This is a genomic window from Massilia sp. CFBP9012 (assembly GCF_034045115.1).
Classification (GTDB): domain Bacteria; phylum Pseudomonadota; class Gammaproteobacteria; order Burkholderiales; family Burkholderiaceae_D; genus Telluria.
Map to the genome: position 1 here is coordinate 110,603 of NZ_JAXCWM010000013.1, position 57,671 is coordinate 168,273.

General features: G+C 66.3%; 44 protein-coding genes and 1 riboswitch (2 of these 45 running past the window's edge). Of the genes, 29 read left to right on the forward strand and 15 right to left on the reverse strand.

Annotation, left to right across the window (positions count from 1 at the left end; all coding sequences use genetic code 11):
• Positions 1-1,344, reverse strand: the 5' portion of a protein-coding gene (locus SOM61_RS20865; protein WP_320475851.1) for a PAS domain-containing hybrid sensor histidine kinase/response regulator. Its footprint begins 588 nt before the window's first position; the window shows 1,344 of its 1,932 coding nt (coding positions 1-1,344); it begins with the start codon at positions 1,342-1,344; its stop codon lies off the left edge, out of view.
• Between the two features lie 212 nt (positions 1,345-1,556).
• On the opposite strand from SOM61_RS20865, the gene SOM61_RS20870 reads away from it, so the two are divergent.
• The 10 genes from SOM61_RS20870 to SOM61_RS20915 all read left to right on the forward strand — a co-directional run bounded on the left by SOM61_RS20870 (position 1,557) and on the right by SOM61_RS20915 (position 18,447).
• On the forward strand, positions 1,557-3,062 hold the full coding sequence (locus tag SOM61_RS20870) for an NYN domain-containing protein (RefSeq protein WP_320475852.1): 1,506 nt from the start codon (positions 1,557-1,559) through the stop codon (positions 3,060-3,062).
• 99 nt (positions 3,063-3,161) lie between these two features.
• Positions 3,162-3,593, forward strand: coding sequence for a hypothetical protein (locus tag SOM61_RS20875; RefSeq protein WP_123071940.1), 432 nt, complete (start codon positions 3,162-3,164; stop codon positions 3,591-3,593).
• Positions 3,594-3,673: 80 nt separating this feature from the next.
• On the forward strand, positions 3,674-5,146 hold the full coding sequence (locus SOM61_RS20880; protein ID WP_320475853.1) for a sodium:solute symporter: 1,473 nt from the start codon (positions 3,674-3,676) through the stop codon (positions 5,144-5,146).
• Positions 5,147-5,180: 34 nt separating this feature from the next.
• Entirely contained in the window at positions 5,181-7,037 is a 1,857-nt protein-coding gene (gene sppA, locus SOM61_RS20885; protein ID WP_320475854.1) for a signal peptide peptidase SppA, read from the forward strand.
• A gap of 252 nt (positions 7,038-7,289) precedes the next feature.
• Positions 7,290-8,618 (forward strand): efflux RND transporter periplasmic adaptor subunit, encoded by a 1,329-nt coding sequence (locus SOM61_RS20890; RefSeq protein WP_320475855.1) that lies wholly within the window; start codon positions 7,290-7,292, stop codon positions 8,616-8,618.
• A 157-nt stretch (positions 8,619-8,775) separates the two neighbouring features.
• The gene (locus tag SOM61_RS20895) at positions 8,776-11,871 is read left to right on the forward strand and encodes an efflux RND transporter permease subunit (RefSeq protein WP_320475856.1); all 3,096 of its coding nucleotides are present in this window, start codon (positions 8,776-8,778) and stop codon (positions 11,869-11,871) included.
• Positions 11,868-15,134, forward strand: coding sequence for an efflux RND transporter permease subunit (locus SOM61_RS20900; RefSeq protein ID WP_320475857.1), 3,267 nt, complete (start codon positions 11,868-11,870; stop codon positions 15,132-15,134). The genes SOM61_RS20895 and SOM61_RS20900 overlap by 4 nt, the downstream gene beginning before the upstream one ends.
• Positions 15,131-16,576, forward strand: coding sequence for an efflux transporter outer membrane subunit (locus SOM61_RS20905; protein ID WP_320475858.1), 1,446 nt, complete (start codon positions 15,131-15,133; stop codon positions 16,574-16,576). The genes SOM61_RS20900 and SOM61_RS20905 overlap by 4 nt, the downstream gene beginning before the upstream one ends.
• Before the next feature lie 51 nt (positions 16,577-16,627).
• On the forward strand, positions 16,628-17,596 hold the full coding sequence (locus tag SOM61_RS20910) for an HDOD domain-containing protein (RefSeq protein ID WP_320475859.1): 969 nt from the start codon (positions 16,628-16,630) through the stop codon (positions 17,594-17,596).
• A 38-nt stretch (positions 17,597-17,634) separates the two neighbouring features.
• Positions 17,635-18,447, forward strand: a complete 813-nt coding sequence (locus SOM61_RS20915) for an EcsC family protein (protein WP_320475860.1) — start codon at positions 17,635-17,637, stop codon at positions 18,445-18,447.
• Here the strand turns inward: SOM61_RS20915 and SOM61_RS20920 are convergent.
• On the reverse strand, positions 18,440-19,741 hold the full coding sequence (locus SOM61_RS20920; protein WP_320475861.1) for a GGDEF domain-containing protein: 1,302 nt from the start codon (positions 19,739-19,741) through the stop codon (positions 18,440-18,442). The genes SOM61_RS20915 and SOM61_RS20920 overlap by 8 nt on opposite strands.
• A 158-nt stretch (positions 19,742-19,899) precedes the next feature.
• On the opposite strand from SOM61_RS20920, the gene SOM61_RS20925 reads away from it, so the two are divergent.
• From SOM61_RS20925 to SOM61_RS20935, 3 genes are all read left to right on the forward strand, one after another.
• Positions 19,900-22,038, forward strand: a complete 2,139-nt coding sequence (locus SOM61_RS20925) for a S46 family peptidase (RefSeq protein ID WP_320475862.1) — start codon at positions 19,900-19,902, stop codon at positions 22,036-22,038.
• A 127-nt stretch (positions 22,039-22,165) separates the two neighbouring features.
• Positions 22,166-22,759 (forward strand): nicotinamide riboside transporter PnuC, encoded by a 594-nt coding sequence (gene pnuC, locus SOM61_RS20930; RefSeq protein WP_320475863.1) that lies wholly within the window; start codon positions 22,166-22,168, stop codon positions 22,757-22,759.
• Positions 22,756-23,274, forward strand: a complete 519-nt coding sequence (locus tag SOM61_RS20935; RefSeq protein ID WP_320475864.1) for an ATP-binding protein — start codon at positions 22,756-22,758, stop codon at positions 23,272-23,274. The genes pnuC and SOM61_RS20935 overlap by 4 nt, the downstream gene beginning before the upstream one ends.
• Before the next feature lie 3 nt (positions 23,275-23,277).
• Here SOM61_RS20935 and SOM61_RS20940 read toward each other — a convergent pair whose 3' ends face one another.
• A complete protein-coding gene (locus tag SOM61_RS20940; protein WP_320475865.1) occupies positions 23,278-24,417 on the reverse strand; it encodes a hemin-degrading factor in 1,140 nt (379 codons plus the stop codon).
• Between the two features lie 234 nt (positions 24,418-24,651).
• Here SOM61_RS20940 and SOM61_RS20945 point away from each other — a divergent pair, with 234 nt between their 5' ends.
• Positions 24,652-25,620: an HDOD domain-containing protein gene (locus SOM61_RS20945; RefSeq protein ID WP_320475866.1), complete on the forward strand. Its 969-nt coding sequence runs from the start codon at positions 24,652-24,654 to the stop codon at positions 25,618-25,620.
• Positions 25,621-25,668: 48 nt separating this feature from the next.
• Here the strand turns inward: SOM61_RS20945 and SOM61_RS20950 are convergent, their stop codons facing one another.
• Entirely contained in the window at positions 25,669-27,795 is a 2,127-nt protein-coding gene (locus SOM61_RS20950) for a TonB-dependent siderophore receptor (RefSeq protein WP_320475867.1), read from the reverse strand.
• Between the two features lie 81 nt (positions 27,796-27,876).
• Positions 27,877-27,974: riboswitch (TPP riboswitch) on the reverse strand.
• 61 nt (positions 27,975-28,035) lie between these two features.
• Entirely contained in the window at positions 28,036-28,929 is an 894-nt protein-coding gene (locus SOM61_RS20955) for a DUF535 family protein (RefSeq protein WP_320475868.1), read from the reverse strand.
• Positions 28,930-29,221: 292 nt separating this feature from the next.
• Between SOM61_RS20955 and SOM61_RS20960 the strand changes: the two genes are divergently transcribed.
• Complete coding sequence (locus tag SOM61_RS20960; RefSeq protein WP_320475869.1) at positions 29,222-29,929, forward strand: glutathione S-transferase; 708 nt, start codon at positions 29,222-29,224, stop codon at positions 29,927-29,929.
• Here SOM61_RS20960 and dkgB read toward each other — a convergent pair whose 3' ends face one another.
• A complete protein-coding gene (gene dkgB, locus SOM61_RS20965; protein WP_320475870.1) occupies positions 29,930-30,730 on the reverse strand; it encodes a 2,5-didehydrogluconate reductase DkgB in 801 nt (266 codons plus the stop codon).
• 20 nt (positions 30,731-30,750) lie between these two features.
• The gene (locus tag SOM61_RS20970; protein ID WP_320475871.1) at positions 30,751-31,956 is read right to left on the reverse strand and encodes an MFS transporter; all 1,206 of its coding nucleotides are present in this window, start codon (positions 31,954-31,956) and stop codon (positions 30,751-30,753) included.
• 121 nt (positions 31,957-32,077) lie between these two features.
• On the opposite strand from SOM61_RS20970, the gene SOM61_RS20975 reads away from it, so the two are divergent.
• Complete coding sequence (locus tag SOM61_RS20975; protein WP_320475872.1) at positions 32,078-32,974, forward strand: LysR family transcriptional regulator; 897 nt, start codon at positions 32,078-32,080, stop codon at positions 32,972-32,974.
• Positions 32,975-32,990: 16 nt separating this feature from the next.
• Here the strand turns inward: SOM61_RS20975 and SOM61_RS20980 are convergent, their stop codons facing one another.
• Positions 32,991-35,486: a TonB-dependent receptor plug domain-containing protein gene (locus tag SOM61_RS20980; RefSeq protein ID WP_320475873.1), complete on the reverse strand. Its 2,496-nt coding sequence runs from the start codon at positions 35,484-35,486 to the stop codon at positions 32,991-32,993.
• A 299-nt stretch (positions 35,487-35,785) separates the two neighbouring features.
• Here SOM61_RS20980 and SOM61_RS20985 point away from each other — a divergent pair, with 299 nt between their 5' ends.
• Positions 35,786-36,376: a DUF3592 domain-containing protein gene (locus SOM61_RS20985; RefSeq protein ID WP_320475874.1), complete on the forward strand. Its 591-nt coding sequence runs from the start codon at positions 35,786-35,788 to the stop codon at positions 36,374-36,376.
• Complete coding sequence (locus SOM61_RS20990; RefSeq protein WP_320475875.1) at positions 36,373-37,263, forward strand: alpha/beta fold hydrolase; 891 nt, start codon at positions 36,373-36,375, stop codon at positions 37,261-37,263. Before SOM61_RS20985 ends, SOM61_RS20990 begins: the two co-directional genes overlap by 4 nt.
• 230 nt (positions 37,264-37,493) lie before the next feature.
• Here the strand turns inward: SOM61_RS20990 and SOM61_RS20995 are convergent, their stop codons facing one another.
• Both SOM61_RS20995 and SOM61_RS21000 read right to left on the reverse strand, forming a co-directional pair.
• Positions 37,494-38,876, reverse strand: a complete 1,383-nt coding sequence (locus tag SOM61_RS20995) for an ATP-binding protein (RefSeq protein ID WP_320475876.1) — start codon at positions 38,874-38,876, stop codon at positions 37,494-37,496.
• Positions 38,869-39,519 carry a response regulator transcription factor gene (locus SOM61_RS21000; protein ID WP_320475877.1) on the reverse strand — a complete coding sequence of 217 codons (651 nt, stop codon included), beginning with the start codon at positions 39,517-39,519 and terminating at the stop codon, positions 38,869-38,871. Before SOM61_RS21000 ends, SOM61_RS20995 begins: the two co-directional genes overlap by 8 nt.
• 159 nt (positions 39,520-39,678) lie before the next feature.
• Here SOM61_RS21000 and SOM61_RS21005 point away from each other — a divergent pair, with 159 nt between their 5' ends.
• The 5 genes from SOM61_RS21005 to SOM61_RS21025 all read left to right on the forward strand — a co-directional run bounded on the left by SOM61_RS21005 (position 39,679) and on the right by SOM61_RS21025 (position 47,888).
• The gene (locus SOM61_RS21005) at positions 39,679-42,549 is read left to right on the forward strand and encodes a TonB-dependent receptor (protein WP_320475878.1); all 2,871 of its coding nucleotides are present in this window, start codon (positions 39,679-39,681) and stop codon (positions 42,547-42,549) included.
• A gap of 38 nt (positions 42,550-42,587) precedes the next feature.
• Positions 42,588-44,645 carry a glycoside hydrolase family 97 protein gene (locus tag SOM61_RS21010; RefSeq protein WP_320475879.1) on the forward strand — a complete coding sequence of 686 codons (2,058 nt, stop codon included), beginning with the start codon at positions 42,588-42,590 and terminating at the stop codon, positions 44,643-44,645.
• 188 nt (positions 44,646-44,833) lie between these two features.
• Positions 44,834-46,045 (forward strand): MFS transporter, encoded by a 1,212-nt coding sequence (locus tag SOM61_RS21015; RefSeq protein ID WP_414675050.1) that lies wholly within the window; start codon positions 44,834-44,836, stop codon positions 46,043-46,045.
• A 30-nt stretch (positions 46,046-46,075) separates the two neighbouring features.
• Positions 46,076-46,912 carry a PhzF family phenazine biosynthesis protein gene (locus SOM61_RS21020; protein ID WP_320475880.1) on the forward strand — a complete coding sequence of 279 codons (837 nt, stop codon included), beginning with the start codon at positions 46,076-46,078 and terminating at the stop codon, positions 46,910-46,912.
• Positions 46,913-47,102: 190 nt separating this feature from the next.
• Positions 47,103-47,888: a hypothetical protein gene (locus SOM61_RS21025; protein ID WP_320475881.1), complete on the forward strand. Its 786-nt coding sequence runs from the start codon at positions 47,103-47,105 to the stop codon at positions 47,886-47,888.
• Between the two features lie 25 nt (positions 47,889-47,913).
• Here SOM61_RS21025 and SOM61_RS21030 read toward each other — a convergent pair whose 3' ends face one another.
• Positions 47,914-48,309 (reverse strand): DUF1622 domain-containing protein, encoded by a 396-nt coding sequence (locus tag SOM61_RS21030; protein ID WP_320475882.1) that lies wholly within the window; start codon positions 48,307-48,309, stop codon positions 47,914-47,916.
• A gap of 319 nt (positions 48,310-48,628) precedes the next feature.
• On the opposite strand from SOM61_RS21030, the gene SOM61_RS21035 reads away from it, so the two are divergent.
• Positions 48,629-49,396, forward strand: coding sequence for a MipA/OmpV family protein (locus tag SOM61_RS21035; RefSeq protein ID WP_320475883.1), 768 nt, complete (start codon positions 48,629-48,631; stop codon positions 49,394-49,396).
• Between the two features lie 48 nt (positions 49,397-49,444).
• Here SOM61_RS21035 and SOM61_RS21040 read toward each other — a convergent pair whose 3' ends face one another.
• From SOM61_RS21040 to SOM61_RS21050, 3 genes are read right to left on the reverse strand one after another with little or no spacing between them, the layout of a single operon-like run.
• Positions 49,445-50,254, reverse strand: coding sequence for a transporter (locus SOM61_RS21040; RefSeq protein WP_320475884.1), 810 nt, complete (start codon positions 50,252-50,254; stop codon positions 49,445-49,447).
• Positions 50,255-50,258: 4 nt separating this feature from the next.
• A complete protein-coding gene (locus SOM61_RS21045; RefSeq protein ID WP_320475885.1) occupies positions 50,259-50,738 on the reverse strand; it encodes a hypothetical protein in 480 nt (159 codons plus the stop codon).
• 14 nt (positions 50,739-50,752) lie between these two features.
• Positions 50,753-51,586: a DUF2092 domain-containing protein gene (locus SOM61_RS21050; protein ID WP_320475886.1), complete on the reverse strand. Its 834-nt coding sequence runs from the start codon at positions 51,584-51,586 to the stop codon at positions 50,753-50,755.
• Positions 51,587-51,842: 256 nt separating this feature from the next.
• On the opposite strand from SOM61_RS21050, the gene SOM61_RS21055 reads away from it, so the two are divergent.
• On the forward strand, positions 51,843-54,782 hold the full coding sequence (locus SOM61_RS21055) for a putative bifunctional diguanylate cyclase/phosphodiesterase (protein WP_320475887.1): 2,940 nt from the start codon (positions 51,843-51,845) through the stop codon (positions 54,780-54,782).
• A 2-nt stretch (positions 54,783-54,784) separates the two neighbouring features.
• Here SOM61_RS21055 and SOM61_RS21060 read toward each other — a convergent pair whose 3' ends face one another.
• Positions 54,785-55,165 (reverse strand): DUF4124 domain-containing protein, encoded by a 381-nt coding sequence (locus SOM61_RS21060; RefSeq protein WP_320475888.1) that lies wholly within the window; start codon positions 55,163-55,165, stop codon positions 54,785-54,787.
• Positions 55,166-55,300: 135 nt separating this feature from the next.
• On the opposite strand from SOM61_RS21060, the gene SOM61_RS21065 reads away from it, so the two are divergent.
• The 4 genes from SOM61_RS21065 to SOM61_RS21080 form a co-directional block, all read left to right on the forward strand.
• Positions 55,301-55,942, forward strand: a complete 642-nt coding sequence (locus SOM61_RS21065; RefSeq protein ID WP_320475889.1) for a helix-turn-helix transcriptional regulator — start codon at positions 55,301-55,303, stop codon at positions 55,940-55,942.
• Between the two features lie 46 nt (positions 55,943-55,988).
• Positions 55,989-56,981 carry a 2-hydroxyacid dehydrogenase gene (locus SOM61_RS21070; protein ID WP_320475890.1) on the forward strand — a complete coding sequence of 331 codons (993 nt, stop codon included), beginning with the start codon at positions 55,989-55,991 and terminating at the stop codon, positions 56,979-56,981.
• Between the two features lie 96 nt (positions 56,982-57,077).
• Positions 57,078-57,587 carry a hypothetical protein gene (locus SOM61_RS21075; protein ID WP_320475891.1) on the forward strand — a complete coding sequence of 170 codons (510 nt, stop codon included), beginning with the start codon at positions 57,078-57,080 and terminating at the stop codon, positions 57,585-57,587.
• Positions 57,588-57,619: 32 nt separating this feature from the next.
• Positions 57,620-57,671 carry the beginning of a hypothetical protein gene (locus SOM61_RS21080; protein WP_320475892.1) on the forward strand. It continues 542 nt past the right edge of the window, so only the first 52 of its 594 coding nucleotides appear in the window; it begins with the start codon at positions 57,620-57,622; its stop codon lies off the right edge, out of view.

Sequence of the window (57,671 nt, forward strand, 5' to 3'; positions counted from 1 at the left end):
GGCGAACAGCTCGAAGGCGCGCGCCGCCAGTTCGGGCGCCATGCCGATGCCGTTGTCGAGCACATCGATGCACAGGCGCCGGTCGGCATCGACGACTGATTCGACCTCGAGGCGCCCGTCTTCCGGCGTGTACTTGGCGGCGTTGTTGAGCAGGTTGGCGACCACCTGCACCAGGCGCTTGCGGTCGCCCGCGACCAGCGTGCCCGCTGGCGGCAGGTGCAGCGCCAGGTGGTGACGGCGCGCCTGGATCAGCGGCATGACCTGTTCCACCGCCTCGTGCAGCACGGCGCCGACGTCGAGCGCTTCGGTATCGAGTTCGACCAGGCCGCGCGTGACGCGCGAGACGTCCAGCAGATCGTCGATCAGCCCCGTCATGTGGCCCACCTGGCGCCCGATGATCTGGCTGGTGCGCTTGATGATCGTCTCGTCCAGCTTCATGCGCTGCAGCAGCTCGGCCGCGGCGCCGATCGGCGCCAGGGGATTCCTCAACTCGTGCGCCAGCATGGCCAGGAATTCATCCTTGCGGCGATCGGCCTCGCGCAGCTTTTCTTCCACCGCCTTGCGTTCGGTGATGTCGCTGGCGGCGCCGATCCATTCGTAGACTTCGCCGGCGGCGTCGAACATCGGCACCGCGCGCGACAGCGTCCAGCCGCTGCTGCCGTCGGCGCGCCGCACCCGGTGCTCGAGCTCGAATACCGAGCGCTCGCGGATGGCGCGCGCGATTTCCCGATGCAGGAGTTCCTGGTCCTCCGGCGGAATATAATCTTCCAGCCAGTAGGGGTTGGTGTCGGCCGTGTCCTTGATGAAGCCACGGCCCTCGAGGTAATGCAGCTTGGTCCAGTCGGGGTTCATGCGATAGATGACTTCGGCCGTCGCATTGGTCAGCGCGCGAAAGCGCTTCTCGCTTTCGCGCACGGCCGCCTCCGAGCGTACCTGGGCGGTGACGTCGCTGTTACTGTGCGAGATGCAGGCCAGCTCCCCGCCGGGGCCGAAGATCGGGGTGCTGGTCGAGGTCCAGAAGCGTTCCTCGAACACCGTCTGGCCATTGGGCAGCACCACCGGAATCGGATAGCGCACGGCGGGCAGGGTGTCGGGCAGGCCCGTCGCGCGCACCTTGTCGAGCGAGGCGCGCAGGTCCGCTTCGCCGGTATCGTCCGGATCGTCCGGATTGGCGGGGAAAGCCATGAACAGACTGATGCCCACCAGTTCCTCGCGGGTGCGCGATGAGGCCTTGAGGAAGGCATCGTTGACGGCAAGGATGATCGCGTCAGGCGTGGGCGACAGCAGGTAGTGCCCGAAGGGCGAGCTGTTGAAGGCCGACTCGAACAGGGTGGCTGGGAGCATCGTCAAAGTCCGGTTGCAGGAGCCGGAATTATAGGGCAGATGTAGGGGTGTTAAACGGACAATTGAAGCGGTCACAATTCCTGTGTGCACGATCGCTAATTTGAAAACAACTGAGCCGATCAGCCGCCGGCGCGAGCGGGACGGCGGAAAGCATCGGCGGTTGCGTATAATCGCCCTTAGCTTGTCCACTTATTACCAGAAAACAAAAACTCATGGCCTCATCTTCCGACAACATCAGCATGGCGGTGTTCTGCGACTTCGAAAACGTCGCACTGGGCGTGCGCGACGCCAACTACGAGAAATTCGACATCCGGCCGGTGCTGGAACGCCTGCTGCTCAAGGGCAGCATCGTGGTCAAGAAGTCGTACTGCGACTGGGACCGCTACAAGGCCTTCAAGGCGCCGATGCATGAGGCGAACTTCGAGCTGATCGAGATCCCGCATGTGCGCCAGTCAGGCAAGAATTCGGCCGACATCCGCCTGGTGGTCGATGCCCTCGACCTGTGCTACACCAAGTCGCACGTCAATACCTTCGTGATCATCAGCGGCGATTCCGACTTTTCGCCGCTGGTCTCCAAGCTGCGCGAGAACAACAAGCAGGTGATCGGCGTGGGCGTCAAGCAATCGACCTCCGACCTCCTGGTGGCCAACTGCGACGAATTCATCTTCTACGACGACCTGGTGCGCGAACAGCGCCGCACCGCGGCCAAGCGCGACGAGCGCAAGGCCCAGCCGCAGTCGCGCCGCTCGAATGCGAACGCGGGCGACGACAAGCGCAAGGAAGAACTCGAGGCACGCAAACTGCAGGCACTCGACATGGTGGTCGAGACCTTCGACGCACTGGTGTCCGAGCGCGGCGATACCGGCAAGATCTGGGCCTCGCTGCTGAAAGATACGCTCAAGCGCCGCCGTCCGGATTTCTCCGAAACCTATTATGGCTTCCGCACGTTCGGCAACCTGCTCGAAGAAGCCCAGACCCGCGGCCTGTTCGAGTTCGGCCGTGACGAGAAGTCGGGCACCTTTGTGTACCGCAGCGCCAATGCGCCGGCCACGCTGGCCGGCGTCGAGTCCGTGAGCCAGGATGGCACCCAGGCCTCCGAGGCTGTGGTCCAGGACATGCTCGATGCCGCCGCGCCGGTCGAAGGCGCGCCGGACGAGCAGGCCAAACCCGACACCCGCCGTGGGCGTGGCCGCGGTGGCCGCAAGGGTGGTGCTCGTGGCGAGACGGCGCAGATTCCAGCCCTGCTGGAACCTGTCGTCACCGACACCGAATCGCAGGTCGACGAGGTAGTCGAACAGCAGGTCGAACAGCAGGTCGAACAGCGGGCCGAGCTTGAGGCCATCGAGCAGCCGGCATCGCAGCCGACGCTGTTCGCGGTCGAGGCGGACGCCACGCAAGTGGAGGCACAGGCCGAGACGCCGGCACCGAAAGAGCGCCGCCGCGCCCCACGCAAACCATCGGCCAAGAAGCTCGCCGAGCAGGCGGCGCTGGAAGCCGCCGCCGCTGCCGAGCAGGCAGCAGCGCCGGCCGTGGTCGAGACGCCCGATGAGCCGCAGCTTCACGATGACGAAGAGTCGGACGAGGCGATCGATGCTGCTGCCGCGGCCAAGCTGGCGCGTTACAATCCCGCTCGTCCAGCCGCCAAGGCGCCGGCGCGCAAGGCTGCACCACGCAGCCGCCGCCCAGCCAAGCCGAAGGCAGGTAGCGAGAAGGGCTGAGTCGCAGCGCGTGCGCCTGCCCGCGACAGGCGATGCAATAATGGCATCGCCTGTCCGATCCCGTGCAGGCACCGTCCGGTTGCGACCAAGGAGCCCGCCATGCGCGCCATTATCAGCCTGTTGCTGTTGTCCCTCCTGGGCGCCGTCATGCCGGCGCTGGCGCAGAATGCCCCGGCGTCCGATCACCCGATCCTGGGGATCTGGCGCCTCGAGGTGCCAGATACCAACTGCTCGGAGACCTACCGCTTCCGCGCCGACGGCACCACGCTGGTTACCAGCGCCGCCGAGATTTCCGAGAGCGTCTACACGATCCCCAACGAGCCCGATCCCGAGGGTTTCTACCGCCTGACCGACCGCATCACCAAGGACAACGGCAAGCCCGACTGCTCCGGCAACGTCATGAAGCCGGGCGCCAATGTCACCCATTTCGTGCGCTTCCATCCGTCCGGCAAGCTGTTCCTGCTGTGCGCCGAAGCCTCGATCGAGGCCTGCATCGGCCCCTTCACGCGGGTGCGCGGCGAAGAAATCTGAAGGCAAACCGGGGCGCAGGCCCTTGGGCCAGCGTGGCGTAAGGTGTATATTGCTGAGCGAAACATCAACCTCGGCACCCCATGTCCCCGCTACTTCTCTTCTGCATCCTCATCGCGTATTTCGCACTGCTGCTCGGCGTCGCCTGGGCCACCTCGAAAGGCGCCAACAACGACAGCTTCTTCATCGGTAACAAGAGCAGCAACTGGATGCTGGTCGCCTTCGGCATGGTCGGCACCACCCTGTCCGGCGTGACCTTCGTGAGCGTGCCGGGCGCGGTCGGCGTCGATGGCTTCGGCTATGCCCAGATCGTGATCGGCTACGTGATCGGCTATATCGCCGTGACCTATGTGCTGCTGCCGCTGTACTACCGCCTGCAGCTGACCTCGATCTACCACTATCTCGACGTGCGCTTAGGGCCACGCGCCTACCAGAGCGGCGCGGGCTTTTTCATTATTTCGCGCCTGCTCGGCGCCACCGCGCGCCTCTACCTGGTGGTGAACATCCTGCAAGCCATCATCCTCGACAGCCTGGGCGTGCCGTTCTGGCTCAGCACCCTGGTCGTGCTGGGCATGATCCTGCTCTATACCTACCAGGGCGGCGTCAAGACCATCGTCTGGACCGACACCCTGCAGACCAGCTGCATGCTGTTCGGCCTGTTCGCCTGCGTCTGGATTTTGCTGGGCGAGTTGAACATGTCGATCCCGGAAAGCCTGAACCAGATGCAGGCGCAGGGCCTGGCCACCATCTTCACGATTGATGTCGACAGCCCCAATTTCTGGCTCAAGCAGATCATCGCCGGCGCCCTGATCACGATCACCATGACCGGCATGGACCAGGAAATGATGCAGAAGACTATCTCGGTCAAGACCCTGAAGGATTCGCAAAAGAATATGCTGACCCTGACCGCGGTGCTGGTCGTGGTGCTGCTGTCCTTCGTGTTCCTGGGCGGCCTGCTGTACCTGTATGCGCCGACGGTCGGCGTGACCGCCACCGGCGACAAGATCTTCCCGGCGGTGGTGATGGGCCATCTGCCGGCGGCCTTGCAGATCATCTTCCTGATCGCGCTGATCTCGGCCCTGTTCCCCAGCGCCGACGGGGCGATTACGGCGCTGACCTCGTCGACCTGCATCGACCTGCTCGGCATCAAGCGCCGCACCGACCTGACCCAGGCCCAGGCCGAAAGCCTGCGCCGCCGCGTGCACCTGGGTTTCGCCTTCCTGTTCCTGCTGCTGGTGCTGGGCTTCAAGGCGGCCGACAACCCGAGCATGATCGGCGTGATCCTCAAGCTGGCGGCGTATACCTACGGGCCCTTGCTCGGCCTGTTCGCCTTCGGCATGCTGACCGCGCGCACGCCGACCGACAGGCTTGTCCCGCTGGTGACGATCGGCGCACCTGTCCTGTGCGCGATCCTTGAGTACAATCAGGCTTACCTGCTCGGCGCTTACCGCCTCGGGCTGGAATTACTGTTGATTAACGGCATATTGGTGTTTGCCGGCTTGTATGCGATCTCGCGTCGCGTCCCTGGCGTTGCCGGGGCCGGCCGGGTCGCCTGACCGCTACGTTTCATTGACCTTGACTGGAGTTTCGATGGCCTTCAAGCCCCTCTATGCCTTGCGGCGCGGCTTCGTGTTCCTCTGGACCGCGCTCGACGTGACCCGCCGCACCTTCTTCAACCTGCTGTTCCTGCTGATCCTCATCCTGATCATCGCGATGTTCTTCGGCGGCGGCGTCAAGCCGCTGTCTGAAAAGACCGCGCTGGTGGTCGAGGTCAAGGGCGACCTGGTCGAGCAGTACGAGACCACCTTGCGCGACACGGTGCTCGACAACGTGGGCGGCGACAGCAAGCGCACCGTGCGCCTGCGCGACGTGATCCAGGTGATGGACAATGCCGCGCGCGATCCCAACATCACCAGCGTGGTGCTGCTGCTGGATGAGATGAACGGCGGCGGCATGGCCATGCTGCGCGAGTTCGGCGCCGCGGTGGACCGCGTCAAGAAGGCCGGCAAGACCGTCGTGGCCTGGAGCGGCCAATACGACCAGAAGCGCTACCTGGTCGCCTCGCACGCCAACGAGGTCTACGTCCATCCGATGGGCATGGTCCTCATCGAAGGCTTCGGCGGACGCCGCAACTACTACCGCGACGCGCTCGACAAGGTCGGCGTGACGGTCAACCTGGTCAAGGTCGGCACCTACAAGAGCGCGGCCGAGCCGTATATCGCCAACGGCCCGTCGGACGCCGCGCGCGAGGCCGACGCCTTCCTGTACAACGCGATGTGGTCCGGCTACACCGGCCTGGTCGAGAAAAACCGCAAGCTGCCCGACGGGGCGCTGGCCAGCATGATCGACACGCTGCCCGAGCGCATGGAAGCGGCCGGCGGCAGCGCCGCCAAGGTCGCGCTGCAGGCCAAGCTGGTCGACGGCCTCAAGACCCGCGACGAGTTGCGCGTGCTGATGGCCAAGCGCGGCGTCTACGAAGAAGACATCAAGTCGTTCCGCCAGATCAGCTTCTATGACTACCTGTCGCGTCATCCGCAGAAAGCCTTTGGCGACGCGGTCGGCGTGATCGTCGCCTCCGGCACCATCACCGACGGCGCGGGCGGTCCCGGCGTGATCGGCGGCCGCTCCACGGCCAACCTGATCCGCCAGGCGCGCGAAGACGATTCCATCAAGGCACTGGTGCTGCGCGTCGATTCGCCCGGCGGCAGCGCCTATGGTTCCGAATTGATCCGGCGCGAGCTGGAACTGACGCGCGCCGCCGGCAAGCCGGTGGTGGTGTCGATGGGCAGCGTGGCGGCGTCGGGCGGCTACTGGATCTCGATGGCGTCCGACGAAGTCATCGCCGACCCGGCCACCATCACCGGTTCGATCGGCGTGTTCGCGCTGCTGCCGACCGCCGACAAGGTGGCCGACAAGCTTGGCGTGCGTACCGAGGGCGTGACCACCACCTGGCTGGCCGATGCCTACAATCCGCTGCGTCCGCTCGACCCGCGCTTCCAGAAGCTGGTCCAGCAAAGCATCAACAATGTGTATGCCGACTTCACCAGCAAGGCTGCGGCGGCGCGCAAGACCACCCAGGCGAAGATCGACGAAGTGGGGCAGGGCCGCGTCTGGACCGGCGCCCAGGCCAAGGAACGCGGCCTGGTCGACCGCCTGGGCAGCTATAACGACGCGCTGGCCTCGGCCGCCGGCCGCGCCAAGCTGGCCAAGGATTACCGCGTGGTCTATGTCGAGCGTCCGGTCACGCGCGTGGAGCGCTTCCTGCAGATGGCCGGCGCCTCGGCGGCGCAGGCGATGACGATCCAGGTCAAGCTGGGCCTGGTCGAGCAGGCGATTCCGGCCGGCCCGGTCGGCCAGGTGGCGCATGACATGGCCTTCCTGTCCGAGCTGACGCAAGAGCGCAAGCCGTTCGCGGCGGTGGCCCATTGCTTCTGCGGTAACTGGTGATTGCTTATGTAAGCAGTTTGTAACTGATTAATACAGAGTATCGACGGGCGCGAGCGGCAGTTCGCGCCCGTTTTTCGTTTACGTCGCCTAAATAGGGGTGAACTGTGTAAATCGGCGTTAAGGCGGCGGCGAAAGCGTCGATTCCATGGTTGAGCAATGTACGTTACGAAACATTATGAGTGAAACGACCATGCTAAAGTCATTGTGACCCGTATTGTGCAAGTAACAAAATTATATAGAACAAGGACAAGCATGGACCAGCATCTCCCGCCTCATCCAACCACCGACCGTCCCGCCCGCACCCGGCGCGCCCGCCTCATCGGCGGCGTGATCGCCGTGCTGTCGATGGTGGCGCTGGGAGGCCTTGCCTGGTGGCTCACCCACCAGCCGGCGGGCGGCCCCGGTGGCGCGGGTGGACCGGGGATGGCGGCCGGTGGCCCAGGTGGGCCGGGCGGCGCGCGCGGTCCCGGTGGACGAGGCCCTGCAACCACGGTCGGCGTCGCGCGCGCCGAGCAGGCCGACATCCCGGTGACGCTGGAGGCGCTCGGCACCGTGGTCGCCGCGGCCACCGTCACCGTGCGTCCGCAAGTGTCGGGCGTGGTCCAGAAGATCCATTTCACCGAGGGCCAGCTGGTCAAGCCGGGCCAGGTGCTGGCGACGATCGACCCGCGCCCATTCGAGATGGCCCTGCTGCAGGCGCGCGGCCAGCGCCAGCGCGACGAGGCCCAGCTCGAAAGCGCGCGCCTGATCCTGTCGCGCTACCGCACCCTGCTCGAGCAGGATTCGATCGCGCGCCAGGAAGTCGATACCCAGGCCGCGCTGGTCAAGCAGCTCGAAGGCACCGGCATGACGAACAGGGCGGCCGAAGGCACGGCCCAGCTGAACCTGGATTACGCGACGGTGCGTGCGCCGATCGGCGGCCGGGTGGGCCTGCGCACGGTGGACGTGGGCAACCTGGTGGGCAGCGGCGACGCGGCCGGCATCGCCGTCATCACCCAGCTGTCGCCGATCGACGTCGAATTCGCCGTGCCGCAAGACCACCTGCCGGCGCTGCAGGGGCGTATCGCGCAAGAGACCAAGCTGCCGGCCACCGCGCTCGACCGCACCCGCACCGAGGCGCTGGCCAGCGGCAGCTTCATCGCGCTCGACAACCAGGTCGACACCCAGACCGGCACCGTGCGCGCCAAGGCCCGCTTCGCCAATACCGACAACAAGCTGTTCCCCAGCCAGTTCGTCAACCTGCGCCTGACCGTCAATACCTTGAAGGACGCAGTGGTGGTGCCGGTGACGGCGCTGCGCCACGGCGCCAACGGCGACTTCGTCTACGTGCTCGATCCCGAGGCGCGCACCGTGGCGCTGCGCACCGTCAAGCGCGGCCAGGCGACCGTCGACAAGGTGCAGATCGCCAGCGGCCTGAAGGTGGGCGAGCAGGTGATCACCGAAGGCGCCGACCGCCTGCGCGATGGCGCCAGCGTGGTGTTGCCGGGTGAACGTCCGGCCGGTGCGCGTGGTCAGGGACAGGGCGCGCGCCAGAGCCAGGGCCAGGGCGGTGGTCGTCCGACCCAGGGAGCGCAGCAATGATGTTGACGTACCGCGAGCATACGGCCCGCGCCATCAGCCCGTCGTTCCCGCGCAGGCGGGAACCTAAGTTAGCCCGCATAGCCGTAACGCACGCAGCACTTGGGTTCCCGCCTGCGCGGGAACGACGGGGTGGCTGTGCGGACGACGGAGGCAAGGCATGAGTCCCTCCACCCCCTTCATCAACCGCCCGGTCGCCACCGCCCTGCTGATGCTGGCGATCGTGCTCTCGGGCCTGGTCGGCTACCGCTTCCTGCCGCTGTCGGCGCTGCCGCAGGTCGACTTCCCGACCATCCAGGTGCAGACCCTGTACCCGGGCGCCAGTCCCGAAGTCATGGCGCGAACCGTCACCGCGCCGCTGGAGCGCCAGTTCGGCCAGATGGCCGGCCTGACCCGCATGAGTTCCACCAGCGCCGCCGGGGTTTCGATCGTCACCCTGCAGTTCGCGCTGGGCGAGACGCTCGACGTGGCCGAGCAGGAAGTGCAGGCCGCGATCAATGCCGGCGGCTCGCTGCTGCCGACCGACTTGCCGGCGCCGCCGGTCTACGCCAAGGTCAACCCGGCCGATGCGCCGGTTCTGACCCTGGCCATCACCTCGGACACGTTGCCGCTGACCGAGGTGCAGAACCTGGTCAACACGCGCCTGGCGCTCAAGATCAGCCAGGTTTCGGGCGTGGGCCAGGTCTCGCTGTCGGGCGGCCAGCGGCCCGCAGTGCGGATCCAGGCCGATACCGAGGCGCTGGCGTCGTATGGCCTGGGCCTCGATACACTGCGTACCGCGATCACCTCCGCCAACGCCAATAGCGCCAAGGGCAGCTTCGACGGCCCGACCCGCTCGTATGCGATCAACGCCAACGACCAGCTGGTCACCGTCCCCGATTACGAAAACCTGATCGTCGCCTACCGCAACGGCGCCCCCGTCAAGCTGCGCGAAGTGGCCAAGGTGGTCGACAGCGCCGAGAACGTGCGCCTGGGCGCATGGGCCAATATGAAGCCGGCGATCATCCTCAACGTCCAGCGCCAGCCCGGCGCCAATGTGATCGCCACCGTGGACGCGATCAAGGCGCGCCTGCCCGAGCTGCAGGCCGGCCTGCCGACCGCCTTGCGCATGGACGTGCTGAGCGACCGCACCACCGGCATCCGGTCCTCGGTCAAGCACGTGCAGATCGAGCTGCTGCTGGCCGTGGTGCTGGTGGTGCTGGTGATCTTCGCCTTCCTGCACAGCCTGCGCGCGACCATCATCGCCAGCCTGGCGGTGCCGATCTCGCTGATCGGCAGCTTCGGCGTGATGTACCTGCTCGGCTACAGCCTCAATAACCTCTCGCTGATGGCGCTGACGATCGCCACCGGCTTCGTGGTCGACGATGCGATCGTCATGATCGAGAACATCGCCCGCTATATCGAGAAGGGCGAAAAGCCGATGGCGGCCGCGATCAAGGGGGCGACCCAGATCGGCTTCACCATCATCTCGTTGACCGTGTCCCTGATCGCGGTGCTGATCCCGCTGCTGTTCATGGGCGACGTGGTCGGCCGCCTGTTCCGCGAGTTCGCGGTGACGCTGGCGATCACGATCCTGATCTCGGGTGTGGTCTCGCTCACCCTGGTGCCGATGATGTCGGCGCGCTGGCTGCGCAGCCACGAGCAGGAAAAGCCGAGCAAGTTCGCCATCAAATTCCAGGCCTTCTTTGACCGCGTGATCGAGCGCTACGACGTGATGCTCGGCTGGGTCTTGCAACGCCAGGGCCTGACCCTGCTGGTGGCCCTGGGCACCCTGGTGCTGACGGCGCTGCTGTGGATGGTCATCCCGAAAGGCCTGTTCCCGACCCAGGACACCGGCCAGCTGCAGGCGCGGGTGCAGGCACGGCAATCGATCTCGTACGCCGACATGGCCAAGCTGCAGCAGGAAGCGGCGCGCCAGATCATGGCCGATCCCGAGGTCGCCTCGGTGGCGTCCTATGTCGGCGTCGACGCCGCCAACAACACCATGCTGCATACCGGGACCATGCTGATCAACCTGAAGGCCGACCGCGGCAACCAGCTTGAGACCATGCAGCGCCTGCGCCAGCGCGTGGCCAATGTGCCGGGCCTGCAGCTGTTCCTGCAGCCGACGCAGGATCTCACCATCGACGCCGAGAGCGGTCCGACCCAGTACCGGCTGTCGCTCGAAGGCTCCGATGAAGAAACGGTCAACGAGTGGGCGCGTCGGCTGACGCAAAAGATCGGCAGCCTGCCCGAGCTGCGCACGGCGATCACCGATGCCGGCGCCACCGGCGCCGCCGCCTTCATCGACATCGACCGCGACACCGCGTCGCGCCTGTCGATCACGGCCGCCTCGATCGACGACGCGCTGTACAGCGCCTTCGGCCAGCGCATCGTGTCCACCATCTTCACCGAGACCAACCAGTACCGCGTGATCCTGGAAGCGCAGCAGGACGAGGCGATGTCGATCGCCGCCCTCGGCCGCCTGCAGCTGCGCACCGGTTCCGGCCAGCCGACGCCCTTGTCGGCGATCGCCACCATCAGCGAGCGCCAGGCGCCGCTGCAGGTGATCCATGTGGCCCAGTACCCGGCGGCGACGGTCGGCTTCGACACCGCTTCCGGCGCTTCGCTGGGCCAGGCGGTGAGCGCGATCCGCGCCGCCGCCGAGGAGATCGGCATGCCGGCCTCGGTCAGCATGACCTTCCTCGGCGCGTCCGGCGCCTACGAGGCCTCGCTGTCGAACCAGCTGTGGCTGATCCTGGCCGCCGTCGTCTGCGTCTACATTGTGCTGGGCGTGCTCTACGAGAGCTACATCCATCCGCTGACGATCCTGTCGACCCTGCCGTCGGCCGGCGTCGGCGCACTGCTGGCGCTGTGGGTCAGCGGGCAGGGGCTGGGCGTGATCGGCATCATCGGCATCATCCTCCTGATCGGCATCGTCAAGAAGAACGCGATCATGATGATCGACTTCGCGATCGAGGCCGAGCGCGAGGAAGGTAAATCTCCGCTGGTGGCAATCAGGCAGGCCGCGCTCCTGCGCTTCCGTCCGATCCTGATGACGACCCTGGCGGCGCTGTTCGCGGCCGTGCCGCTGATGCTGGGCACCGGCGAAGGCGCCGAGCTGCGCCGGCCGCTGGGCCTGGCCATCTTCGGCGGCTTGATCCTGAGCCAGCTGCTGACGCTCTTCACCACCCCGGTGATCTACCTGGCCTTCGACCGCACCGCGCGGCGCTGGACCGGCAAGGCACCGCACAAGACCGAAGGGGCGGGCGCATGAATCTGTCGCGCCCCTTCGTCGAGCGTCCGATCGCGACGGTCCTCTTGACCCTGGGCCTGGCGCTGGCCGGCATCGGCGCCTATTTCGTGCTGCCGGTGGCGCCGCTGCCCCAGGTCGACTATCCGACCGTGTCGGTCTCGGCCTCGCTGCCGGGCGCCAGTCCGGAGACGATGGCGTCGAGCGTGGCCACGCCGCTCGAGCGGCGCTTGGGCGTGATCGCCGGCGTCAACGAGATGACCTCGAGCAGCAGCACCGGCTCGACCCGCATCAACCTGCAGTTCGAGCTGAATCGCCAGATCGACGCCGCCGCACGCGAAGTGCAGGCGGCGATCAGCGCCTCGCGCGCCGACCTGCCGGCAACCCTGCGCAGCAACCCGACCTACAGGAAAGCCAACCCTTCGGACGCGCCGGTGATCATTCTCGCGCTGACTTCGAAGACCAAATCCCCGGCCCAGATCTATGAATCGGTGTCGAACCTGGTCCAGCAGCGGCTGGCCCAGGTGAAAGGCGTGGGCGAAGTGGAAATCGGCGGCGGCTCGCTGCCGGCAGTGCGGGTCGAGCTGGTGCCGTATGCGATGAACCGCTATGGTGTTTCGAGCGAGGACGTGCGCGCCGCGATCCAGGCCAGTAATCCGAACCGCCCCAAGGGCGAGATCGAGGGCAGTGGCAACCGGCTGCAGATCTATTCGCAGCCGGCCGGCGGCGACGGCCGCAGCGCCAGCGACTATCGTGGCCTGATCGTCGCCTGGCGCGACCGCGCCGCCGTGCGCCTGTCGGACGTGGCCACGGTGTTCGACGGCCCCGAGAACGTCTACACCCTGGGCCTGTTCAACGGCCAGCCGGCGGTGATCGTGCTCGTCACGCGCCAGCCCGAGGCCAATGTGATCGAGACCGTGGACGGCATCCGCGACCTGCTGCCGTCCCTGCAGGCCCAACTGCCGGGCGACATCAGCCTGGCGGTGGCCTCGGACCGCACCAACTCGATCCGCGCCTCGCTGCACGAAATCGAGTTCACCCTGGTGCTGTCGATCGTGCTGGTGGTGGGGGTGGTCAGTGTGTTCCTGCGGTCCTTGCGCGCCACGGTGGTGCCGGCGGTGGCGACCGTGGTGTCCCTGCTGGGCACCTTCGGTGTGATGTACGCACTCGGATTCTCGCTCAACAACCTGTCGCTGATGGCCTTGACGGTGGCCGCCGGCTTCGTCGTCGACGACGCCATCGTGGTGCTCGAAAATACCGCGCGGCATATCGAGAACGGCATGGACCGCATGCAGGCCGCGCTGCTGGGCGCGCGCGAGGTGGGCTTTACGGTGCTGTCGATCTCGCTGTCGCTGGTGGCGGTGTTCATTCCGCTGCTGTTCATGGGCGGGCAGGTGGGACGCCTGTTCCGCGAATTCGCGGTGACGCTCTCCGCCGCGGTGCTGATCTCGCTGGTGATTTCGCTGACCACGACGCCGATGATGTGCGCCTGGCTGCTGCGCAAGGAAGACCCGGACAAGAAGCCGGGCCGCCTGGCGCGCTGGTCCGAGAACAGCTTTGCGCGCGTGCTGCGCGTCTATGAACACGCGCTCGACTGGGCGCTGGACAGCAAGCTCTTGGTGATGATCATCCTGCTGTTCACGGTGGCGCTGAACGTCTACCTGTTCTCCAGCGTGCCGAAGGGTTTCTTCCCGCAGCAGGACTCGGGCCAGATGAATGGCGGCATCCGCGCCGACCAGAGCATCTCGTCACAGGCCATGCAGCAGAAGATCTACCAGCTGGTGGAGATCATCCGCAAGGATCCGGCGGTCGATACGGTCGTCGCCTTCACCGGCGGAGGGCGCGCCGGCGGCGGTTTCATGTTCGTCAACCTCAAACCCGTGGGCGAGCGCGACGTCGCGGCCCAGGCCGTGATCGCGCGCCTGCGCCCGCAGATGGCGAAGGTCACCGGCATCACGATCTTCCTCAATCCCGTGCAGGACTTGCGCATGGGCGGGCGCTCCAGCAACTCGACCTACCAGTACACGCTCAAGAGCGACAACGCCGAAGACCTCAAGGCATGGGCCACGCGCCTGGCCGAGTCCATGAAGGCGCAGCCGGCGCTGGTCGACGTCGACACCGACCAGGCCGAGAACGGCGTCGAGACCTATGTCACCATCGACAAGGAATCGGCGGCGCGCCTTGGCATCAGCACGCGCGACGTCACCAATGCGCTGTACAACGCCTTCGGCCAGCGCCAGGTGGCGAACATCTACGATGAGCTGAACCAGTACCACGTGGTGATGGGCGTGGCCCAGAAATACGCGCAGTCGCCCGAGGCGCTGAAGGACGTCTACGTGCCGGCGCGGCCGACCGGCGGCGCTTCCAGCGCGGCCTCCACCGGCACCGGCACGGCCGCCGCCACCGGCGCCGCCGGCGCCTCGACCTCGACGACCGCGAACCTGACCGCGGCGCGTGACCCATCCGGCGGGCAAGCCCTGGCCAGCGCCGCCGCCACCATGGTGCCGCTGTCGGCGATCGCGCGGTTTGCCGAAAGCGCCACGCCGACCTCGGTGAGTCACCAGGACGGGGAACTGGCGACCACGGTCTCGTACAACCTGAACCCGGGCTTTACCCTGGCCGATGGCCAGGCCGCGGTACGCCAGGCCGAGGCCGACATCGGCATGCCGAACAATGTGCGCGGCAGCTTCCAGGGCACGGCGGCGGCGGCCCAGGCGTCGAGCCAGGAGCAGCCGCTGCTGATCCTGGCCGCGATCGTCGTGATCTATATCGTGCTGGGCATCCTGTACGAAAGCCTGATCCACCCGGTGACCGTGCTGTCGACGCTGCCGTCGGCCGGCGTCGGCGCGGTGCTGGCGCTGCTGCTGTTCAAGATGGAGTTTACGATCATCGCCCTGATCGGGGTGTTCCTGCTCATTGGCATCGTCAAGAAGAACGCGATCTTGATCATCGACTTCGCGCTGGAAGCCGAGCGTGCGCGCGGCCTGTCCGCGATGGAGGCGGTGCGCGAGGCCTGCATGCTGCGCTTCCGCCCGATCCTGATGACGACCCTGGCCGCGGCCCTGGGCGCGTTGCCGCTGGCGATCGGCTTCGGCGAAGGCTCGGAGTTGCGCCGCCCGCTGGGCATCGCCATCATCGGTGGCCTGGTCGCGAGCCAGCTCCTGACCCTGCTCACCACGCCGGTGGTCTACGTCCTGCTCGACAAGCTGCGTACGCGCAAACCCGATGAACATAATCTGACCCGCCACCCTCATGACGAGGATGGTCCGTCCCTGGCCAAACCATGACCACTATGCGACAACAGCTTCCATTCCGTCTTTCCCTGCTCGCTCTTGCCCTGGCCCTGGCCGGCTGCGCCGTCGGCCCCGCCTATGAACGACCGGACCCGCTTGCCGCCGGTGCGGCGCTGCCGGGAAGTTACAAGGAGGCCGAGGGCTGGGTCCCGGCCGCGCCGGCCGACGCACTCGAGCGCGGCCCCTGGTGGATCCTGTTCGAAGACCCCGAGCTCGATCGCCTGGCCAGGCAGGTGGAGGCTGCGAACCAGAACGTGGCGGTGGCGGTCGCCAACTATGCCCAGGCACGCGCGCTGGTGGCCCAGCAGCGCGCTTCGCTGTTCCCGGTGGTGACGCTGGGCGCTGGCGCTGACCGCGCCGGCGGCGGAGACGATAGCGTCAACCGTGGCGCGAGCAACGCCTATCGCCTGCAGATCGGCGCCAGCTGGGAGCCTGACGTGTTCGGCCGCCTCAAGAACGCAGTGACCGGCGCCGAGGCCAGTGCCCAGGCCACCGCCGCCGACCTGGCCAACGCCGTCCTCGCGGCCCAGGGCGAGCTGGCGATCAACTACTTCTCGCTGCGCCAGACCGACGCCCAGCGCGAGATGCTGGCCTCGACCATCGAAGGTTACGAGCGCGTGCTGCAGATCACCTCGAACCGTTTCGAGGCCGGCATCGCGGCGCGCTCCGACGTGCTGCAGGCCCAGACCCAGCTCGCCAACGCGCGCAGCGAGGCGCTCGGCCTGCGCAACCAGCGCGCCCAGCTCGAGCACGCGATCGCCGTGCTGGTCGGCCAGACCCCCTCAAGCTTCGCCCTGCCGCCGGCGCCATGGCATGTGTCGGTGCCGGACGTGCCGGTCGGCGTGCCTTCGACCCTGCTGCAGCGCCGTCCCGACATCGCCGCCGCCGAACGCGACGTGGCGGCGGCCAATGCCGACATCGGCATCGCGCGCTCGGCCTACTTCCCCAATTTCGGGCTGTCCGCTTCTTACGGCAACAATACGAGCCGCGTGGGCGACCTGTTCTCGGCGTCCGCCGCAGCCTGGTCGTTCGGCCTGTCGGCGGCCCAGACCATCTTCAATGCCGGCGCCACCCGCGCCAGCGTCGAAGGCGCCGAGGCGCGCCACCAGGCGACCGTGGCGCGCTACCGCCAGGTGGCCCTGGACGCCTTCGCCACCGTCGAGAACGGCCTGTCCGCCACCCGCGTGCTGGAGCAGCAGCAGCAATTGCGGGCCGAGGCGGCCGAGGCGGCCGGGCTGGTCGAAGAGCAGATCCTGAACCGCTACAAGGCCGGGCAGGTGAGTTATACCGAGGTGGTGCAGGCCCAGGTGACGGCCTTGTCTGCACGCCGCTCGCTGGTGCAGGTGCAGGCCGACCGCCAGACGGCGGCGGTGTCGCTGATCCAGGCGCTGGGCGGCGGCTGGCAGGAACAAAGGCTGGCGGACGCGGTGCAGTAATCATGCGTCAGGCATTACAATGCTGCGATTATCGATAGTCAGGCACACGCCATGAAAAACTGGATTAATCGCATGTTGAGCAGCGCCGACAAGGCGCCTGACGCCGCCGCCGGCGCCACCCCACAGGCGGACGAGCTGGGAGACGACCACGGCGTCCAGGTCGATGCCGCCTATTACCGCTGGCTGACCGCATCCGGCGGCTACCAGGCGGGAGCGGACGTCGAGGAACACATCCTCGACCTCGTGCGCACGCTCGCGGCCGACCCGCAGGCCGCCAGCGGCCTGGTGCCGCGCATCCCCGAGCTGATCCCCAAGCTGCTGCGCGACCTGGCCGACGACGACGTCTCGACCGGCGACCTGGCGCGCCAGGTCGAGCAGGACCTGGTGCTGGTGGCAGAAGTGATCCGCGAGGCGAACAGCGCCTATTACCGGCCGCTGCAGGCGGTGAAGTCGCTCGATGGCGCCCTCATGATGATCGGCCAGAACGGCCTGCGCATGCTGCTGGCCCGGATCGCTTTCCGGCCCCTGATCAAAATGGCCGACCAGGGCTTCGCGCGCCAGGCGGCGCCGCTGGTCTGGAACCAGTCCGAGAAGTGCGCGCTGGCCTCGAGCCTGATGGCGCCGGGCCTGGGCGCCGGCGTGTTCGAAGCCTACCTGGCCGGCCTGATGCAGAACCTGGGGCTGGTGGTGGCCTTCCGCCTGGCGGAGCGGGCGGTCGAGAGTGGCAAGATTCCCGGATCCAGCGAGTTTGGCCGGCGCCTGTTCGACGTCAGCCGCGGCCTGTCGTCGACCATCGCCGCCCACTGGGAATTCCCGTCCGAGGTGGTGGAAGCCATCGCCGGCGTCGGCCAGCCGGATGCATCGCCGCTGGCGCAGACGCTCGAACGCGGCGACCGGATCGCCAAGCTGCGGCTGCTGCTCGACGCCCACGTGGTGCTGGAGGACGACGCGCTCGTGACCGAGGGCCTGGACAGTTTCGAGCGCCGCTGCCTGGGCAAGCTGACCGATTTGCCGGGCTAACGCTGCATTGCATCGCGTTTTTTCGAGAGGAAATCGCCATGAACATGAATGCCGAACACCTGGCCGAGCTGCACGAGGCCAAGCGCCTGCTGGAGAATCCCGGCCTGGCCGCGCGCATCAGCAATCTGGTCGGCTCGCCGATCGAAGCGGCCATCGAGCGCCTGCCGGCGCCGTGGCAAAAACGGGTAGGCGGAGCCACCGAGCATGCGCTGCAGTACGCGCTGACGGGGGCGCTGTCGACCATGCCGGACGGCGGCAAGGAGGCATCGTATCCGCGCCTGCACAAGTTCGCGGCGAGCCTGTCGGGCGGCGTGGGCGGCGTGTTCGGCCTGCCGGGACTGCTGGTCGACCTGCCGCTGTCCACCGTCATCATGCTGCGCTCGATCGCCGAGACCGCGCGTGCCAATGGCGAACGCCCGCAAGATGTCGAGACCCGGCTGGAATGCCTGCGCGTGCTGGCCATGGGCGGACCGAGCGGCGGTGACGATGCCGCCGACTCGGGCTATTTCGCGATGCGCATCGCGCTGGCGCGCGCGGTGAGCGAAGCCGCCCAGGCGCTGGCGGCCAAGTCGGTCAACGCCGCCACGACGCCGGCCTTGCTGCGCCTGATCGCCACGGTGGCGGCGCGCTTCCAGGTGCACGTGACGCAAAAGGCGGCCGCGATGCTGGTGCCGGCCCTGGGCGCCGTGGGCGGCGCGACCATCAACCTGCTGTTCGTCGACCACTTCCAGAACATGAGCCGCGGCCACTTCGCGGTGCGGCGGCTGGAGCGCCTGTATGGCGAGGGCATGGTGCGTCAGCAGTACGAGGCGATCGTGCTGGCCGACGAGCCGATGGGACTGCTCACGTAGGGCAGATGCGATTTCGCCCGCTTTCCTTGGCGGTATATAGCATCGCATCCGCCCGCAGGAACAGCGCGTTCTCGCTGGGGTGCTCAGGAAAGGCGGCCAGGCCGCCGCTGAACGAAAAACGTCGCGTCTCGCCCGGCGCGACCTGGAACTCGACCGCGCCGAAGGCCTGGCGCAGCGCATCGAGCCGGCGCCACGCCTCATCTGGCGTGCAATCCCAGAACACGAGCACGAATTCCTCGCCGCCGAAGCGCGCCAGCAGGTCGCGTTCGCCCATCTGCGGCGCCAGGCACAGGCACAGGCGCTTGATGACGATGTCGCCGAAGTGGTGGCCCCAGGTGTCGTTGATGGTCTTGAACTTGTCGATGTCGATCACTCCGAAGGCGAGCGGCTTGTCCTCGAGCGTGGCTTGCCGGATCAGGTCTTGCGCCTTGCGCTGCAGGCCCACCTTGTTCAGGAGGCCAGTGGCGCGGTCCTTGCCGATCAGGTCCTTGCTGACGCGGATCCGGGCCGCGCGGTTGGCCAGCTGGGCCTCGACCAGGCCGGCGGTGGCCTGCAGCACCGTGTCGAAGCCGTCGCCGAGCGCGCGCCGCGCCAGCGCCTCGTCGGGGCGGCGCTGCAGCAGCACGATCTCGCGCACCGGATCGGCCTCGATGTTCTTCTTCATGACCCGCGCCAGCGCGTCCAGGCGCCGGTACTCGTCGTCGGCAATTACGACCAGATCGGGTTGCAGCTCTTTGACGCGCAGGTGCAGGGTGGTCGCGTCGAGGTGGTGGACAACTTCGACCTGCTGCGCCAGCAGCGCCGCCGTATCGAGATCCCCGGGCGGGCCGAGGTGGACCACCGACACCAGGTCGCCGCGTTTGGTGCGCACGAACAGGTTGAACAGCTTGTCGACCAGGACGTCGTTGGCGATGGGCTTCTCGGCATAGGCCAGGCAGTTGCTGTCCACCAGGCGCTGCTGGAGCAGGAAGCGGCTGCCCTGGCGGCCCGACTGCAGATAGACATACGCGTGCTCGCGCGGCAGCCGTTCGAGCAGCTCGCCCAGCATCAGGGTCTTGCGGCTGTCGTGCAGGTCGGCCTGCATATTGTGCAGGGCGTCGAGGTCGATCACGAACAGGCTGGCGCCACGGTCGGCCGCGACGGCGGCGGTGAATTCGGCCACTTCGCTGAAAAAACCGATGTCAAAATCGTATTTGTGCGCGTGCAGCAGCAGTTCGGCGCGGTTGTCCTTGATGAAGAAGCTTTGGGAGAGAAAGAGGACCTGGTGACGGTACAAGGGGGCCTCGGTGCTCATGTCTGCCTGCCTTTTTCTGCATAATGTGACATCTTGCCACGCCAATATGACGCGATGTTGACGCCACCGGGACCGCCGTCAATACCTTACAAAACCACACGGGCATGACCCAACGGGGATATACTCGCGCATTGCTTTTTTCACCTCAGGGACTTGTCTTGTTCAAATCGATCGTCCTGCCCGTCGCCCTCCTTGGCGCGGCGAGCGCCGCCTTCGCCGACGAAGGCCAGTGGCAACCGCACCAGTTGCCACAACTGAAATCCGAACTGAAACGCATCGGCATTACCATGCCGGCCGAGAAGCTGGCCGACCTGGGCAAGCATCCGATGAGCGCGATCGTCTCGCTGGGCGGCTGCTCGGCGTCCTTCGTGTCGCCCGACGGCCTGGTGGTGACCAACCACCACTGCGCCTATGGCGCCATCCAGCGCAATGCCACGCCCGAGAAGAACTACATCGTCGACGGCTTCCTGGCCAAGACCCGCGCCGCCGAACTGCCGGGCGGCTCGAACACGCTGGTGTACGTGACCGAGAAGGTCGAGAACGTGACCGCGCGCGTGCTCGAAGGCTTGAAGCCAACCATGTCGGGCCGCGAGCGCCATGCGCTGGTCCAGTCGCGCATCAAGGCCCTGGTGGCCGAGTGCGAAACCGACAAGTCGACGCGCTGCTCGGTGCCGGCCTTCCACCGCGGCCTCGAGTATTACCGCATCAAGCAGCTGATGATCCGCGACGTGCGCCTGGTGTACGCGCCGTCCGACCGCATCGGCAACTATGGTGGCGACATCGACAACTACGAGTGGCCGCGCCACGTGGGCGACTACGCCTTCTACCGCGCCTATGTCGGCAAGGATGGCCGTCCGGCCGACCCGTCGCCCGACAACGTGCCGTACAAGTCGAAGGATTTCCTCGTCGTCTCGGCCGAGGGCCTGAAGAACGGCGATCCGATCCTGCTGGCCGGCTACCCGGGCCGCACCAGCCGCTACAAGCTGCCGAGCGAGATCCGCTTTGCGCGCGACGTCGACCTGCCGGCCAAGGCCGCGACCATCACCGCCGACCTGTCGGTGATCGCCGCCGCGACCCAGGGCAATCCGGCCTGGAACGTGGCCTATGCGAGCGTCGACAAGGGCCTGAACAACGTGCTCAAGAAAACCAAGGGCCTGCTGGACGGCTTCGCACGCAAGGACATCGCCGCCATCAAGGACGTGCAGGATGCCGAGTTCCGTGCCTGGCAGAAGTCGCACGCGGGCGCCAACCAGAACCTGCTGGCGGACCTCGACGGCGTGATCGCCCAGGACATGGCGCTGCAGCGCCAGGAAGCCGCCTGGCTAGAGGCCACCCACAGCGACCTGCTCAAGAGCGCGCGCACCCTGTACCGCCTGGCGCTGGAACGCCAGAAGCCGGACGCCGAGCGCGAAAGCGGCTACCAGGACCGTGACCTCGGCTTCATCAAGGCGCGCCTGGCCCGCCTCGAACAGTCGTTGGTGCCGGGCGTCGACCAGGCGCGCTATGCCGCCGCGCTGGCGCGCTACGCCAGCATCGACGCCAAGGTGCGCCCGCAGGGCGTGGACGCGCTGCTGCCGGCGCAGGATGCGCTGGCGGGCATGTACAAGGCCAGCACGCTGTCGGACACCGCCACGCGCCTGGCCTGGATGGGCAAGGACGTCGATGCTTTCCGCAAGTCGAACGATCCGTTCATCGCGCTCGCGGTGCGCCTGCACGACGCCGGCATGGCGCTGGAAGAGCGTCGCAACGAGATCGACGGCAACCTGGAACGCGTGATCCCGCAATACATGGCGGCCGTGATCGCGTGGAAGAAGTCGCAGGGCAAACCGGTCTACCCGGACGCCAACTCGACCTTGCGCGTGACCTACGGCACCGTGTCGCCGTTCTCGCCGCGCGACGGCCTGGTCAAGGGGCCGTTCACCACGGTCGAAGGCATCCTGGAGAAGGAAACCGGCAAGGATCCATTCATCGTGCCGGCCCCGCTCAAGCAGGCGATCCAGGGCAAGCGCTATGGCGTGTTCAAGGATGCGGCGCTGGGTACGGTGCCGGTCAACTTCCTGTCGAGCGCCGACACCACGGGCGGTAATTCGGGGTCGGCCGTGATGAACAAGCGTGGCGAATTGATCGGCCTGAACTTCGATTCGACTTATGAATCGATCACCAAGGACTGGTACTTCGACACCGCCATCACGCGCGCGATCCACGTCGACATCCGCTACATGCTGTGGGTGATGAAGGAAATCGACCATGCCGACAACCTGCTCAAGGAAATGACGATCAAGTATCCGAAGAAGTAATTTCGGCCACAATCATCTGCACGTCGTCCCCGCGGAGGCGGGGACCTAAGTTTTTCCAGCGCTGTGGAGATGCTGGCAACCTTGGGTCCCCGCCTCCGCGGGGACGACGGTTCATCTGCCAACAAGAATGAACGAACCCCTCATCCTCGCCGGCCTCACGACTTCGCCGCTGGAACTGATCTCCTTCCTGCTGGCCGTCACCACCGTCGTGCTCAACATCCGCCAGAAGCACTGGGCCTGGCTGTTCTCGATCGCCTCGTCCGCGACCTATGCGGTGGTGTTCTACGACGCGCGCCTGTACGGCGACATGGGGCTGCAGTTCGTGTTCATCGCGGCCTCGGTCTGGGGCTGGTACCAGTGGCTGCACGGCAGCGGCAGTGCGCCGCTGGTGCCCAGCTTCCTCAAGCCCAACGGGCGCGCCTGGTCGCTGGTCGCCTGGCTGGCGGGCTTCGTGCTGCTGTCGACCTTCCTCGACAACTTCACCGACACCGACGTGCCGCACGCGGATGGCTTCCTGACCGCCGGCAGCCTGGTCGGCCAGCTGCTGCTGGCGAAGAAGAAGGTCGAGAACTGGCATGTGTGGATCGCGGTCGATATCCTGTACGTCGGCCTCTATTTGTACAAGGGGCTGGTGCTGACCGCCGTGCTGTACGGCATATTCGTGCTGCTGGCGATCGCCGGCTTGCGCACCTGGCAGGCAGCGGCGCGCAAAGCGGCATGAGCGCGGTGCAGCGGATTGCCATCCTTGGCGCCGAGTCGTCCGGCAAGTCGACCTTGTCCGAAGCGCTGGCGCGCCATTACGGCACGCCGTGGGTGCCCGAATACCTGCGCGAATTCGTCGATACGCTGGGGAGGGTGCCGCACGAGGAAGACCAGTATTGCATCGCGCTGACCCAGCGCGCACGCGAGGATGCCGCGTCGGAGGAAGCCGCCAGCTTCCTGTTTTGCGACACCACGCCCCTGATGACGGCGCTGTACAGCCGCGTGTACTGGGGCAGGGTGGATGCGCAGCTGGCGCGGCTCGGCGCGCGCCACGACTACGCCTGGACCTTCGTCACCGCGCCCGACACCCCGTGGGAACCGGACGGCCTGCAGCGCGAATCGGAAGAGGTGCGCCAGATGGTGCACCGGATGCTGGTGGAGACGCTGGCCGCGCGCGGCATCGCCTACACCTTGCTGGCCGGCGACCTGCCGCACCGGATGCGGCAGGTCCAGGGGCTGCTTGGCCAGCGCTGAAAACTAAGCCTTCGGCAGTCCTGCCGCCAGGTCGGTCCACGACTGCGGCTGCGGCTTGCCGCGCTCGCGCACGCCGAAGAAAGTCACCACCAACTCGCCCTGATCGTCGAAGAACTCGACCGAGGTAACGCCGGCGCGGCGCACCACGTAGCCGCTGCGCAGTGCGCTGTCGCGCAGGTGCAGGTTGAAGTCCGGATCGAGCACATTGAACCAGCCGTCGGCCGCCATCACCTTGTTCACCTTGCCGCTGTAGATCTGGGTCAGCGCCCCATTGCCGAGGAAGGCCATGATCGCGACCCCGTCCTTGGCCGCGTCCTCGAGCAGCTTGCGCACCGCTTGCGGCGCGACTTTCTGCACCACGCCACCAGGGGCCAGGCGCAGAGCCTGTTCACGCGTCAGGCCGAATTCCGACACGATGCGGTTGAACTGGTGCACGTCGGTCATCTCTTGCCAGGCAGTCTGGAATTCCTTGACGTCGACCGCGCTGTCGGGCTTTGCGGCAGGCTTCGCTGCGGCGGCCGCCACGTCCAGTTGTGCGCCCTGGCTCGGATGGCGGAAGTCGGCCACCAGCTTGTCGAACACCGCAACCTTGGCGTCGTCGCGCAGGTAGAGCTTGTGCACGGCGTTGCCGCTGGCGTCGAAGAACTGCAGGCTGCGGTTGACGCCGCCGTCGCGGCCGGGCTGGGTCACGGCGAAGGCGTACTTCCATTTAGTGAACTGGAAGCGCAGGTCGATTGGGCCGCCCAGATAGCCGCCGGCGATGTTCAGGTTGCGCGCTTCGCGCTCGGCCTCGTCGGCGCTGCTTTTCTCGGCCTGCTTCGGAATGCGCATGGCCACGCCGGTGGTCTCGATCACGCCGTTCTCGTTGCGCGTGAGCGCCATCACCTTGCCCAGGTCGAGGGCGCGGCGCATGATCTCGCGCGGCGCGTGGTCGGTTTCCTTCAGGCGCACCACGGTGCTCTTGACACCGGTGGCGAGCAGTTCGGCTTCGGATGCCTTCAGCTGGCGCGCGGCGTCGCGCGTCTGCAGGCGCGGCTCCCTGGCCTTCAGTTCGGCCCACTGCTGCGCCAGTTGCGGGGCGGCCTGCGCGGGGATCAGGGCCAGGGCGATGGCTGCGGCCAGGAGGTGACGGGTGAGTTTCATGGATGGGTGCTCCTTGATTGTGTGCGAATGCGATCGAGAATAGTAAATGATAATCATTATCATTTGCAACATGTTCGTCCGACTTTTTGACAGGGACTTCTTGATCGGGCGCATAGGGCTCCGATGCGAATCGGTGTTGGATGTAGTTACAAACGATAAATCTTTACACCCTGATGACTATTTGTTTCCATAAGGCATTACAATCATCGGATTTCGAACGTACGGCGAGACGCTATGAAAAACTGGATAGGACGCTTTTTGGGCGGTTCAGATAAAGAGACAGAAGCCGCGGCCAGCGTCGGCACGACGGCGACGATCGAACACGACGAGGACATGGCGAACGACATCCACGCCACTTTCTACCGCTGGCTGACCGCCTCCAGCGGCTTCAACGCTCCACCCGGGCAGGAAGCCCAGATCCTGGCCGAAGTGCGTTCGCTGGCGGCCGACCCGGTCTGTGCGTCCGGCCTGGTGCCGCGCATTCCCGAACTGGTGTCGCAACTGCTTACCGCGCTGTCCGACGAGAACATCTCGACCGGCGCGCTGTCGGCCCAGGTCGGGCGCGACCTGGTGCTGGTGGCCGAAGTGATCCGCGAAGCCAACAGCGCCTATTACCGGCCGGTGACCCCGATCGAAACACTGGAAGGCGCGGTGACGATGCTCGGCCTGAACGGTTTGCGCATGCTGCTGGCGCGCATCGCGTTCCGGCCGCTGGTGCGGGTCAAGGTCCAGGGCGTGGCGCGCCAGGTGGCGCCCAATGTGTGGAAGCATTCCGAACGCTGCGCGTTCGCCGCCAGCGTGATGGCGCCGGGCCTGTCGGCCGGCGTGTTCGAATCCTACCTGGCCGGCCTGATGCAGAATCTGGGATTGCAGGTCGCGTTCCAGGTGGCCGACCGCATCTGCGAAGGCAGGGTGCCCGGTTCCAGCGAATTCGGCATCGAACTGTTCGCGGCCAGCCGCCAGCTGTCGTCGGTGATCGCCAACCACTGGGACTTCCCGCCCGAGGTGGTGGAAGCGATCGAGCAGGCCGGCGAACCGGATGGTTCGCACCTGGCGCAGGCGCTGGCCCAGGGCGACCGCATCGCCAAGCTGCGCCTGTTGCTCGACGCCGAGGTAATCGAAGACGATGATGTGCTCATCACCCGCGGACTGAATGGCTTCCAGCGGCGCTGCCTGGGCAAGCTGGTGGATTTGTCGGATTGATGCATGACGCCTGCCACGGCGCGCGTGGCAGGCGAAGCGGATGCATGCTTAGAAATCGATCTGCGCCGACAACTTGAACGTGCGCGGCGCCCCCGGCAGCAAATACCCACCCAGCGACTGCGTCACGTCACGCCAGTAGAACTTGTCGAAGGCATTGTCCACCCGTGCGCGGATGATCGTGTTCAGCCCACCCGCGCGCAGCAGGTAGGACGCGCCAAACCCGGCCACGTGATAGCCCGGCACCTTGACGCGATTGGCCGGATCGAACACCTTGTTGCCCGAGTACTGCCACTGCGCGTCGAGCTTCAGACCCGCCACTTGCGGCACCGCGTACTCGACCCAGGCGGTGGTGCGCAGCTCTGGCACATTGGTCACGCGCTTGCCTTCGGTCGACGCGTCGCCGGTGTCCTTCTGGTCGGTGTCGAGCGCCATCAGCGACAGGCTGTAGTTCAGGTCGGGCGTGGCGCGGCCCATCGCCGACAGCTCGACGCCGCGGTGGGTCTGCTCGCCGGCGCGCACGAAGGTGTTGGCGGCGTTCGTGTATTCCAGGCCCTGGCGGATCTCGAACAACGCGCCCGACAGCGCCAGCTGCTCGTTGACGTTGCGCTTGACGCCGAACTCCAGCTGCTTCGAGCGGCTCGGTGGCAGGGCGGTGTTCTGGTTGGTGGTTTCCATCGGCGCGATGCCGCCATATTGCAGGCCATGGCTGATCGAGCCGTAGACGCGCCAGTCGCGCGCCGGCGCATACACCAGCGCCACGTTCGGCAGCGCGAACGAATCCTTGGTGTGTACCCAGCCGCCCTCGATTTCTTCCAGCGCGTCGAGCTTGAGCTTCACGTAGCGCACGCCGGCGTGCAGGGTGAATTGGGGCGACAGGGTCATCACGTCCTGCACGAACAGCGAGCGTTCTTCTGTGCTGCGGCGTTCCATCACGGGGCCGGTCACGCGGTCGCTGGCTACCTGCGGCACGACGGTCGGGTTCCAGATATTGCTGGAGCCGACGTAGTCGTAGACGTATTCGCCGAAGCTGTCGTGGCGCTCGGCATACGAGCCGCCGACGGTCAATGAGTGACGCACCGCGCCGGTGTCGAAGCGGCCCTGCAGCATCGCCTGCAGGCCCCACGGCGTCTTGCGCTCGCCCGTGCTCTGGAAGTCGTACACGTCGTAGTCGCCGTTGGAGCAGTAGCCCGGATAGTAACCATCGTCCTCGTTGCTGCAGCCGTAGGGGAAGGCCGTGAAGTCATCGCGCTTGAACCAGTGCTTGTTGGCGCTGACGGTGGCATTCCAGGCGTCACTGATGCGGTACTCGAAACGCAGGCCCAGGTTGCTGCTGTCGGTATCGACTGGGCGGGTCCATGGTTGGTCGTTGAGCAGGGTCTTGGCCGAGATCCCGGTGGGCAGCGCCTCATTGCGGATCAGCTGGTAGCCCGGCGCCGTGACCTGCGACTTGTGCTGGTGGTCGAGGTCGATCTGGAACAGCGCGTCCGGCGTGATCTGCCAGTCGAAGGCGGCCGAGACGAACTGGCGCTCGCCGTCGGCGCCACGCACGTAGGACTTGAGGTCCTCGGCGGCGGCATTGATGCGATAGCCGAAGCGGCGGTCTTCGAAACGGCCGCCCAGGTCGACCGCGCCGTACACGGTGCCGCGCTCGCGCACTTCCACCATGGCCTGGCGCAGCGGCGCGTTGGTCGGCCGCTTGGTGACGAAGTTGATCATCCCGCCCGGGGCCGCGACGCCGGCCTGCAGGCCGGCCAGGCCGCGCAAGACCTCGATGCGTTCCTTGTTCTCGATCGGGATTTGCGTGTCGCCCGAGATCGCGATCATGTCCTTGCGGTAGCTGGTGGCGTTGTCGAGCGCGAAGCCGCGGATCGAGAACTGCTCGGCGTAGCCGATCGCATTGTAGGCGTCGCCGATCGAGGCGTCGTAGCGCGCGGCGTCGGTGGCGCTGCGGATCGACAGGTCCTGCATCTGGCTCTGGCTGATCGAGGTGATCGAGGCCGGGGACTCGAGCAACGGCACGTCGGCGAAGCCGCCGACGCTGGCGCGGTCGAGGGCGATCCACTTGCTGCCGGTGACGACGACGGACGCAGGCTCTTGTGCGAAGGCCTGGGTCGACAGGGAAAACGCCTGCACGATGGCGCAGGCGAGGACGGTGTGCTTCGAGGTGAATGTCATGGTTTGCTCGTTTTCGCGCGCCACGCGGCGCGCTGCTTTTATCAAAGCCGGAGCCAACGTGGGGGAAGGGCAAACGAATGGGGGTGCTGCGTTGCGCTTTCCTTCGCTGGCATTATCCAGATCAGGTACGAAGGGTATCTCTCACCCGGAACAACGTTCCAGGACCCCTAGCGAGTCGCGAGTGTATCACGGCCCCGGGCGGCCGTGGTGAATCTGTCAAGCCGGTTTGATCGGGGCCGCTCAGGCTTTCGCGGTCGACGGCGCTTCGGCCACCGTTGGCTGGGTGGCGGCTGGCGTCACCATGTGGCGCAGCAGCACGGCGCGCGCCGCGTCGCCGATGGCGCGCCAGTGTTCGCGCCGCTGCGCCGCGCGCTTGCGGTGCTTCGATGGCATGTCTTGCAGCGGCTTGAGGTAGAACGGCAGCGGCACCAGGAAGCTGCGCGCGTCCAGCTCTGCCCCGCCAAGGATGCGCCAGAAGCCGTCGTAGGCGTTCTCGAAGGCCTTGTCTTGCGCCGCTTCATAAGCCACGTGCGCGCTGCCGCGCACCGCGACCACCCGGTCCAAGCCCAGCGCCTGGGCCGCGCCTTGCAGGGCGGCGAAGCAGAAGAAGCTTGGCGAATTGTTGGGGAAGACGCGCTCGAAAGCCTCGAAGGCGCCGCCGGCATCGCGCCACAGGCCGGCGTTGCGGGTGACGAAAGGAACGATCGGCAGGTCGACGCCCACCACCGCGCCCTCGACCCAGGTCCAGGACAGGCGGTGCAGCACCGCGCCGTCGACGACCAGGGACAGCGTCAGCTCGCCTTCCGGGTCGATGCGGGGCGCGTGCTCGAGCCGCATGATGAAACTGCCACTGTCGTCCTCATGCTGCCACAGCACCAGGCCGCCGTGGTGCGCGGTCTGCCGGTAGGCGTTGTTGAAGGTCGCTTCTTCGAAGCGGTAGTGGGCCAGCACGCAGCGCATGCGCTCGCGCACTTTCATGCCGCGGGCCAGGTAGTCGCGACCGCTTACATGGCGGAACAGGTCGTCGTCGGGCGCGTTTTCGAGACGGCGCACCAGCTTGAGACGGGACAGGGACTGGTGCTCGCGCCAGTAGCGCAGCGCATGCCAGCGTTGGGTGAGACGAGCGAAGATCATCGAGCGCTCCATTCGGCGTAGAAGGTCTTTGTCTTGCCGGGCGATGCCCGGCAATGAGCAGAAATAATTCCGTTCTGCAATTATGTGCCGAATTGCTAGCTCGTGCCCGGACGAAGTGCAAACAGTGCTTGGGAACCAAGGCGGGCATGATCTGTCATGGGACTCTCTCTGGACGTTTTTACTTATGGTTGTTTTTAGGCATGCACGACAAGACTACCATGTTTGCGGCGCGCCACGCTTCTTCATTCATCATCGATAATGCGCCGGAACCAACCAGCAATGGAGGAAGCAGATGGCGTATGAACTGTTTTATTGGCCGAGCATCCAGGGACGCGGCGAATTCGTCCGCTTGGCGCTGGAAGAAGCGGGCGCTGACTACGTCGACGTGGCGCGCCGCGAGGGTGGCATCGACCTGTTGATGGCGGCGCTCGACGTCGAGGAGTATCCGGCCTTCGCGCCGCCCTTCCTGAAGTCCGGCGAGCTGGTCATCGGCCAGGTGGCCAACATCCTGCTCTACCTGGGCGAGCAGCACGGCCTGGCGCCGCGCACCGACCCGGGCCGTCTGTGGGTGCACCAGCTGCAGCTGACCATCGCCGACCTGGTGACCGAGGCCCACGACACCCATCACCCGATCGCGTCGGCGCTGTACTACGAAGACCAGAAACCCGAGGCGCTGCGCCGCTCGGCCGACTTCGTCGAGTCGCGCATCCCCAAGTTCATGGCCTATTTTGCGCGCCTGCTGTCCAACCCCGAGCCGCGCGACTATCTCACGGGCGACAAGATCACCTATGCCGACCTGTCGCTGTTCCAGGTCATCGAAGGCCTGCGCTATGCCTTCCCGAATGCGATGAAGAAGATCGAGCAGGAGCATCCGGTGCTCACCGGCCTGCGCGACCGGGTTGCCGCGCGGCCGAACATCGCCGCCTATCTCGCGTCCGACCGGCGCATCCCGTTCAATGAGGAAGGCATCTTCCGCCGCTATCCTGAGCTCGATCAGTAATTAGTCCCAGGCCGGAGCGAAGTCCGGACTGACCAGGCGCCCGCCATTGTCGAGCGCATCGATGGCGGCGCTGTCCTCCCGGTCCAGCACGAGTCCGGGCGCCCGCAGGTTGCCGGCCAGGTTCTCGCGTTTGGTCGACGACGGGATCACGGCATAGCCCTTGGCCAGCAGCCAGGCCAGGGTCACCTGGGCCGGCGTGGCCTGGTATCGGCGCGCGATCTCCCCGATCGTCGGGTCGCTCATTACCTTGCCATAGGCCAGCGGCATATAGGCGGTGACGTGGATGCCGGCCGCGCGCGCGAAGTCAGCCGCGCTGCGGTTCTGCAGATAGGGATGCAGCTCGACCTGGTTGGTGGCGATGTTCGTCGCGCCGACTGCGGCTATCGCCTCGCGCATCAGGGCCACCGGGAAGTTCGAGATGCCGATCGCGCCCGTCAAACCGGCGTCGCGCGCCGCCAGCAAGGCCTGCATCGACTCGGCCACCGGGACGGCGGCGCCGGGCGAGGGCCAGTGGATCAGGGTCAGGTCGACCTGCTCGACGCGCAGCTTGCGCAGGCTGTCCTTCAGGCTGGCGGCCAGCTTGTCGGCGGGCAGGTGTTCGGTCCAGATCTTGGTGGTCAGGTAGATCTCGCGGCGCGCCACGCCCGACCCGGCCAGCGCCTGGCCGACCTCGGTTTCATTGCCATAGATCTGGGCGGTGTCGATGTGGCGGTAGCCCAGTTCCAGGCCGGTGGCGACCGAGGCTATTGCGGCTTGCCCTTGCAGGCGGAAGGTGCCGAGGCCGAGTTGTGGCATATTCATGTTGAGTCCTTTTGTATTCATTAGTGGGTGATGACTGTGCTGCGCACGGCGGCCTTGGCCGGCACGCCTTCGCGCCGGTCGAGCCAGCCGGCCAGGGTGGTGAGCAGCAGGGCGCCGACGACGACCAGGGCGCCGATCCACGGTGTGGCCATCAGGCCGAGGTGGGCGACGATCAGGCCGCCGCCCCAGGCGCCCAGCGCGATGCCGACGTTGAAGGCTGCGATGTTCAGTCCCGAGGCGACATCCACCGCCTCCGGCGCGTCGACCTCGGCGCGCTGCACCACATAGACTTGCAGGCCGGGCACGTTGCCGAAGGCGACCGCGCCCCAGGCCAGCACCGTGATCAACACGAGCGTCTTGCTCGGCGCGGTGAAGGTCAATACCAGCAGCACCACGGCCAGCAGGGCAAACACGATCTGCAGCGCGGGCACCGGACCATGGCGGTCGGCCAGCTTGCCGCCCCAGATATTCCCGGCCGCGACCGAGACGCCGTACACCAGCATCACCAGGCTGACGGTCGATGCCGCGAAGCCCGAGACTTCCTGCAGGATCGGCGCCAGATAGGTGAAAGCGATGAAGGTGCCGCCGTAGCCGAGCGTGGTCATGGCGTACACCAGCAGCAGGCGCGGTTTCTTGAGCACCGCGAGCTGGGTCAGGAGGCTCGATGGGCGGCTAGCAGCGATATCCGACGGCACCAGGATGGCGCTGCCGATCACGGCGATCACGCCCAGCAGCGACACGGCCAGGAAGGTCGCCTGCCAGCCGAAGTGCTGGCCGATGAACGTCCCGAGCGGCACGCCGGTGACCAGCGCCACGGTGAGACCGGTGAACATCAGCGCGATGGCGCTGGCGGCTTTTTCCTTCGGCACCAGGCTGGTGGCGATAGTCGAACCGATCGAGAAGAACACGCCGTGCGCGAGGCCTGTGAGCACGCGTGCGGCCATCAGCGCTTCGTAGTTCGGCGCCATCCAGGCCACCAGGTTACCGAGGGTGAACAGGACCATGAGGCCGAGCAGCAGGTGCTTGCGCGGCACCTTGCCGGTGAGGGCCGTGAGCACCGGGGCGCCGATGGCCACGCCCAACGCATACAGGCTGACCAGGAGGCCGGCCGAGGGTACCGATACGCCCAGGCTGGCGGCGATGGTGGGAATCAGGCCGACGATCACGAATTCGGTCGTCCCGATGGCGAAGGCGCTCAATGTAAGCGCCCAGAGTGCGAGTGGCATGCGATTCTCCTTGTTGCTTGTGTATTTACATTGCAGGGGTGAGGCAGGCATGCAGTGTGCCGTGCCCGAATGCAAGGAAAAATAGGCCGCTATACAATGGACTTTTGAGCTGGAGTCAACAATGATCGATGTGGATGGTCTGATTGTATTTGTCGCCGTCATAGATTCCGGCTCGTTCTCGGCTGCCGCCGAGCGCCTGGGGCAGACTCCGTCCGGGGTCTCGCGCACCATCTCGCGGCTGGAGGATAGTCTCGGCATGACGCTGATGCGCCGCACGACGCGGCGCCTGCAGCTGACCGAGGAAGGCGCCTGGCTGCTCGAGCGCGCCCGCGCCATCCTGCGCGACCTGGCCAATACCGAGGCTGAGGCGCAGGCGCGCCGTTCGCAGCCTTCGGGCCTGGTGCGGGTGAATGCATCGACGCCGGCCTTCGACCACTTGCTGGCGCCGCTGCTGCCCGATTTCCTGGAGGCGTATCCGCTGGTCCAGCTGGAACTGACCAGCGGCGAAACCTACGTCGACCTGATCGAGGAGCGGGCCGACCTGGCGATCCGCATCGGCGCGCTGCCCGATTCGACGCTCAATGCGCGGCGCCTGGGGACCGGCAAGCTAAGGGTGGTGGCGGCGCCCGCCTATATCGACAAATACGGCGTGCCGCGCGAGCCGGCCGAGCTGGCGCTGCACCGCACCGTCGGCTTCACGGCGCCAGCCTCGCTCAATACCTGGCCGCTGCTGCATGCCGGCGGCGAGGGCTGGACCGTCACGCCGCAGGTGCTGGCTTCGAGCGGCGAGACGGTGCGCCACCTGGTCTTGCACGGGGCGGGCATCGGGTCGATCGGGGAGTTCCTGGCGCGCTCCGACCTGGCGGCGGGGCGACTGGTGCCGGTGCTGGAAGAACACACCCTGCCGTGGACCCAGCCCGTGTGGGCCGTGTTCTACAAGCAGGGCGCGCTGGCGCCGCGGGTGGCGGCGCTGGTGGACTTCCTCGCCCGCAGGCTGGGCGAGGTGCTGGAACGGTAGGGTCAGAAGGCGTGCATCAGAATGAATACGTTGCGCGCCCGTAGATATACCGTCCCGAACGCCCGAACGGCGCATAGGTCGAGAACGGCGTATTGCCCGTGGTGTTGAGCGCCGGCGGCAGCGTTTCCGGGTACTGGTCGAAGACGTTGTCCGCGCCCAGGGCCAGGGTCAGCTTCGGCGTGACGGCGAAGCGTCCCTCCAGATCGATGACGGTCTTGGCTTTCAATTCGAAGTCGAAGGCCGCCGTGGTGCCCGGCGACAGCACCTCGCCATAGCGCGTGGCGCGCAAGGTCGCGCCCCATTGGCCCAGCTTCCAGTTGACGTTGGCGCTGATCTTGTTCTTCGGCTGGCCCTTCTCGAGCGAGAGCACGTTGACGCGATCGAACAGGATCGGGGACGGGCTCAGGTTCGACAGCTGTTCGGTCACCGGCACCTTGGTCACTTCGGTGTCGGTGTAGTTGCCGGCCAGGGTAAAGTCGAAGCGGCCCGCCGCGCCGGCGTTGTGCGCCCAGTTGATCACCACGTCCACGCCCTTGGTCGTGGTATCGACGCCGTTGATGAAGAAGCGCCCGCCGCCCACGCCGATGAAGCCCTGGCTGGCGATGTAGTTGCGCACATTGGTTTGGGTGAGATTCTCGGACAGGATGATGCGGTCGTCGATGTCGATGCGGTAGGCGTCGACCGTCACGCTCACGCCGCCCAGGCGCAGCACGGCGCCGAGCGAGGCGTTGACCGATTCCTCGGCGTCGAGTGGCTTGGCGCCGAGGGCCACCGCCACCGGGTCGGACGGCTTGAAGGTGGTGATCTCGTAGGGGATGCCGTTGATGAAGTTGGTGGACGTCGCGGTGAAGTGCTGCTGCTGGGGCGATGGCGCGCGGAAGCCGTTCTGGATCGCGCCGCGCAGCGCGAACGCCTTGTTGAAGTCGTAGCGCAGCGCCAGCTTGCCGGCCACGCTATTGCCGAAGTCGGAATATTTTTCGGCGCGGACCGCGGCCGAGGCGAGGAGTTCGGGCGTAATGTTCGCTTCGAGATCGATGAAGGCGCCGACCGCATTGCGGTGCGCATCGACCTCGTTGGCCGGACGGAAGCCAGGGAATACCTGGGCGCCGGGCGCGGCCGGCGTCCCGTTGGGCAGCACCTCGCCGCCGTAGCTCCATGACTGTTCTTCGCCGGCGAACAGCTCATAGCCTTCGCGGCGCGCCTCGACGCCCACCGCCACGTTCAGCGGCGACGACAGCGATGCCAGCTCGATGCTGCGCACGCCGGTCAGGTTGAACACGGCCTGGTCGTACGAGTAACCGCCGGCATAGAACTCGGTCTTGCTGGAGGCCCCCAGCGAGCGGTTCAGGGTGTTCTCGATCGTGTACTCCATCTTGTTCTTGCCGTAGCCGAGCGAGGCGTCCATATCCCACTGGCCCGCCTGCCACGTCACGCCGCCCGTCATCGAGAAGTCCTTGACGGTAGGGGAGATCAGCGGCAGGAAGCCGTCCGGATAGATCGACAGGACGTTACGCGCATCCTGCGGCGGGCGGAAGTAGCCGGACGAGGTGGCGTCGCGGTCCTGGTAGCTCGCCCAGCCATAGACCTTGACGCCGCCGCCCAGGTCGTTGCCGGCGTTGGCAAACAGGGTGGCCTGGTCGAGGTCCGGTTCGCCGGTCCAGGCGTTGAAGCGGTCGATCGTGTTCTCGCGTGGATCGAAGCCGCCATTCACGCGCGGGTACTGCTGGCGCATATCGTAGCCGCCACGTTCGGTGCGGTTCTGGTCGCGGTATTCGGCCGCGATGGTCAGGAAGCCCGATTCGCCCAGCGCCAGGCCCTTCCACAGGCTGACGGTGGCGGTCTGGCCGTCGGTGCGCTTGCGCGAATCCGGGCCGCTCCAGGTGCCGCCAGCGGGCACGGCGTCGTTCCACAGATCGTATTCGGACTTGCGCGCGCCGTAGGTGACGCTCGCTTCGCCGCCATCGCGGTCGGTGCGCAGGCGCATATTGACCACGCCCGAGATCGCATCCGAGCCGTATTGCGCCGCAGCGCCGTCGCGCAGCACCTCGACCGATTTCACGATCGCGGTGGGGATCGTGTTGAGGTCGACCGCTGCCGAACCGCGGCCGATCGAACCGTTCACATTGACCAGCGACGATGCGTGGCGTCGTTTGGAGTTCACCAGCACCAGGGTCTGATCGGGCGCCATGCCGCGCAGGGTGGCGGGGCGGATGGTGTCGGTGCCATCGGTCAGCGAGGGCCGAGGAAAGTTCAGCGAAGGCAGGGCCATCGACAGCGCCTGGTTCATCTCGGTGCTGCCGGCATTCTTGAGCGTCTCGGACGAGATGATGTCGACCGGCGCGGCGGTGTCGAGCGCGGTGCGGTTGGCCACGCGGGTGCCGGTGACCACCACCGTGGCGGCATTGCTGGCCGTCTCGGCCTGGGGCGCGGCCTCCTGGGCATGGGCGACGCCCGCGCACAGCGCGGCGATGGCGAGGGCTAGTGCTGTTTTTTCCGTCCTGGCTTTCTGCATGGTGCTGATTCCTTTTTTTGTTCTACGGCGGTGGTCCTGGGAAAGGGGGAGGCGGTTGCCTCTGGTCCATACTGCGCAGCACCATTCATGGTGTCAATTCGTTAAAACCGCCACCGTGCGTCTTTACAACAATTATCGAAATGTCAGGTCTATGTAAGAACATGTGGCACGCATAATCAAAGCTCATGCAATGGGCGTGACGTCATCTGCAGGCGAAATGATTGCCGCTTAATCATCGAGAATATCCAGCTGTTGCCCAGTAGCAGCCAGTCGGCGAGCCCGTGCTACAGTAGCCGTTCATGAGCATGCAGCCATCCACCGAACCCGCCATCCCGCACGATCCCCAGTTCCAGGCGCTCCTGGGCTGGTTCCTGATCGTGCTCGCGGTGCCGCTGGCGATCTGGATGGCGTTGCGCATCCACGACAAGTTCGATGCGAGATCCTGGCCAAAGGCCAGCGCCGAGGTGGTCGAGAGCGCGTTATACGAGCGGCACGGCAAATCGCCCGGCTGGTGCATCAAGATGGCCTACCGCTACGAAGTGGATGGACAGCAGTTCGTATCGCGCCGCAGCGCCACGTCGCTCATGACCGAGGCCGCCTGCGACCCGTCGCGCGCCGTCATAGAGGCGCGCTTCGAGAAGCGCCAGCCGGGCGACCGGATCACGATCCGCCATCATCCGCGCGAGCCCGGGCGCGCGATCGCCTATGTCGATGGACTCGATTCCGCCGATTTCTTCTTCCCGGCGTTCGCGCTCGGCATGTTCGCGGCGGGCGTGGGCTCGATCCGCTACGGCGCGCGGCTGCGGGTGGAGCAGGCCGCGCTGGCCGCCGAACGGCGGGCGCGCATGGAGCGCGCCGAACGCGAATTTATCATCAGAAAGTCAATATGACAGCGTTATTCCCGGATTTTCGTTCCCTGCAAGTCGACGTGGCGCCATCGGTCACGATCAAGGCCATCACCGGTGGCGAGGGCCCGCCCTTGCTGCTGCTGCACGGCCACCCGCAAACCCATGCGATCTGGCACAAGGTCGCGCCCCGGCTTGCCGAGCGTTTCACGGTAGTGGCCTGCGACCTGCGCGGCTATGGCGACTCGAGCAAGCCGCAGGGCGACGCCGACCACGCCAACTACAGCAAGCGCACGATGGCGCTCGATGCGCTGGCCGTCATGCGCGTCCTCGGCTTCGAACGATTCCGCGTGCTGGCCCACGACCGCGGCGCGCGCGTGGCGCACCGGCTGGCGCTGGACCACCCCCAGGCGGTCGAGCGGATGGCATTGCTCGATATCGCGCCGACCCTGGCGATGTACGAACAAACCTCGGAAGCGTTCGCGCGCGCCTACTGGCACTGGTTCTTCCTGATCCAGCCGGCGCCCATGCCCGAGCGCCTGATCGAGGCCGACCCGGCTGCCTACGTGCGCGACGTGATGGGCAAGCGCAGCGCCGGCCTGGCGCCATTCGATCCGCGCGCACTGAGCGAATACCAGCGCTGCCTGGCGTTGCCGGGCACGGCGCACGGGATCTGCGAGGATTACCGGGCCGCCGCCGGCATCGATCTGGAACACGACCGGATCGATCGCGAAGAGGGGCGAAAGCTCGGGGTGCCGCTGTTGGCGCTGTGGGGAGAGCAGGGCGTGGTGGGGCGTTGCTTCGATCCGCTCAGGGAGTGGCAACTGGTGGCGGACGATGTGCAGGGCGGGGCGCTGGCCTGCGGGCACTACATCGCAGAGGAAGCGCCCGAGCTGCTGCTTGAGCGCGTGCTGCCGTTCTTCGCGGGGTGATAACGTCAATTCACAGCCCGCGCCCTTGAAACGTCGTTCCCGCGCAGGCGGGAACCCAAGCTTGCATGATCCGCTGGCACGGTTCACGCAGCAGGCTGCGTGAAGGACTTGGGTTCCCGCCTGCGCGGGAACGACGTGCGAGAGGCGCGGGAACGACGTGCGAGAGGCGCGGGAACGACGTGCGAGAGGCTCGGGAACGACGTGGAAGAGGCTCGGGCTGAAACACTTGATCAAGCCGCAGCGCCCGCGAATTCGATCGTCGCCGTCAACCCCCGTCCACCTTCGCCATCCGACAACACGATGATGCCCCCATTGCGCGCGGCGCCCCGTTCGGCGATCGCCAGTCCCAGGCCGCTGCCCGATTGCTCCTGGCCCGGCACCCGGTAGAAGCGTTCGAAGACCTTGTCGCGCAGGTCCGGGTTGACGCCCGGTCCCTGGTCGGCAACCGCCAGCCGATAGATGTGGCCGATACGGGAGAGGCGCACCGCGATGCGGCTGTCCTGCGGCGAATACTTGATCGCGTTGCTGATCAGGTTATCGACCGCCGACGCCATGCTTTCCAGATGCAGCGGCAGGCTGCCGTCGGCATCGGCGTGGAACTCGATCTCGATATTGCGCTGCACCGCCAGGTGGGCCGCCGCCGCCACCCGGTCGCGCACGAATTCGGCGACGTCGGTCTGCGGGCGGGGATGATCGACCTGCGGCTCGGCGCGCGCCCGTTCGAGGGCCAGCAACTGGTGCACGGTATGGGTGGCGCGCGCCACGCCGCCCCGCAGGCCGGCTGCCGGCTCGGCGCAGCGCTCGGCCATCTCGCTGCCGGCGCGGCTGAGCAGCACGTGGGCATTGATCTGGATCGCCGCCAGAGGCGTCTTGAGCTCATGGGCGGCGTCGGTCAGGAATTCGTGTTCGTGCTCGATGCGCTGCGAGAGCCGCGCCATCAGGCCGTTGATCGCGTCCACCAGCGGCGACAGTTCGCGGTAGGTGGAATCCGGCAACGGCGTCAGGTCGGCGTCCGAGCGCTGGGCGATGCTCGATGCGATCGAACGCAGCGGACGCAGGCCGATGCCGACGATCAGCCAGGCCGGAATCAGGAGCAGCGGCAGGCTGAAGATGGTCGAGGACAGCAAAAATCCCACGCCGCCAATCGAGAACATCCATTCGTCGTCGACTTCGTGGCTGCGCTCGACCACGATGCCCTGCAGCTTGTCGTGCGCTTCCCAGCGTACCCAGGCATAGGCGTCGCGGGTGGCGACTTCCGGCAGCCGGTCGGGCAGCTCCGGCGCCGAGTTGTAGACCAGGCGGCCGTGCAGCCAGACGCGCACCCGCACGTGCGAGTGGTAATCCAGTTCCTGGAACATGCGCACTCGGTTGGCCTCGATCTCCGCCAGCACCGGCAGCATGCGCTGCGCATCGGGGCCGACGTCGGACAGGTGGGCCTGGATATTGGCGGTGTGCGCCTTGTTTTCGCTGAAGGTGCGGCTGCGCTGGGTGGCCTTGGCCTCGAGGAATACCCACACCAGGCCGATGATGGCCACGCCGAGGATCACGCCCGCGAAGCTGAACATCAGGCGACGGAACAGCGACGACGGCCGGTTCGCCAGCCGCCTAAGCATCCTGCTGCACCATATAGCCGACGCCGCGCACGGTGCGGATCACGCCTTCGCCGATCTTCTTGCGCAGGTTGAAGATGTGCACGTCCAGGGTCTGGCTTTGCCCCTCGCCAGCCGGTAGCGCGCGCCGTTCCAGCTCCACCCGCGTCAATACCCGGTTGGCCTGCTTCATAAGGGTCAGCAGCAGCGCGAACTCGGTCTTCGACAGGGTCACCGGCTGGCCGCCGCGCGTGACCGCCATGCGATTCTCGTCGAGCACGATCTCGCCCGCCGTCCACAGGTTTTCTTCCAGCGTGCCGTGGCTGCGGCGCACGATGGCGCGCAGGCGCACCAGCAGCTCGGGGATTTCGAACGGCTTGATCAAATAGTCGTCGGCGCCCAGGTCGAAGCCTTTCAGGCGTTCCTGCAGGCTGTCGCGCGCGCTGATGATCAATACCGGCAGGCGCACGCCGTCGGCGCGCAGGGCGCGCAGCACGTCGTTGCCGTCGCCGTCGGGCAGGCCAAGGTCGAGCACCACCGCGTCGAAGGCCTCGCCGCGGATGCGCGCCTCGGCGTCGGCCGCGAGGCGCAGCCAGACCGCTGAGTGGCCCTCGTCCTGGAATACCGACAACAGCGCCTGGCCGATGGCGAGATCGTCTTCGATCATGAGAATTTTCATGGCGCGAGTTTACCAGTGCGGCGTACCGGCAGGGCTTTGGTGAATCTTCAGATTCGCTTCAGCTCATGCGTTGACCCCGCCCGCGCGATATCGGACCATCGCACCCAACCGGCAAAAAGCTGGAATAAATATAATCAGGAGACAGACATGACGACACGTCGGGATGGCGCGCGGCGCCAGGCTTTTCAGTTGCATCCGCGGTTGAATCCTATTGCAGGCGCCTGTGCGCTGCTGTTGATGGCGGCGCCCTTGCACGCGCAGGAAGCCGGCGCCCAGGACTCGGAGGACGCGGTCCGGCCCGCGGCCACGGTCATGGGAGAGGCGCCGCTCGCCACCGTCAACGTGTCCGGCATCCGGCGAGGCATCGAAGCCGCCATCGAGATCAAGCGCAACGCGACGTCCATCGTCGAAGCCGTCTCCGCCGAAGACATCGGCAAGCTGCCCGACACCACCGTCGCCCAGTCGATCTCGCGCCTGTCGGGCGTGACTACCCAGCGCAGCAAGGTCAACGGCAAGGCGACCGAGATCAGCGTGCGCGGCATGTCGCCGACCTTCAACGGTTCGCTGCTCAATGGCCGCGAACAGGCCTCGACCAGCGATGCGCGCAGCCCCGAATTCGACCTGTTCCCGTCCGAGCTGACCGGCAGCGTGCTGGTTTATAAAACGCCGGACGCGAGCCTGATCGGCCAGGGCCTGGCCTCGACCATCGACCTGCGCACCCTGCGCCCGCTCGATTTCGGCAAGCGCATGTTCGCGGCCAATGCGCGCAAGGAGCGCATCGGCTTCGGTTCCGGCTCCGACCTCGGTTCGGGCCACCGCAAGACGCTGACCTATGTCGACCAGTACTTCGGCCGCAAGCTGGGCCTGTCGGTCGGCCTGACCTCGTTCAAGCAGGACAACGGCGGCGAACTGAAATTCGACAGCTGGGGCGCCAATACCGCCGACATTGACTACAACGGCCAGACCGTCAGGGCGATCAACGGCTTCATGGCCGAGACCTCGCGCCGCAAGGCCGAGCGCGACGGCGCTTCGGTCACCCTGCAGTTCCGTCCCAACGACAAATTCCGCTCGACCTTCGATGCGTTCTACTCGCGCGGCGAAGAAGCGACCAAGAAGACCGGCCTCGAAGGCGCGATCGTCGGCGGCACCGGCATCTACGATCCGGACGCGGTGCTCACCAACGCCACCATCGAGAACGGCATCGTCACGGCCGGCACCTTCAGCAACTACAAGGGCGACGTGCGCAACCACCTGTTCTCGAACAAGGACCGCCTGCTGTCGCTCGGCGTCAACAACGAGCTCAAGGTGGGCGAGTGGCGCATCGTGAATGACCTGTCGTACTCGAAGGGCACCAAGCGCATCAGCAATTTCGAGACCATGGCCGGCCAGCCGGGCAACACGCCCGAGAGCCAGCTCGGTTCGATCAGCTACAGCGGCTTCAATGGCAACAACTTCGCCGACGTGCGCTACGCGCCGAGCCTGAACTACGCCGACCGCAACGTGGCCCTGCTGACCGACGTCGCCGGCTGGGGTGGCGGCCCGCTGTCGCCGCAGGCCGGCTACCTGGCGCTGCCGACCATCGACGACAAGGTGCAGGCGGTGCGCCTGTCGGCCGAACGCGATACCGACTGGGGCCCGCTGGCTGCGGTGCGCTTCGGCGTCAACTACACCAAGCGCGACAAGTCGCGCCTGGGCGAAGAGGGCCGGCTGTCGGTGCGCGGCGGCGACGGCTATGCCAGCGTCCAGATCCCGGGCAGCGGCCTTGATGTCGCCGGCCCGACCGGCATCCCGGTGGCCTCGTTCGACCCGACCGGCAGCCTGGGCACGCTGTACGAATTGAACCGCTGGGTCGACGCCACCGTGCTGGCGCGCGACTGGAGGGTAGGCGAAAAGGTCAGCACCGCCTACCTGATGGGCGAACTCGATGGCACCCTGATGTCGCTGCCGTACAGCGGCAATATCGGCGTGCAGGTGGTCGACACCCGCCAGCGCGCCAGCGGCAACCAGGTCGACCTGGCCAACTGCACCGGCATCACCCTAGAGACCTGCCCGGCGGTCGTGAAAACCGGCGGCGTCGACTACACCAAGGTCTTGCCCAGCCTGAACCTGACCTTTGACCTGGGCAACGACCAGTTGCTGCGCCTCGGCGCCGGCAAGCAGGTCTCGCGCGCCAACCTGGACAACCTGAAGGCCAGCATGAACTTCGGCCTGCAGAGCGCCACCGCGGAAGACCCGGCGCTGACCGGCTTCGCCGGCAATCCGGAACTCAAGCCCTATGAAGCGCGTGCGCTCGACCTGTCGTACGAAAAATACTTCGGCAAGAAGGGTTATGTCAGCGCCGCGCTGTTCTACAAGAAGCTCGACAACTATGTGATCAATGCGCCGCAGATGTTCGATTTCGCCCCTTACACCAGCGCCAGCACGCCGTTGCCGACCACCGGCCAGTACGCCGGCTCGACGGTCGGCTACCTTACCATGCCGCAGAACGGGCAGGGCGGCATCATGCGCGGCATCGAGCTGTCGGCCAACCTGCCGTTCGGCCTGGTGGTCAATGCCCTGGACGGCTTTGGCGTGCAGGTGAACCATTCGCATACCGATTCCTCGGTGCGCCTGCCGACCAGCGCCTTCGTCACCGGCAGCAATGCGCCGGTGTTCGATGGCGCGGTGTCCGAGATCGGCCTGCCGGGCCTGTCGCGCAACGTGACCAGCCTGCGCCTGTACTACGAGAAGCACGGCCTGCAGGTGTCGCTGGCGGCCTACCGCCGCTCGAGCTTCATCGGCCAGATCCTCGACTACCGCAGCGAATCGCAGTTCACCTTCATCAAGGGCGAGACGATTGCCGACGCCCAGGTGTCCTACGATTTCCAGGGTGGCATGCTGCAGGGCTGGTCGGCGTTCCTGCAAGGGCATAACCTCACCAACGAACCGTTCCGCGAGTACACCAGCGATCCGAAGGTGTACACCAACACCGTCAATTTCGGGCGCACCTATTCGGCGGGCCTGAACTACAAGTTTTGATCGAGCGACAAATTTTGAGAAGTAAACAAGGGAGAAATATGGTTTCCAGATTCATGAATGCCAGCCTGGCCACGCATTGCTGCGTGGTGCTGGGCATGGTGGTGAGCAGCAGCGCCTTCGCCGCCGAGGCGATGAGCGCGAGCGTCGAGTCGCCGGGCAAGGTGCTGAACGTGTCGGTGCAGGTCGCGCCGGACGGGCGCCTGTCGTACCAGGTCGAACGCAAGGGCCAGCAGGTGATCGCGCCGTCGCGCCTGGGCTTCGTGCTGGGCAGCGACAAGCCGCTGGACTCGGGCTTCAAGATCGAGCGCCAGGTGGTCACCGACCATGACAGCACCTGGGAACAACCCTGGGGTGAGCGCCGCACGGTGCGCAACCATTACCGCCAGATGCGGGTCGACGTGAAGAAGAACGACGGCCGCCGCCTGGCGATCGTGTTCCGCGTGTTCGACGACGGCCTGGGCTTCCGCTACGAATTCCCCAAGTTGCCGAACAACCGCGCCACGCACATCGCCGACGAGCTGACCGAGTTCGTGGTGGCGCAGCCGGCCACCGCCTGGTGGCAGCAGGCCGGCGAAGTCTGGGCGCTGGAATACCCGATCCAGAAGTCGCCGCTACGTGAAGTGGGCATGGCCAATACCCCGATGACCGTGCGCACGGAGAACGGCACCCACATCGCCTTCCACGAGGCGGCCCTGGTCGACTATGCCTCGATGTGGCTGCGCCGGGTCGAGGGCCAGCGCCTGCGCGCGCACCTGACCCCGTCGGCCACCGGCAACCCGGTGGTGCGCACCGGCGCCTTCACCACGCCATGGCGCACGATGCAGATCGCCGACGATGCGGCCGGCCTGTACATGTCCGACCTGGTGCTGAACCTGAACGAACCGAACAAGCTGGGCGACGTCTCCTGGGTCAAGCCGTCCAAATATGTCGGCGTGTGGTGGGACATGCACCTGGAAACCAAGTCGTGGGCCTCGGGTGCGAAACACGGCGCCACCACCGAATACACCAAGCGCTACATCGACTTCGCGGCCAAGCACGGCTTCCGCGGCGTGCTGGTCGAGGGTTGGAACCCGGGCTGGGACAGCGACTGGGCCGGCAATGGCCTGGACATGGACTTCACCAGGGCGCATCCGAGCTTCGACATCGCCGCCGTGACGGACTATGGCCGCAAGAAGGGCGTGCACCTGATCGGCCACCACGAGACCGGCGGCAACGTCGCGCACTACGAAAAACAGATGGACGCGGCGTTCAAGCTGTACGCCAAGCACGGCGTGGACAGCATCAAGACCGGCTACGTGACCGACGGCGGCGCGGCCCAGTTCATGGGCAAGAACGGCAAGGTCCATTTCGGCTACACCGACTCGCAAGAGGGCGTGCGCCACTACCAGAAGGTGGTCGAGGAGGCGGCGCGCTACAAGATCGCGATCAACACCCATGAGCCGGTGAAGGACACCGGCCTGCGCCGCACGTATCCGAACTGGATCTCGCGCGAAGGCGCGCGCGGCGTCGAGTACAACGCCTGGGGCAATCCGGTCAACACCGTCGATCATGAGGCCAACCTGGTGTTCACCCGCATGCTGAGCGGCCCGCTGGACTACACGCCGGGCATCCTGAGCCTGGAAGGCAAGGACAAGCGGCCGTTCAACTCGACGCAGGCCAAGCAGCTGGCCAACTTCGTGGTGATCTATTCGCCGGTGCAGATGGCGGCCGACCTGATCGAGCACTACGAGCGCTATCCGGGCCCGTTCCAGTTCATCAAGGATGTGCCGGCCGACTGGGAAGACACCCGCGTGCCGCACGGCGCGGTGGGCGAATACGTGACCATCGTGCGCAAAGACCGCAATTCGGCTGCCTGGTATGTCGGCTCGGTGACCGACGCTACCCGCCGCACCCTGGACCTGAAACTGGACTTCCTGGACGCCGGCAAGACCTACGTGGCCGAGATCTACCGCGACGGCGACAACGCCGACTACCGCGACGACAAGCGCCGCTTCGAGATCGCGATCGAGAAGCGCAACGTCACCAGCGCCGATACCATCAAAATGGTGCTGGCGCCGGGCGGCGGGCAGGCGATTCGCCTGGTGCCGGTGAAGTAGGGAAGCGTTGTTCTTTCGTTAGCTCAAACCCGTCGTTATCTCCAGTGGAGATAACGACGTGCGAAAGTCTGTGGGAAGGCGACGATACGGCTGTTCCAGGAACGCACCCCGTCGCACGCAAATGCCGGATTTGGCATATCCTGTCGGATTGTCCATACCGCGTTGACGCAATTCGAGTCCGTCGTCCCATGTCCACATCACCGTCTTCACCTTCCACGATTTCCCCCGCCGCTTCCGGCACCGTCATGCAGATCCTGTTCTCGGTCGCCTTCGTTCACCTGCTGAACGACTGCGTGCAGGCCGTGCTGCCGTCGATCTATCCGCTCCTGAAGCATGAATTCAACCTGACCTTTACCCAGGTCGGCCTGATCACATTGACCTTCCAGTGCACCGCCTCGCTGCTCCAGCCCTGGATCGGCCTGTACACCGACAAGCGTCCGATTCCCTTCCTGCTGCCGGCCGGGATGTGCGTGACCCTCGTAGGTGTGGGCCTGCTGGCGTGGGCCAACAGCTTCCCGATGCTGCTCACCGCGGCCGCGATGATCGGGGTCGGTTCCTCGACCTTCCACCCCGAGGCCTCGCGCGTGGCGCGCCTGGCCTCGGGCGGGCGCTTCGGTTTCGCCCAGTCGCTGTTCCAGGTGGGCGGCAACGCCGGCTCGGCGCTCGGCCCGCTGCTGGCGGCGGCCATCGTGGTCGGACGCGGCCAGGGCGAGATCGCCTGGTTCATGCTGCTGGTGCTGGTCGCGGTGGCGGTGCTGGTGGGCGTGAGCCGCTGGTACAGCAACCACCTGATGAACATGGTCAAGAAAGCCGCGCTGCACGCCGGACCAAAGCTGCCGCGCAAGAAGGTGATCCAGGCCCTGGTGGTGCTGGCGCTGCTGGTGTTCTCCAAGTACATCTACATGGCCAGCCTGCAGACCTATTACACCTTCTTCCTGATCGAGAAGTTCCACCTGCCGGTCGGCACCGCCCAGCTGTACCTGTTCCTGTTCCTGGCCTCGGTCGCGGCAGGCACCTTCGCCGGCGGCCCGATCGGCGACAGGATCGGCCGCAAGCGCGTGATCTGGTTCTCGATCCTGGGCGCGGCGCCGTTCACCATCATGCTGCCGTACGCGAACCTGTTCTGGACCGGCGTGCTGTCGGTGGTGATCGGGCTGGTGATGTCGTCGGCCTTCTCGGCCATCGTGGTCTTCGCCCAGGAACTGGTGCCGGGCAAGGTCGGCCTGATCTCCGGCATCTTCTTCGGCCTGATGTTCGGCATCAGCGGCGTGGGCGCCGCGGCCATGGGCCATATCGCCGACATTCACGGCATCGACCAGGTGTACCGGATCGCGTCCTTCCTGCCGCTATTGGGCATCATGGCGGCGCTGTTGCCGAAGATCGAAGGGGCGCGGCGCTAGCAGCGCGTGCATTCACAAGGAGAGTCTTCCATGGACCTGAACGACATCCAGCGCATCGCCGCCTTCGACGACAACGGCCAGGGCGGCAATCCGGCCGGGGTCTGGATCGGCGCTGCCTTGCCGCCGGCCCCCGAGATGGCACGGATCGCGCACGCGGTCGGGTTTTCCGAAACCGCCTTTGCCGCGCCGGAAGGCGAGGCCTGGCGCGTGCGCTATTTTTCGCCCGAAACCGAGGTTCCGTTCTGCGGCCACGCGACCATCGCCCTCGGCGCCGCGCTGGCCCGCAACCATGGCGACGGCCGCTATGCGCTGACGCTGAACGCGGCCAGCATCACGGTCGAAGGCCGGCGCGACGGCGAACGGGTGCATGCGGCGCTGCAGTCGCCGCCGACCCGCAGCGAAGCGGCCGACGCGACGCTGGTCGATGCCGCGCTGGCGCTGTTTGGCTATACCCGGGCCGATCTCGATCCGCGCATCCCGCCGGCGCTGGCCCACGGCGGGGCCGACCACCTGGTGCTGGCGCTGTCGAGTCGCGCGCTGCTGGCGGCAATGCGCTACGAGCTGGACGCTGGCCGGGCGCTGATGCTGGAACACGGCCTGGTGACGGTGGTGCTGGCCTGGGCCGAGCATCCGCAGCTGTTCCACACCCGTAATCCCTTCGCCTCGGGCGGCGTCTACGAAGATCCGGCCACCGGCGCTGGCACCGCGGCGCTGGCCGGCTACCTGCGCGACATCGGCTGGCCGCATGGCGGACGCATCGACGTCGTCCAGGGGGAAGACATGGGCGCGCGTTCGCGTTTGACGGCCGAAATCGGCGAGGAGGCGGGCGGCTCGATCCGGGTGTCAGGAACGGCACGGTTGATGTAGAGCAATATTATTTTAACTTATGGTAGTTGGCCGGGCAAAACCGACAACTTTGTCATACAACCATTAGTGTACTTACTAGCAAACAGAGGGCTAAAAGCACGCCTGCTCAACGGTTCGATTTTCTGTGAGCGGATTGATAATTTGATCCAGACCAACCCTGTTTCAATCTTATCAACCCAGGAGTACCGCCATGGAGCTGTTTCCAGCAGCTGTGTTCAACCCCTCGAAAGCGTCCCGTCCGCGCACCGCGCGTGCACCGGTCGCTGGAGGCGCGATCGAGCGTTTGCCGTTCACTGTCCGCCGGGTAGAAACCGAAGCGGATTTACTCAAGGCCGTGCGCATCCGGCACGCCGCCTATGCCCGCCACGTCCCGGATTTCGCCCGCAGCCTGGCGCAGCCCGAGGCGGCCGACTATGATGCCGACACCATCGTCCTGCTGGCCGAGTCCAAGCTGGACGGTACGCCGATCGGCAGCACCCGCATCCGCACCAATCTCTACCGCCCGCTGGGCGTGGAGGAGTCGATCGTCCTGCCCGACTGGCTGCAGGACAAGCGCCTGGTCGAGGCGACCCGCCTCGGGATCGACGAGGGGCGTGTTGGACGCATGGTCAAGATTGCACTGATCAAGGCCTGCTTCATGTATTGCGAAGACAACGCGATCGATTATTCGGTGGCGACTGGCCGTCCACCCGTGGACAAGCAATACGATCAGCTGATGTTCGTCGACGTGTTCCCTGAATTGGGTCTGGTGCCGCTGCGTCACGTGGGCAATATCCCCCACCGCATCATGGCGTTCGAGATCGCCACCTTCCAGCAGCGCTGGGCCGAGGCGCGCCATCCGATGCTGAACTTCTTCTTCAACACGCACCATCCGGATATCGAGGTCGGTCCGATCGCGCCGCCGCCATCGGTGGCGCTGCCGGAACGCCCCATGCCGCCGGCCACCCGGCCACGCGTCGAACTGGCGTTCGCCTGATTTTCTCCTGAAGTGCTCCTGGTCTTCAACCGGGATCGCGGGGCGCAGCCTGGACGGGCTGCGCCCCGTCGCGTTCCTGCTCGGCCAGTTCGCGTTCGCGGGCGCGGGCCAGGTCGTGGTCCAGGAAATAGGTGAGGAAGGTCCGGATGGCGGCGATTGCCGCCAGCCGTCCCAGCTCGTCCCAGCCGGGCGCGATCGTGGTGCCGACGATGTCGGCCGCGAGCTGGAAGGTGAGGGCGACCACCAGCCAGTCGCCAAACCCGATGAAGGCCGCATGCACCCGCGCCGGCGTGGCCGCGCCGCGCAGGCACAGTGCCACCACCCGCGCCAGCGCCTCCAGCGCGCCGGCAGCCACCGTCAGCACCGCCAGCGCGTCGAGCGCGAGCGCGATCCAGGCGGCGGTCGCATGCTTCCATTCCATCCCTTCGTCCCAGGCCAGTCACGATCATAAGCACGGTCCAGCTGCGCGCGGTAGGGGACCTTGGTCGTAACGCTGTCGCCCCCGGCTCCAGGGCGAGGCCGGGATGCACGACCTTTTTGACGAGATATGGCACAAAACGCGGCGTGGACTGTCTACACAGTTCTGGCAATGCGAAGCGCACCGGCGAATGGCGCCGGCGCGGCCCCGATGTTCTAACCCTAGCTCCGAGAGGTCAGCCATGAAGACGTTCACGCACAGCCCCCGCAGCCTCGCTATCGCCGCGGCGCTGCTTTGTTCACCGCTCGCTGCCGCGCAAGACATGCTCCCAATCGAGTTGCTCGAGGAACGCAACCTGGTGGGCCTGGGGGTGTTCGCGGTGCCCGACTATTACGGCTCCGGCGATTACCAGGCCGCCGTCGCGCCGGTATTGCACTACAACTTCGGCCAAGACCGCTACGTGCGGGTGCTCGGCCCAGAGATCCTGGCCAACCTGCTGCCGCGCAAGGACTGGCGCGCCGGTCCCTTGCTGCGCTGGCGCATGCGGCGCGACGACGACGTCGACGACGAGATCGTCAAGCGCATGCGCCCGGTCGCCACGGCCACCGAGATAGGCGCCTTCGTCGCCTATCACATGCCGTTGACGCAGGGCCAGCCGATGCACAAGCTGGTGTTCAGCGCCGACGTGGTCGGCAACACCAATAATGTGTACGACGGCGCCACTGGCAATGTGCGTGTCAACTATGTCCATCCCTTCCCGCAGCCGGTCGCCGGCCGGCAGCTGATCGGGAGCATCGGCTTTGGCCTGTTCTTCGCCAGTAAAGACTTCAACCGCAAGTATTTCGGCATCCGGGATAGCGACGAGGTCCTGTTCCCGGAACGGGGCGGCCTGATCTACGACCCCGACCCGTCGGTCACCTCGATCAAGATTCCCTTCAGCCTGACGACCCAGCTCAACCCGGAATGGCTGATGACGTTCGGTGGGCGTTATGAGCGGCTGCTGGACGACGCCAAGGACAGCCCGGTGGTGGAGGGGCGCGGGGACGCCGACCAGTGGACGGTGGGTATCGCGTTCTCCTACCTGTTCTGAGAATGGGTGCTGGCGGGCTTTCGGTCCCGCCGGCGCCCTAACGGCCGCCTATCTGGCAAACAGGAAGGTCACGCTCAGGCGCACGCCCCAGTCGCGCGGTCCGCCGCCCGGGCTGTCGGCCCAGTAGCGCAGGCCGCCGCCGATCGACACCGGCTGGCGGCCGAACCTGAGCAGCTTGCTGGCGGTGAAATTGACCGGCACCGACCATTGTTCCTGTTTCCAGTCGTAGCTCGATTCGGTGTTGATGCCGAAGGTCCATGCATCCCTGGTGGTATAGCTGAGGAAGGGCTGGAGGAAGGTGGCGCTGACGTTCGGCCGGTCGTCATGGCCGGCGAACGACCAGATATGGTTGGCCAGCGCGCCATAGGTCCACGGTCCGTGCTGGCGGAGCACGACCCCGGTCGGGCCGGCGCCCCATTGGCGTGCGCTGAGCGTGCTCTCGCTGCCAGTGGGCAGCAAAAACGCCGGCCCGGCGCCCCAGACGATGCCGTTGGCGCCGGGGCGCGATGGCGAGATGAACAAACTCTGGGTGACATCGCCGATGCCGTGCTGGTGGCCGGCGCCTGGAGTCAGTTCGTGCTGGCTGATTACCGGCAGGATGGTGCGGCTGATCAGGGTCCAGTCCGGGTTGAGCGTGACCGGCACCACAGGCTGCACGTTCAGGGTGAACCGGTGGCCGTCGCGCGTGGGGCCGTAGCGGCGGTCGTCGTTGGCCTGCAGCGGCACGCTGATCATCGCGGCCACCGGATTGGCCAGCTTCTTGGCCAGCTCTTGCGCGTCCTGCGCGTGGACGGGCTGGCAGCAGAGCCTGGCCAGGCCGGCCGCCGCGGCCCAGGCGTGCCTGGTGTTCGCCGCCATGGACTCACCCCGGTGGCGCGACCACGACATAGTTTACGCTGGTGCCCGCATACTGCGGCTGGTACCAGGTGCTGCCGCACTGCTGGTAGGTGGCGCCGGCCCGGACCACCGTCACGCAGGACGGCGGGATCGAATAGGCGATCGAGCCGATCGCCGCCGCCGTCACCGCCACCGCGCCGGCCACCGCCAGCCCCGCGCCGGGGCGGTAGTAATCATGGTCGACGTCCACATTGATGTTGCGGTTGACGTTGACGTTGCGGTTGACGTTGCCGTAGCCGTTGACCGAGGTGCGGCTGACACTGCGCGAGGCGTGGTAATCCCCGCCATAGGCGCCGCGCTGTACGTGGGCGCTTGCGCTGCGGCTGACCGCCGCCCCGCCGACGCGTCCCGCGCCACGCTGGGCTGCTGCCTCGTACGCGACGACGACGACGGCCAGCGCGAGCAGCACACCGATGACGCGCCGATGTCCTGGAGTGAGCGGCATGGGGTCTCCCTGGTTCATTTGATGGACGCGACCTTGCCGTCGGCCGTCTGCAGCGCGATCTTCATCGCGCCCGACGGCGGCCGGAAGGAAAAAGTGGCATCGGTAAAGCGCGGCGCGAGATTCCAGCGCAGCCACGCCGTATGGGTCGGCTCGCCCGGCTCCGCGCTGGCGGTGATCGCCAGCTTGAGTGGCAGCGGCGTCTTGCCGGCCTGGATCCAGACCTGCCAGTCGACGCCTTCCTGGCGGTAGGCATAGTGCTCGGCCTTGAGGCTGCCGACCGTCGCCGGACCGATGTAGTGGGCCGCCCGGATGTCGGCTACCGGCGCCTGCTCCGTGCCCCAATAGAACAGGTCGGCTAGCGGCAGTTCGATGCCGTACTTCGCGCCCAGCGCATCGACGGTTTCGCGCAGGGTCGGCGGGGCCGCGACGGTGGCGTAGTACTTGAGGCGCGGGCCGTAGACGGTCACCGACTTGCCGTCATAGAAAATCTGGCGCTGCTTGCGGTCATTGGCGATGTCGACCTGCAGGCGGTCGGGGCGGCGCACCTTGAGGTTGGATGTGCTGTCGAACTGCAGCTTCATGCCGTCGTCCATGACGGTCTCGGTGGTGGCGCGGCCGACCACTTCGAACGAGGGCAGGGTGCGCAGGTAGGCGCCCATGGCGGACAGGGCGGAGATGGCGCCGGGATCGATGTCGGCCTGCGCAGTCTGGGCGGCCGGGGGCTGGGCCGGGGCCGGCGCCGTCGGTTGCGCCGGCGGCGCATTCGGTGGAGCATCCTGCGGCGCCGCCAGGCAGGCCAGCGGCACGCAGGCTGCCGCGCAGAGGAATCGGATCGGGACGGCCCGCATATGCCTTCCTTTCGTTTGCGAACAAACCATGCAGGGCCGTTCGATGCGCTGCGCGACCGGCCGCCATGGGTAACAGTGGGCCATCGGCGCGGCTGGCGCGCAATCGGACCTTGGCCCTACTGTCAATGCCAAACCGTTGTGAATTGGTCTTTTCTGGCCCAATAATTGCATGACGGCACTAGCGTAAAGCTGTATCCTTGCGCTTTAATGCCCGGCGTCCGTCGCGCAGCGTCATCCGTTCCATCCAAGATCGTCCATGCCCAACGTCAAACATCAGCTCCGTGCAACACTGCCGGCCGCGCTCCACGCGGCTGTCGAGCTGGTACTGAAGATCTTTGCCTATTACCTGATCCCGGTGGGGATCGGCATCGTCTCGCTGATCGCGCTGGTGTTCTGGCATGACGAATACCGCACCAGTGGCGACGTGCCGCTGGCGATGCACGTCACGGTCGACCAGGCCGCCACGCTGGCCCCGGACGACGCGCTGGCGCTGGCGCGCGCCACACCGCTGACCAATGGCCACGACACCCACCTGTCCGAAGCACCGGTCTGGTTCGCCTTCGAGCCGATGCCGCGCGCCGGCGATCAGGTGATCGAATTCCCGTCGCGCCACGCGCTCGACATCGCCTGCTGGGACGCGACCACCCTGACCCCGCTCGGCGCCGCCACCCGCAGCACCGACCACGGCGTGCTGCAGGCCGACAAGGCCGGCTTCGCGATGCGCCTGGCGCCGCTGCCGCGCCAGCTGCTGTGCCGCGCTACCTTTTCGGGCCCGGCGCGCCTGTCGGTGCTGCAATGGCCGACCGAGCAGTTCGCCTTGTCGGTCAAGCAATACCACCGCAAATCGGGCCTGCTCGACGGCGGCATGATCGTGCTGGCCCTGTTCATCATCATCACGGCCCTGATCAACCGCCAGCCGGTGTATGTGCTGTTCGCCGGCTGGCTGATCCTGAACCTGCGCGTGGGCGCGCTGTCGGCCGGCTGGGACATCCAGTGGCTGGGCCAGACCGTGCCTTCCGAATGGCTGTTGCGCAGCCGCGCCGTGACGATCACCCTGTACGGCATCGCCACGCTGACGCTATACCAGGCGCTGCTTAAGGAACATCTGGCCGAGATGCGCTACCTGCTGCCGATGCGCGTCATGCAGTGGCTGTGCATGCCGATGCTGGCCGCGGCCATGCTGCTGCCGTACGGCATGTACCTGCCGCTGTTGTGGGGCATCCTGGTGTGCTGCTTCTCGCTGATGACGATCGGCCTGTTCAAGATCATCGTGGAATCGCGCACCCGCGTCGCGGCCTGGTTCGCGGCCTCGTTCGCGGTGACTTTCCTGGCCTCGCTGGCCGAGGTCTTGTCGGCCGCGCTCGGCATGCGCGAACTGCTGGGCGTGATCAACAGCGTCACCGCGGCGCTCGCATCGAGCCTGCTGGCGGCGCTGGCCGTGGCCGAGCAGATGCGCATGGAAACCGAGAAGCGCCAGGAAGCCCAGGAAGAACTCGAGCACGCCTACCAGGCGATGCCGGTCGGCCTGTTCACCCTCGACATGTACGGTCACTTCCTGAGCGTCAATCCGGCCCTGCAGAAGATGCTGGGCATGACCGGCTTCACCCCGGGCCGCACCGCCTGGCGCCAGTTCTTCACTGAAGCCAGCTGGGCCAACCTGCACGAGCAGGTGCACGCCAGGTCCGAGGCCGAGATGGAACTGGCCAGCCGCGACGGCAACCAGCGCTTCCTGGTCAGCGCCACGCTGGCGCGCTCGCGCATCGAGGGCGTGTTGCAGGACACGACCGAAAAACACAAGGCCACCGAGCAGCTGCGCTTCATGGCCAATAACGATCCGCTGACCAAGGTCTACAACCGGCGCGGCATCGAACGCGAATTTGCGAGCGCCGCCGCCAGCCTGGCCGCCGGGCGGCCGATGGCGCTGGCCTACGTCGACCTCGACCGCTTTAAACTGATCAACGACCTGTTCGGCCATGCGGCGGGCGACGAAGTGCTCAAGCAGGTGTGCGAGCGGATGGGCACGATGCTGGCCGGCGGCCAGCAGATCGGGCGCGTGGGCGGCGACGAATTCGTGATCGTGATGCCCGAGACAGCGATCCCGCTGGCCTCGATCATCTGCCGCGGCATCGTCGACCGCCTCGGCAACACCCCCTACCGGGTGGGCGACAAGGCCTTCCACGTGCGCGCCTCGGTCGGCCTGATCGAGGTGGTGCCGGGCATGCCGATGAAGGATGCGGTGTCGACCTCCGACCGCGCCTGCCGCGAAGCCAAGACCGGGCTGGGCGACGGCCTGGTGGTTTATGAACGCGGCGCCGACGCCTTCCGCCAGCGTGCGGCCGAGCTGGACCTGGTCGAGCGCCTGTCTGGCCCGGACGCGACCGACAACCTGCTGCTCGAGATGCAGCCGATCATGTCGCTGCGCGCGCCGCACGAATCGATGAATTTCGAGGTCTTGCTGCGCATGCGCGAGCCGGATGGCCGCGTGGTGCCGGCCGGCGCCGTGATCGCCGCCGCCGAGAAGAGCGGGCGCGCCAGCATGATCGACCGCTGGGTGCTCACCACGACCCTGGCCTGGATCGCCGAGCACACCGAAGACCTGGTCAATACCCGTTTCGTGTGCATGAACCTGTCGGGGGCCTCGCTCAACGACGAGCGCTTCGTGCAGGACACCTTCGACATCCTGGGCCGCTACGTGCACGTGGCCAGCCGCCTGTGCCTGGAAATCACCGAGAGCGTGGCGCTGCATGACCTGGACAACACGCGCCGCTTCATCGACCAGGTGCGCAGCTTTGGTGTGAAGGTGGCGCTGGACGACTTCGGCGCCGGCTATACGTCATTCTCGTATCTGAAGGAGCTGCCGGCCGACGTGCTCAAAATCGACGGCAACTTCATCGTCAATATCAACGCCCACCCGGCCAATGTGGCGATCGTCGAGGCCATCGTGAGCCTGGCCGTGAACCTGGGCATGAAGACGATCGCGGAATGGGCCGAGGACGCGGCCACCGTGCAGACGCTGCACGAGATCGGCGTCGACTACGTGCAGGGCTATGTGGTGGCGCGCTCGATGCCGCCCGAGCGCCTGCTGGAAGGACGCTCGAGCGCCGGCTTTATCAAGGACGATCAATTGCTGGAGCTGCTGCGCGAGCTGGAGAATCCTCCGGCGCCGCACCTGGCTAGCGTCAGTCGGCTGCACTGATCTTATTCGAGACCCGCCAGGGTTTCTCTGCTACCCACGTCGCCGATCAGGAATTGCGCGCGCGCAGCCTTCAGGGTGGCGACGTCGCTGGCCAGCGGCGTGGCTTTCACCCGTGGCATCGGCGCGGCGCTGCGCTGCAGTGCGCGCGCGGGCGGCAGCACGTCTTCCCGGGCCGCCAGCGGATAGGGGGCGATCTTCGTCACTCCTTCGCTGGACGGCATGCTGGCCATGCGCACGGTGGCGGCGCCCGCTTCGCAGGGGCGGTCGGTGAAAGTGACGCGGCCGGCGCCGTCGATGCACTTGACGATGACGGTGTCGGAATAGGCGCTCGGCGCGGCGATCGCGGCGGCGGCCAGCAGGCAGATGCTCAGTTGACGCTTCATGGTTGGCTCCTGGACGGATCCATGTTCGGGAATTTCATTGTCTTCCTTGCATCAATACGCTTCTGTTCGCCACTTCACGTGGGCGTGTAGGCGGGCGCGCCGTCGTTTTTTACAGAACCGCCAGTCTTGGATAAAATGTCCAATATGACCAAGACATTGCCAAGCAAGGAAGAATCCGCGCTCATCGAGCAGGTGCGGCACATCGCCGAGGGCCTGGCACAGACCTTTGCGCCGTTTTGCGAGGTCGTGGTGCATGACCTGCGCGACCCCGGCCATGCGGTGCTGGCCATCCATAACAATCTTTCCAGCCGCGCGGCCGGCGACCCGGCCACCGAGCTGGGACTGGCGCGCATCGCCGACAGCGCCTATCCGCAGGTGCTTGCCAACTACCCGAACCAGTTCCCGGACGGCCGCCCGGCCAAGAGCACGTCGATCGGCATCAAGGATGCCGATGGCAACTACGTCGCGGCCCTGTGCCTGAACGTCGACCTGACCCTGTTCCGTTCGATGCAGGGCATCCTGGAACAGTTCAACGCGCTGGGCGCGGCGCCGGTGGGTGAGTCGCTCGATCCGTCCAACGCCGATGCCATCCGGCGCCGCATCGATGCCTACGCGGCGCGGCTGGCGTCCTCGCCCCAGCTGCTCAAGGCGCACGAACGGCGCGCCCTGATGCGCGAACTGAAGGAGGGCGGCTATCTTGAAGTGCGGCGCGCGATGGAGGTGGCGGCGTCGCACCTCGGCATTTCGCGGGCGACGGCGTACAACGACATTAAATAGAATCCGCATCTACCGTATATCTGACCATTCACTTCGGGAGACCGCCATGAAGACCGCCGTATTCAGCGCGCGCCGCTACGACAAGACCATGCTGGCCCAGGCCAATGAAGCCGCTGGCCATGAATTGCGCTTCCTCGAAGACCGGCTGAGCCGCGAGACCGCGGCCTTGGCCAAGGGCTGCGACGCGGTTTGCGTCTTCGTCAACGACACCGTCGACGCCGAGGTGCTGGGCATCCTGGCAGGGCAGGGCGTGCGCCTGGTGGCGACCCGCTCGACCGGCTACAACCACGTCGATGCAGCCGCCGCGCGCCGGCTCGGCATCGCGGTGGTGCGGGTGACGGACTATTCTCCCAACTCGGTGGCCGAGTTCGCGGTCGGGCTGCTGCTGGCCGTGAACCGCAAGATCGCGCGCGCCAGCGTGCGCACGCGCGAAGGCAATTTCGACCTCGATGGCCTGATGGGTTTCGATTTGCACGGCAAGACGGTCGGCGTGATCGGCACCGGCAAGATCGGCACCATCTTCGCCCGCATCATGGCCGGTTTCGGCTGCACCCTGGTCGGCTACGACCGTTACCCGACGCCGGCCTTCGAGGCCCTGGGCGGACGCTATATCGGCGTCGACGAGCTGCTGGCCTGCAGCGACGTGGTGTCGCTGCATTGCCCGCTGCTGGAAGAGACTCATCACATCGTGAATGCGGCGGCGCTGGCGCGGGTCAAGCGCGGCTGCGTGCTGGTCAATACCAGCCGCGGCGGCCTGGTCGACACCGAGGCGGCGGTGCAGGCTCTCAAGAGCGGCCAGTTGGGCGGCCTGGCGATCGACGTCTACGAGCAGGAAGCGAGCCTGTTCTTCCAGGACCTGTCGTCGAGCATCATCACGGACGACGTGATCCAGCGCCTGGTGTCGTTCCCGAACGTGATCGTGACCGGCCACCAGGCTTTTTTCACGGTGGAGGCGATCGGGCAGATCATGCGCACGACCATTGACAGCATCGGTGCCTTCGAACGGGGTGAAGAACTGGTCAACCGGATTCCGGATTGATGCAAGGCGCATGACTTGGTCCGTGGACTGGACACGGCGGCGCGTAGTGCGTTAGGGTTCCCGGCATCGGCAATGTGTAAGGAAGGGTACGACCAGATGCATATCAAGCAGGTCCGGTTCGACCGGATTTTCGACGTCCAGGAGCGTACGGGCGACTTCAGCTTTGAAGATGGCGGCTGGCCGGTATATGGCGTCAATGCCAATGGCCTGACGATCCCGCGTGAAGGCGCAACCTACGCCGTCGCCTTTGCCGAAGCGGGCAACTGGGAAAAAGTCATCGGCTGGCGCGACCTGGCGGTGTCCAACGTAGAGATCAAGCGCTCGGCCTGGTCTCTCGCCATCCAGACGCTCCCCTGGCAATACATGATGATCCCGGTGCCGTTCGGCATTAGCTTGGCGCTTGGCGGCTACTGGGCAGCGGTCCCGGTGGCTGGGCTTATGCTGCTGGCTTTTGGCGCCTTCATCTACCGCGCTGCCTGGCGCAACCGGCAGGCGGCCCAGGCGTTGCAGGAGGTGCATCCGGCCGTGCCGCCGGCGCCGGGCAAGCGCAAGCCGTCGCGGCTCGCGCAGTCGATATGGGCGCTGGCGCCGATCCTGTGGAAGTGACGCGGCATACGTCCGACTCATCGACGGCATCCATGATGAACAATCCCGCGATGTTCGGTCGTGGCAATCGCAGCTGGAGACAAG

Bases quoted from the DNA above. Each gene is read 5' to 3' on its own strand.
- SOM61_RS21060 (WP_320475888.1), bottom strand. From the start codon at position 55,165: ATGAAGCGTCAACTGAGCATCTGCCTGCTGGCCGCCGCCGCGATCGCC.
- SOM61_RS21030 (WP_320475882.1), bottom strand. From the start codon at position 48,309: ATGGAATGGAAGCATGCGACCGCCGCCTGGATCGCGCTCGCGCTCGAC.
- SOM61_RS20985 (WP_320475874.1), top strand. From the start codon at position 35,786: ATGAGCATGCAGCCATCCACCGAACCCGCCATCCCGCACGATCCCCAG.
- SOM61_RS20895 (WP_320475856.1), top strand. From the start codon at position 8,776: ATGAGTCCCTCCACCCCCTTCATCAACCGCCCGGTCGCCACCGCCCTG.
- dkgB (WP_320475870.1), bottom strand. From the start codon at position 30,730: ATGAATATGCCACAACTCGGCCTCGGCACCTTCCGCCTGCAAGGGCAA.
- SOM61_RS21020 (WP_320475880.1), top strand. From the start codon at position 46,076: ATGGACCTGAACGACATCCAGCGCATCGCCGCCTTCGACGACAACGGC.
- SOM61_RS21005 (WP_320475878.1), top strand. From the start codon at position 39,679: ATGACGACACGTCGGGATGGCGCGCGGCGCCAGGCTTTTCAGTTGCAT.
- SOM61_RS20935 (WP_320475864.1), top strand. From the start codon at position 22,756: ATGAGCGCGGTGCAGCGGATTGCCATCCTTGGCGCCGAGTCGTCCGGC.
- SOM61_RS20950 (WP_320475867.1), bottom strand. From the start codon at position 27,795: ATGACATTCACCTCGAAGCACACCGTCCTCGCCTGCGCCATCGTGCAG.
- SOM61_RS21000 (WP_320475877.1), bottom strand. From the start codon at position 39,519: ATGATCGAAGACGATCTCGCCATCGGCCAGGCGCTGTTGTCGGTATTC.
- SOM61_RS21040 (WP_320475884.1), bottom strand. From the start codon at position 50,254: ATGGCGGCGAACACCAGGCACGCCTGGGCCGCGGCGGCCGGCCTGGCC.
- SOM61_RS20880 (WP_320475853.1), top strand. From the start codon at position 3,674: ATGTCCCCGCTACTTCTCTTCTGCATCCTCATCGCGTATTTCGCACTG.
- sppA (WP_320475854.1), top strand. From the start codon at position 5,181: ATGGCCTTCAAGCCCCTCTATGCCTTGCGGCGCGGCTTCGTGTTCCTC.
- SOM61_RS20955 (WP_320475868.1), bottom strand. From the start codon at position 28,929: ATGATCTTCGCTCGTCTCACCCAACGCTGGCATGCGCTGCGCTACTGG.
- SOM61_RS20910 (WP_320475859.1), top strand. From the start codon at position 16,628: ATGAAAAACTGGATTAATCGCATGTTGAGCAGCGCCGACAAGGCGCCT.
- SOM61_RS20995 (WP_320475876.1), bottom strand. From the start codon at position 38,876: ATGCTTAGGCGGCTGGCGAACCGGCCGTCGTCGCTGTTCCGTCGCCTG.
- SOM61_RS21025 (WP_320475881.1), top strand. From the start codon at position 47,103: ATGGAGCTGTTTCCAGCAGCTGTGTTCAACCCCTCGAAAGCGTCCCGT.
- SOM61_RS21045 (WP_320475885.1), bottom strand. From the start codon at position 50,738: ATGCCGCTCACTCCAGGACATCGGCGCGTCATCGGTGTGCTGCTCGCG.
- SOM61_RS21055 (WP_320475887.1), top strand. From the start codon at position 51,843: ATGCCCAACGTCAAACATCAGCTCCGTGCAACACTGCCGGCCGCGCTC.
- SOM61_RS20875 (WP_123071940.1), top strand. From the start codon at position 3,162: ATGCGCGCCATTATCAGCCTGTTGCTGTTGTCCCTCCTGGGCGCCGTC.
- SOM61_RS20890 (WP_320475855.1), top strand. From the start codon at position 7,290: ATGGACCAGCATCTCCCGCCTCATCCAACCACCGACCGTCCCGCCCGC.
- pnuC (WP_320475863.1), top strand. From the start codon at position 22,166: ATGAACGAACCCCTCATCCTCGCCGGCCTCACGACTTCGCCGCTGGAA.
- SOM61_RS20915 (WP_320475860.1), top strand. From the start codon at position 17,635: ATGAACATGAATGCCGAACACCTGGCCGAGCTGCACGAGGCCAAGCGC.
- SOM61_RS21010 (WP_320475879.1), top strand. From the start codon at position 42,588: ATGGTTTCCAGATTCATGAATGCCAGCCTGGCCACGCATTGCTGCGTG.
- SOM61_RS20960 (WP_320475869.1), top strand. From the start codon at position 29,222: ATGGCGTATGAACTGTTTTATTGGCCGAGCATCCAGGGACGCGGCGAA.
- SOM61_RS20870 (WP_320475852.1), top strand. From the start codon at position 1,557: ATGGCCTCATCTTCCGACAACATCAGCATGGCGGTGTTCTGCGACTTC.
- SOM61_RS21065 (WP_320475889.1), top strand. From the start codon at position 55,301: ATGTCCAATATGACCAAGACATTGCCAAGCAAGGAAGAATCCGCGCTC.
- SOM61_RS20940 (WP_320475865.1), bottom strand. From the start codon at position 24,417: ATGAAACTCACCCGTCACCTCCTGGCCGCAGCCATCGCCCTGGCCCTG.
- SOM61_RS21035 (WP_320475883.1), top strand. From the start codon at position 48,629: ATGCTCCCAATCGAGTTGCTCGAGGAACGCAACCTGGTGGGCCTGGGG.
- SOM61_RS20970 (WP_320475871.1), bottom strand. From the start codon at position 31,956: ATGCCACTCGCACTCTGGGCGCTTACATTGAGCGCCTTCGCCATCGGG.
- SOM61_RS20900 (WP_320475857.1), top strand. From the start codon at position 11,868: ATGAATCTGTCGCGCCCCTTCGTCGAGCGTCCGATCGCGACGGTCCTC.
- SOM61_RS21070 (WP_320475890.1), top strand. From the start codon at position 55,989: ATGAAGACCGCCGTATTCAGCGCGCGCCGCTACGACAAGACCATGCTG.
- SOM61_RS20990 (WP_320475875.1), top strand. From the start codon at position 36,373: ATGACAGCGTTATTCCCGGATTTTCGTTCCCTGCAAGTCGACGTGGCG.
- SOM61_RS21075 (WP_320475891.1), top strand. From the start codon at position 57,078: ATGCATATCAAGCAGGTCCGGTTCGACCGGATTTTCGACGTCCAGGAG.
- SOM61_RS20975 (WP_320475872.1), top strand. From the start codon at position 32,078: ATGATCGATGTGGATGGTCTGATTGTATTTGTCGCCGTCATAGATTCC.
- SOM61_RS20905 (WP_320475858.1), top strand. From the start codon at position 15,131: ATGACCACTATGCGACAACAGCTTCCATTCCGTCTTTCCCTGCTCGCT.
- SOM61_RS20945 (WP_320475866.1), top strand. From the start codon at position 24,652: ATGAAAAACTGGATAGGACGCTTTTTGGGCGGTTCAGATAAAGAGACA.
- SOM61_RS20980 (WP_320475873.1), bottom strand. From the start codon at position 35,486: ATGCAGAAAGCCAGGACGGAAAAAACAGCACTAGCCCTCGCCATCGCC.
- SOM61_RS21015 (WP_414675050.1), top strand. From the start codon at position 44,834: ATGTCCACATCACCGTCTTCACCTTCCACGATTTCCCCCGCCGCTTCC.
- SOM61_RS20920 (WP_320475861.1), bottom strand. From the start codon at position 19,741: ATGAGCACCGAGGCCCCCTTGTACCGTCACCAGGTCCTCTTTCTCTCC.
- SOM61_RS21050 (WP_320475886.1), bottom strand. From the start codon at position 51,586: ATGCGGGCCGTCCCGATCCGATTCCTCTGCGCGGCAGCCTGCGTGCCG.